Annotated in this window: 50 protein-coding genes and 1 tRNA gene (2 of these 51 only partly in view); 28 read left to right on the forward strand and 23 right to left on the reverse strand. The window is 65.7% G+C overall.

Features of this window, described 5'->3' with window-relative positions:
* The 5 genes in view from thrB to argS are tightly spaced (at most 12 nt apart) and all read right to left on the reverse strand, a layout consistent with a single transcriptional unit that may run on beyond the window.
* Positions 1-939, reverse strand: the 5' portion of a protein-coding gene (thrB, locus tag AC4D2Q_RS00530; protein WP_490944166.1) for a homoserine kinase. The gene continues 69 nt to the left of window position 1, outside the view; 939 of the gene's 1,008 nt are visible here — the first part of the coding sequence; it begins with the start codon at positions 937-939; its stop codon lies beyond the left edge, outside the window.
* A gap of 12 nt (positions 940-951) precedes the next feature.
* On the reverse strand, positions 952-2,067 hold the full coding sequence (gene thrC / locus AC4D2Q_RS00535; protein WP_490926706.1) for a threonine synthase: 1,116 nt from the start codon (positions 2,065-2,067) through the stop codon (positions 952-954).
* A gap of 4 nt (positions 2,068-2,071) precedes the next feature.
* Positions 2,072-3,370, reverse strand: coding sequence for a homoserine dehydrogenase (locus AC4D2Q_RS00540; RefSeq protein WP_490944168.1), 1,299 nt, complete (start codon positions 3,368-3,370; stop codon positions 2,072-2,074).
* Positions 3,371-3,379: 9 nt separating this feature from the next.
* Positions 3,380-4,840 carry a diaminopimelate decarboxylase gene (gene lysA, locus AC4D2Q_RS00545; RefSeq protein ID WP_490944170.1) on the reverse strand — a complete coding sequence of 487 codons (1,461 nt, stop codon included), beginning with the start codon at positions 4,838-4,840 and terminating at the stop codon, positions 3,380-3,382.
* Between the two features lie 3 nt (positions 4,841-4,843).
* Positions 4,844-6,493, reverse strand: coding sequence for an arginine--tRNA ligase (argS, locus tag AC4D2Q_RS00550; RefSeq protein ID WP_490944172.1), 1,650 nt, complete (start codon positions 6,491-6,493; stop codon positions 4,844-4,846).
* 169 nt (positions 6,494-6,662) lie between these two features.
* On the opposite strand from argS, the gene AC4D2Q_RS00555 reads away from it, so the two are divergent.
* From AC4D2Q_RS00555 to AC4D2Q_RS00570, 4 genes are all read left to right on the forward strand, one after another.
* Positions 6,663-7,124, forward strand: a complete 462-nt coding sequence (locus tag AC4D2Q_RS00555) for a hypothetical protein (RefSeq protein WP_490944174.1) — start codon at positions 6,663-6,665, stop codon at positions 7,122-7,124.
* Positions 7,125-7,135: 11 nt separating this feature from the next.
* Positions 7,136-8,002, forward strand: coding sequence for an FAD:protein FMN transferase (locus AC4D2Q_RS00560; RefSeq protein WP_490944180.1), 867 nt, complete (start codon positions 7,136-7,138; stop codon positions 8,000-8,002).
* Positions 7,999-9,555 (forward strand): FAD-dependent oxidoreductase, encoded by a 1,557-nt coding sequence (locus tag AC4D2Q_RS00565; protein WP_490944182.1) that lies wholly within the window; start codon positions 7,999-8,001, stop codon positions 9,553-9,555. Before AC4D2Q_RS00560 ends, AC4D2Q_RS00565 begins: the two co-directional genes overlap by 4 nt.
* 82 nt (positions 9,556-9,637) lie before the next feature.
* Positions 9,638-9,710 (forward strand) — tRNA-Arg (locus AC4D2Q_RS00570).
* Between the two features lie 78 nt (positions 9,711-9,788).
* Here AC4D2Q_RS00570 and AC4D2Q_RS00575 read toward each other — a convergent pair.
* The 4 genes from AC4D2Q_RS00575 to AC4D2Q_RS00590 all read right to left on the reverse strand — a co-directional run bounded on the left by AC4D2Q_RS00575 (position 9,789) and on the right by AC4D2Q_RS00590 (position 13,660).
* Entirely contained in the window at positions 9,789-10,484 is a 696-nt protein-coding gene (locus AC4D2Q_RS00575; protein ID WP_490944184.1) for a M23 family metallopeptidase, read from the reverse strand.
* 64 nt (positions 10,485-10,548) lie between these two features.
* Complete coding sequence (locus AC4D2Q_RS00580; RefSeq protein WP_490944186.1) at positions 10,549-11,742, reverse strand: ABC transporter permease; 1,194 nt, start codon at positions 11,740-11,742, stop codon at positions 10,549-10,551.
* Positions 11,739-12,494 carry an ABC transporter ATP-binding protein gene (locus AC4D2Q_RS00585; protein ID WP_490944188.1) on the reverse strand — a complete coding sequence of 252 codons (756 nt, stop codon included), beginning with the start codon at positions 12,492-12,494 and terminating at the stop codon, positions 11,739-11,741. The genes AC4D2Q_RS00580 and AC4D2Q_RS00585 overlap by 4 nt, the downstream gene beginning before the upstream one ends.
* Positions 12,491-13,660, reverse strand: a complete 1,170-nt coding sequence (locus AC4D2Q_RS00590) for an efflux RND transporter periplasmic adaptor subunit (RefSeq protein WP_490944190.1) — start codon at positions 13,658-13,660, stop codon at positions 12,491-12,493. Before AC4D2Q_RS00590 ends, AC4D2Q_RS00585 begins: the two co-directional genes overlap by 4 nt.
* 283 nt (positions 13,661-13,943) lie before the next feature.
* Here AC4D2Q_RS00590 and AC4D2Q_RS00595 point away from each other — a divergent pair, with 283 nt between their 5' ends.
* Genes AC4D2Q_RS00595 through AC4D2Q_RS00625 form a run of 7 tightly spaced genes read left to right on the forward strand, consistent with a single transcriptional unit; the run spans position 13,944 to position 20,439 of the window.
* The gene (locus tag AC4D2Q_RS00595) at positions 13,944-14,543 is read left to right on the forward strand and encodes a TetR/AcrR family transcriptional regulator (protein WP_490944192.1); all 600 of its coding nucleotides are present in this window, start codon (positions 13,944-13,946) and stop codon (positions 14,541-14,543) included.
* On the forward strand, positions 14,540-15,514 hold the full coding sequence (locus AC4D2Q_RS00600) for an NADPH:quinone oxidoreductase family protein (protein ID WP_490944194.1): 975 nt from the start codon (positions 14,540-14,542) through the stop codon (positions 15,512-15,514). The genes AC4D2Q_RS00595 and AC4D2Q_RS00600 overlap by 4 nt, the downstream gene beginning before the upstream one ends.
* Positions 15,515-15,572: 58 nt before the next feature.
* The gene (locus tag AC4D2Q_RS00605; RefSeq protein WP_490944196.1) at positions 15,573-16,367 is read left to right on the forward strand and encodes an ABC transporter ATP-binding protein; all 795 of its coding nucleotides are present in this window, start codon (positions 15,573-15,575) and stop codon (positions 16,365-16,367) included.
* Positions 16,364-17,086 (forward strand): ABC transporter ATP-binding protein, encoded by a 723-nt coding sequence (locus AC4D2Q_RS00610; protein ID WP_490944197.1) that lies wholly within the window; start codon positions 16,364-16,366, stop codon positions 17,084-17,086. The genes AC4D2Q_RS00605 and AC4D2Q_RS00610 overlap by 4 nt, the downstream gene beginning before the upstream one ends.
* 1 nt (position 17,087) lies before the next feature.
* Positions 17,088-17,966: a branched-chain amino acid ABC transporter permease gene (locus AC4D2Q_RS00615; RefSeq protein ID WP_490944199.1), complete on the forward strand. Its 879-nt coding sequence runs from the start codon at positions 17,088-17,090 to the stop codon at positions 17,964-17,966.
* Positions 17,963-19,105 carry a branched-chain amino acid ABC transporter permease gene (locus AC4D2Q_RS00620; protein WP_490944201.1) on the forward strand — a complete coding sequence of 381 codons (1,143 nt, stop codon included), beginning with the start codon at positions 17,963-17,965 and terminating at the stop codon, positions 19,103-19,105. The genes AC4D2Q_RS00615 and AC4D2Q_RS00620 overlap by 4 nt, the downstream gene beginning before the upstream one ends.
* On the forward strand, positions 19,102-20,439 hold the full coding sequence (locus AC4D2Q_RS00625) for an ABC transporter substrate-binding protein (RefSeq protein WP_490944203.1): 1,338 nt from the start codon (positions 19,102-19,104) through the stop codon (positions 20,437-20,439). The genes AC4D2Q_RS00620 and AC4D2Q_RS00625 overlap by 4 nt, the downstream gene beginning before the upstream one ends.
* 100 nt (positions 20,440-20,539) lie before the next feature.
* Here the strand turns inward: AC4D2Q_RS00625 and AC4D2Q_RS00630 are convergent, their stop codons facing one another.
* The 3 genes from AC4D2Q_RS00630 to AC4D2Q_RS00640 all read right to left on the reverse strand — a co-directional run bounded on the left by AC4D2Q_RS00630 (position 20,540) and on the right by AC4D2Q_RS00640 (position 22,500).
* On the reverse strand, positions 20,540-20,992 hold the full coding sequence (locus AC4D2Q_RS00630) for a MaoC family dehydratase (RefSeq protein ID WP_490944206.1): 453 nt from the start codon (positions 20,990-20,992) through the stop codon (positions 20,540-20,542).
* 2 nt (positions 20,993-20,994) lie between these two features.
* Complete coding sequence (gene fabG, locus AC4D2Q_RS00635; RefSeq protein WP_490944208.1) at positions 20,995-21,768, reverse strand: 3-oxoacyl-ACP reductase FabG; 774 nt, start codon at positions 21,766-21,768, stop codon at positions 20,995-20,997.
* A 129-nt stretch (positions 21,769-21,897) separates the two neighbouring features.
* The gene (locus tag AC4D2Q_RS00640; RefSeq protein WP_490944209.1) at positions 21,898-22,500 is read right to left on the reverse strand and encodes a DinB family protein; all 603 of its coding nucleotides are present in this window, start codon (positions 22,498-22,500) and stop codon (positions 21,898-21,900) included.
* Positions 22,501-22,608: 108 nt separating this feature from the next.
* Here AC4D2Q_RS00640 and AC4D2Q_RS00645 point away from each other — a divergent pair, with 108 nt between their 5' ends.
* The 3 genes from AC4D2Q_RS00645 to AC4D2Q_RS00655 all read left to right on the forward strand — a co-directional run bounded on the left by AC4D2Q_RS00645 (position 22,609) and on the right by AC4D2Q_RS00655 (position 28,671).
* Positions 22,609-23,604, forward strand: coding sequence for a helix-turn-helix transcriptional regulator (locus AC4D2Q_RS00645; RefSeq protein ID WP_490944211.1), 996 nt, complete (start codon positions 22,609-22,611; stop codon positions 23,602-23,604).
* Between the two features lie 13 nt (positions 23,605-23,617).
* On the forward strand, positions 23,618-27,553 hold the full coding sequence (gene hrpA, locus AC4D2Q_RS00650) for an ATP-dependent RNA helicase HrpA (protein ID WP_490944213.1): 3,936 nt from the start codon (positions 23,618-23,620) through the stop codon (positions 27,551-27,553).
* A 110-nt stretch (positions 27,554-27,663) separates the two neighbouring features.
* Positions 27,664-28,671, forward strand: a complete 1,008-nt coding sequence (locus AC4D2Q_RS00655) for a phosphotransferase family protein (RefSeq protein WP_490944215.1) — start codon at positions 27,664-27,666, stop codon at positions 28,669-28,671.
* A gap of 24 nt (positions 28,672-28,695) precedes the next feature.
* Here AC4D2Q_RS00655 and AC4D2Q_RS00660 read toward each other — a convergent pair whose 3' ends face one another.
* From AC4D2Q_RS00660 to AC4D2Q_RS00670, 3 genes are all read right to left on the reverse strand, one after another.
* A complete protein-coding gene (locus tag AC4D2Q_RS00660; protein WP_490945685.1) occupies positions 28,696-29,124 on the reverse strand; it encodes an HIT family protein in 429 nt (142 codons plus the stop codon).
* A gap of 132 nt (positions 29,125-29,256) precedes the next feature.
* Positions 29,257-30,129 carry a sulfurtransferase gene (locus AC4D2Q_RS00665; protein WP_490944217.1) on the reverse strand — a complete coding sequence of 291 codons (873 nt, stop codon included), beginning with the start codon at positions 30,127-30,129 and terminating at the stop codon, positions 29,257-29,259.
* Positions 30,126-30,785, reverse strand: a complete 660-nt coding sequence (locus AC4D2Q_RS00670; RefSeq protein WP_490944219.1) for an MBL fold metallo-hydrolase — start codon at positions 30,783-30,785, stop codon at positions 30,126-30,128. The genes AC4D2Q_RS00665 and AC4D2Q_RS00670 overlap by 4 nt, the downstream gene beginning before the upstream one ends.
* Before the next feature lie 196 nt (positions 30,786-30,981).
* On the opposite strand from AC4D2Q_RS00670, the gene AC4D2Q_RS00675 reads away from it, so the two are divergent.
* Positions 30,982-31,404 (forward strand): Fur family transcriptional regulator, encoded by a 423-nt coding sequence (locus AC4D2Q_RS00675; RefSeq protein ID WP_490944222.1) that lies wholly within the window; start codon positions 30,982-30,984, stop codon positions 31,402-31,404.
* A 21-nt stretch (positions 31,405-31,425) separates the two neighbouring features.
* On the opposite strand, the gene AC4D2Q_RS00680 is transcribed toward AC4D2Q_RS00675, so the two are convergent.
* From AC4D2Q_RS00680 to AC4D2Q_RS00700, 5 genes are all read right to left on the reverse strand, one after another.
* A complete protein-coding gene (locus tag AC4D2Q_RS00680; RefSeq protein ID WP_490926685.1) occupies positions 31,426-32,298 on the reverse strand; it encodes a metal ABC transporter permease in 873 nt (290 codons plus the stop codon).
* Positions 32,285-33,100, reverse strand: coding sequence for a metal ABC transporter ATP-binding protein (locus tag AC4D2Q_RS00685; RefSeq protein ID WP_490926684.1), 816 nt, complete (start codon positions 33,098-33,100; stop codon positions 32,285-32,287). The genes AC4D2Q_RS00680 and AC4D2Q_RS00685 overlap by 14 nt, the downstream gene beginning before the upstream one ends.
* A complete protein-coding gene (locus tag AC4D2Q_RS00690; protein ID WP_490944224.1) occupies positions 33,097-34,089 on the reverse strand; it encodes a metal ABC transporter solute-binding protein, Zn/Mn family in 993 nt (330 codons plus the stop codon). The genes AC4D2Q_RS00685 and AC4D2Q_RS00690 overlap by 4 nt, the downstream gene beginning before the upstream one ends.
* A gap of 130 nt (positions 34,090-34,219) precedes the next feature.
* Complete coding sequence (locus tag AC4D2Q_RS00695; protein ID WP_490926682.1) at positions 34,220-35,290, reverse strand: hemolysin family protein; 1,071 nt, start codon at positions 35,288-35,290, stop codon at positions 34,220-34,222.
* Positions 35,287-36,732 carry a hemolysin family protein gene (locus AC4D2Q_RS00700; RefSeq protein WP_490944227.1) on the reverse strand — a complete coding sequence of 482 codons (1,446 nt, stop codon included), beginning with the start codon at positions 36,730-36,732 and terminating at the stop codon, positions 35,287-35,289. Before AC4D2Q_RS00700 ends, AC4D2Q_RS00695 begins: the two co-directional genes overlap by 4 nt.
* 489 nt (positions 36,733-37,221) lie before the next feature.
* Between AC4D2Q_RS00700 and AC4D2Q_RS00705 the strand changes: the two genes are divergently transcribed.
* The 7 genes from AC4D2Q_RS00705 (at position 37,222) to AC4D2Q_RS00735 (ending at position 48,458) form a co-directional block, all read left to right on the forward strand.
* Positions 37,222-41,055: a multifunctional oxoglutarate decarboxylase/oxoglutarate dehydrogenase thiamine pyrophosphate-binding subunit/dihydrolipoyllysine-residue succinyltransferase subunit gene (locus AC4D2Q_RS00705; RefSeq protein ID WP_490944229.1), complete on the forward strand. Its 3,834-nt coding sequence runs from the start codon at positions 37,222-37,224 to the stop codon at positions 41,053-41,055.
* 64 nt (positions 41,056-41,119) lie between these two features.
* Complete coding sequence (locus AC4D2Q_RS00710; RefSeq protein ID WP_400931631.1) at positions 41,120-41,719, forward strand: GDSL-type esterase/lipase family protein; 600 nt, start codon at positions 41,120-41,122, stop codon at positions 41,717-41,719.
* 325 nt (positions 41,720-42,044) lie between these two features.
* Positions 42,045-43,799, forward strand: a complete 1,755-nt coding sequence (locus AC4D2Q_RS00715) for an ABC transporter family substrate-binding protein (protein ID WP_490944232.1) — start codon at positions 42,045-42,047, stop codon at positions 43,797-43,799.
* A gap of 115 nt (positions 43,800-43,914) precedes the next feature.
* Positions 43,915-45,447, forward strand: coding sequence for an ABC transporter permease (locus AC4D2Q_RS00720; RefSeq protein WP_490944234.1), 1,533 nt, complete (start codon positions 43,915-43,917; stop codon positions 45,445-45,447).
* A gap of 12 nt (positions 45,448-45,459) precedes the next feature.
* Positions 45,460-46,494, forward strand: coding sequence for an ABC transporter permease (locus AC4D2Q_RS00725; RefSeq protein ID WP_490944236.1), 1,035 nt, complete (start codon positions 45,460-45,462; stop codon positions 46,492-46,494).
* Positions 46,494-48,272, forward strand: a complete 1,779-nt coding sequence (locus AC4D2Q_RS00730) for a dipeptide ABC transporter ATP-binding protein (RefSeq protein ID WP_490944238.1) — start codon at positions 46,494-46,496, stop codon at positions 48,270-48,272. Before AC4D2Q_RS00725 ends, AC4D2Q_RS00730 begins: the two co-directional genes overlap by 1 nt.
* Positions 48,273-48,383: 111 nt before the next feature.
* Positions 48,384-48,458 (forward strand): 50S ribosomal protein bL37, encoded by a 75-nt coding sequence (locus tag AC4D2Q_RS00735; RefSeq protein WP_369299106.1) that lies wholly within the window; start codon positions 48,384-48,386, stop codon positions 48,456-48,458.
* Between the two features lie 87 nt (positions 48,459-48,545).
* Here the strand turns inward: AC4D2Q_RS00735 and rsrA are convergent, their stop codons facing one another.
* The gene (gene rsrA / locus AC4D2Q_RS00740) at positions 48,546-48,806 is read right to left on the reverse strand and encodes a mycothiol system anti-sigma-R factor (protein ID WP_490926675.1); all 261 of its coding nucleotides are present in this window, start codon (positions 48,804-48,806) and stop codon (positions 48,546-48,548) included.
* A complete protein-coding gene (locus tag AC4D2Q_RS00745) occupies positions 48,803-49,576 on the reverse strand; it encodes a sigma-70 family RNA polymerase sigma factor (RefSeq protein WP_490944240.1) in 774 nt (257 codons plus the stop codon). Before AC4D2Q_RS00745 ends, rsrA begins: the two co-directional genes overlap by 4 nt.
* 314 nt (positions 49,577-49,890) lie before the next feature.
* Here AC4D2Q_RS00745 and AC4D2Q_RS00750 point away from each other — a divergent pair, with 314 nt between their 5' ends.
* The 6 genes from AC4D2Q_RS00750 (at position 49,891) to AC4D2Q_RS00775 (ending at position 55,866) form a co-directional block, all read left to right on the forward strand.
* The gene (locus AC4D2Q_RS00750; protein WP_490926673.1) at positions 49,891-50,472 is read left to right on the forward strand and encodes a DoxX family protein; all 582 of its coding nucleotides are present in this window, start codon (positions 49,891-49,893) and stop codon (positions 50,470-50,472) included.
* A 4-nt stretch (positions 50,473-50,476) separates the two neighbouring features.
* Positions 50,477-51,829, forward strand: coding sequence for a 3-phosphoshikimate 1-carboxyvinyltransferase (gene aroA, locus AC4D2Q_RS00755; protein WP_490944242.1), 1,353 nt, complete (start codon positions 50,477-50,479; stop codon positions 51,827-51,829).
* Positions 51,829-52,944 (forward strand): ribosome small subunit-dependent GTPase A, encoded by a 1,116-nt coding sequence (rsgA, locus tag AC4D2Q_RS00760; RefSeq protein WP_490944244.1) that lies wholly within the window; start codon positions 51,829-51,831, stop codon positions 52,942-52,944. Before aroA ends, rsgA begins: the two co-directional genes overlap by 1 nt.
* Before the next feature lie 112 nt (positions 52,945-53,056).
* Positions 53,057-53,866, forward strand: coding sequence for a histidinol-phosphatase (gene hisN, locus AC4D2Q_RS00765; RefSeq protein WP_490926670.1), 810 nt, complete (start codon positions 53,057-53,059; stop codon positions 53,864-53,866).
* A 2-nt stretch (positions 53,867-53,868) separates the two neighbouring features.
* Entirely contained in the window at positions 53,869-54,681 is an 813-nt protein-coding gene (locus AC4D2Q_RS00770; RefSeq protein WP_490944246.1) for a class I SAM-dependent methyltransferase, read from the forward strand.
* Between the two features lie 30 nt (positions 54,682-54,711).
* Positions 54,712-55,866 (forward strand): carboxylate-amine ligase, encoded by a 1,155-nt coding sequence (locus AC4D2Q_RS00775; RefSeq protein ID WP_490944248.1) that lies wholly within the window; start codon positions 54,712-54,714, stop codon positions 55,864-55,866.
* Positions 55,867-55,877: 11 nt separating this feature from the next.
* On the opposite strand, the gene AC4D2Q_RS00780 is transcribed toward AC4D2Q_RS00775, so the two are convergent.
* On the reverse strand, positions 55,878-56,135 hold the end of the coding sequence (locus tag AC4D2Q_RS00780) for a glycoside hydrolase family 13 protein (RefSeq protein WP_490944250.1). Its footprint extends 1,452 nt past the window's final position; only the last 258 of its 1,710 coding nucleotides appear in the window; its start codon lies off the right edge, out of view; it ends in the stop codon at positions 55,878-55,880.

Consider the following 56,135-nt stretch of genomic DNA (forward strand, 5'->3'; position numbering starts at 1 on the left):
TTCGCCGCTTTCAGCGGCCTTCAGATGCTCGGCAATCAGTGTCTCGGCCCGCTGCGCAGAGGCGGCCCCGTGGGCCAGTGCCATGACGGTGGGCCCGGCGCCCGAGATGACAGCAGCAATCCCGTTGGCGCGCAGGTGCCTCATCAGTGCAGCACTGGGTGCCATGGCCGCTGCGCGGTAATCCTGATGCAGGAAATCCACGGTTCCCGCCGGCAAGAGCGCGGGCTCCGAGGACAGGGCATGGATGAGCAGGGCAGCCCGCCCTGAGTTCGCTGCAGCGTCCGGATGCGGAACCTGCGCAGGAAGCAGGCCGCGGGCGCTCTCCGTGGACAGTTCAGTGGCCGGCACTGCCGCCACCGGGATGATGTCCGCGTGAACGGGCGCAGTGACGGACCGGAATTTGCCCTCTTCTTCCCAGGAGATCGCCAGCCCGCCGGCCAGTGCCGGTGCCACGTTGTCCGGGTGGCCTTCCAGCCGGGAGCACACGTCCAGCAGGGCTTCGGCATTCAGCCGGTGTCCGGCCGGCAGCAGTGCGTTGCCCGCCAGCACTCCGGACACGATGGCAGAGGCCGAAGAGCCCAGGCCGCGGCCGTGCGGAATGACGTTTTCGGCGTTCAGTTGCACGCCCGGCAGGCAGAACCCTGCGGACTCCACGGTTTCCCGGATGGTCTTCACCACCAGGTGGGTGTCATCGGTGGGCAGTGTGGCCGCACCTTCCCCGCTGATGCTCACCAGGGTGCCCGGCTCCGCCGAGGTCCGGACCCGCACGGTGTCATACAGGCCCACCGCCAGGCCCAGGCTGTCAAAGCCCGGGCCCAGATTGGCGCTGGTGGCCGGCACCCGGACCGTTATGTCCTGGCCGGCGGCCACTGCGGGGGCTGCGCCGGCTCGGGACGCTGTCCCGGCCTCAGCGCGCGGAAGTGCTGCGGAATCGCTCACGTGCATGTCCGCTTAACCCGCGGCCTGGGCTTCCAGTCCCAGCGCAGCCGCAACGGAAACGACGTCGAACTCCACCTTGGTGGGTTCAACGTCGGAGCCGTCGGCGGTGCGCAGGGCCCACTGCGGATCCTTGAGCCCGTGTCCCGTGACGGTGATGACGATCTTCTTGCCCGCGGGTGCTTCCCCGGCGGCGTGCTTCTTGAGCAGCCCGGCCACCCCTGCAGCGGAAGCCGGCTCCACGAAAACGCCCTCACGGGAAGAGAGCCAGCGGTGCGCCTCGAGAATTTCAGTGTCCGTGACGGCTTCGATCAGTCCGCCGGACTCATCGCGGGCAGCAATAGCCTGCTCCCAGGACGCCGGGTTGCCGATGCGGATGGCGGTGGCAATGGTGTCCGGATCCGTGACCGGATGGCCCTTGACCAGCGGCGAAGCGCCTTCGGCCTGGAAGCCCCACATCACGGGAGTCTTGGTAGCCACGGGAGCCAGTTCGTCTCCGGCAAGGTTCGTGTAGGGGGCGGCGTACTCGGTGTAGCCCTTCCAGTACGCGGTGATGTTTCCGGCGTTGCCCACGGGCAGCAGGTGGAAGTCCGGAGCGTCGCCCAGGGCGTCCACCACCTCGAAGGCGGCGGTCTTCTGGCCCTCGATGCGGGCCGGGTTCACGGAGTTCACCAGGAACACCGGGTAGGCCTCGGCCAGTTTGCGGGCCACATCCAGGCAGTTGTCAAAGTTGCCGTTGACCTGGAGCAGTTCAGCCCCGTGGGCGATGGCCTGGCTGAGCTTGCCCATGGAGATCTTGCCGTCCGGAACCAGCACGGCGCAGGTGATGCCGGCCTGCGTGGCATAGGCGGCAGCCGAGGCGGAGGTGTTGCCGGTGGAAGCGCACACCACGGCCTTGGCGCCGGATTCGACGGCGGCCGTCATGGCCATCGTCATGCCGCGGTCCTTGAAGGACCCGGTGGGGTTCATGCCTTCGACCTTGAGGTAGACCTCGTTGCCGGTCAGCTCGGAAAGCGCCTTGGCCTTCACGAGCGGAGTGCCGCCCTCGCCGAGGGTGATGATCTCGGTGCTCTCGGTTACGGGAAGACGATCGGCGTATTCGCGGATGACGCCGCGCCATTGATGAGCCACGGTATTAGACCCCTTCTACCCGCAGGACGGATGTGACTGAATTGATGATGTCCAGGCCCTTAATGGCCTCGACGGTGGCTGCCAGCGCAGCCTCGGATGCCCGGTGCGTGACGAAACGCAGCTCGGCGGATGATGCAGTGCCGTCGGCATGGATGCTCTGGCGCATGGTTTCGATGGAGACACCGTGTTCGGCGAAGACCTGGGCCACTGCGGCCAGGACACCCGGCTGGTCGGTGACCTGCAGGCCGATGCTGTAGCTGGTGGTGACCTTGCTGAACGGCAGGGCCGGTACGGAGCCGGTGGGCGTCTCCGCACCCAGCGGCCCGCCCAGGACCAGCCGGCGGGCGGTGGACACGACGTCGCCCATCACGGCCGACGCGGTGGGGGCGCCGCCGGCGCCCTGGCCGTAGAACATCAGCTCACCGGCATTTTCGGCTTCCACGAACACGGCGTTGAAGGCGCCTCGCACCGCGGCCAGCGCGTGGGTGCGCGGCAGCAGCGTGGGGTGCACGCGCACGCTGACGCCGGGGTCGCCGTCGTTGTCCAGCTTTTCGGCGATGGCCAGCAGCTTGATGACGAACCCGGCATCCTTCGCCGCGGCAATGTCATCAGCCGTGACGGAGGAGATGCCCTCGCAGGACACATTGGCCAGGTCAAAGTTGGTGTGGAAGGCCAGCGAAGCGAGGATGGCACCCTTTGACGCAGCGTCATGGCCTTCGACGTCGGCGGTGGGATCGGCTTCGGCGTACCCGAGGCGCTGGGCTTCAGCGAGGGCGTCGGCGAACTGGGCGCCGGTGCTGTCCATGGCGTCCAGAATGTAGTTGGTGGTGCCGTTGACGATGCCCATGACCTTGGTGATCCGGTCACCGGCAAGGCTGTCCCGGATGGGGCGCAGGATGGGAATGGCGCCGGCGACGGCCGCTTCATAGGCCAGCCGCACGCCCGCGGCGTCGGCCTTCTCGAAAAGCGCGGCGCCGTCGGCGGCGAGCAGGGCCTTGTTGCCGGTGACCACGGAGGCGCCGTGGCCGATGGCGTGCAGCATCAGCGTGCGGGCCGGCTCCATGCCGCCCATCAGCTCAATGACGATGTCGGCGTCCTCCACCAGCTTCTCGGCGTCAGTGGTGAAAAGATTCCGCGGCAGGTCCGCGTCCCGCGGTGCGTCCGGATTGCGGACGGCGATGCCGGTCAGTTCCAGCTTGGCGCCGGTGCGCGAAGCCAGGTCTTCGGCGTCGTCAATGAGGATCCGGGCAACCTGGGAGCCAACGTTTCCGCAGCCCAGCAGGGCAACTTTGAGGGTCTTCATAGTGCGTGCCTACTCCTTCAGCAATTCGGGCGAACGTGCGCCGGCGGCGTCAACGTCCCGGGCCAAGAGGTCATCTTCAGTCTCTCCGCGGATGATCAGCCGCGCAGTGCCGTCCAGCACGGCAACTACGGGCGGACGGGCGATGTAGTTGTAGTTGCTGGACAGGGCCCAGCAGTACGCACCCGTTCCCGGAACCGCCAACAGGTCACCGTCGCCGGTGTCGGCCGGAAGATAGACGTCCCGGACCACTATGTCCCCGCTCTCGCAGTGTTTGCCAACCACGCGTGACATAACGGCGTCATCTTCGGAGGTCCGCGAGGCGAGCACAGCCGAGTAATCGGCGTCGTAGAGCACGGGACGGGCGTTGTCGCTCATCCCGCCGTCCACTGAGACGTAGCGGCGTTCGGCGGTGCCGCCGTCGGCCGTGTCAACGCGGACCGTCTTGACGGTGCCGGCGCGGTACAGCGTAAAGGTGGTGGGGCCAACAATGGCGCGGCCGGGCTCAATCGAGATCCGCGGCACGGCCAGTCCCAGTTCCTCGCAGGTGGAGCCGACGACGGCGGCCATCGCCTGCGCGATCTCCGCCGGGGGGCGCGGGGTGTCCGCTTCGGTGTAGGCGATGCCGTAGCCGCCGCCAAGGTCCAGCTCCGGCAGTTCCACGCCGTGGGCCGCCTTGATGTCGGCCAGGAAGCCGAGGAGGCGCTTGGCGGCCAGTTCGAAGCCTTCGGGTTCAAAGATCTGCGAGCCGATGTGGCAGTGCAGGCCCAGCAGGCGGATGCCCTTGGCTTCCAGCGCGGCTGCCACGGCGGCGGCTGCGGGCGACTCCCCGCCCGCGGCCGGATCCGGTGCCATGGAGAGGCCGAACTTCTGGTCCTCGTGCGCGGTGGCAATGAAGTCGTGCGTGTGTGCATGCACTCCGGGGGTCAGGCGCAGCATGACGGGAGCCTGCTCTCCGCGGGAGGCCGCAAGGGCATCCAGGCGGTGCAGTTCTGCCATGGAATCCACGACGATCCGGCCCAGGCCCATGTCCAGGGCCCGGATCAGTTCGGCGTCGGACTTGTTGTTTCCGTGCAGGCCCAATTCGCTGCCCGGAATCCCGGCGCGGCGGGCCACCGCCAGCTCGCCGCCGGAGCAGGTGTCCAGGCGCAGACCCTCCTCACGCACCCAGCGGGCCACCGCGGTGCAGAGGAAGGCCTTGCCTGCGTAATAGACGTCCACGCCCCCGCACAGATCAGCGAAGGCGGCATCGAAGGAGTCTTTGAAGTCCCGGGCGCGGGCGCGGAAGTCCGCTTCAGACATCACGAACAACGGGGTGCCGAACTCGCGTGCCAGCGCTGATGCCGATACACCGGCCACTTCGAGTTCGCCGTTGCTGTTCCGGGCAACGTCGCGGGCCCACATCTGCGGGCGCAGCGCATCGGCGTCCGCCGGGTGGCTGAGCCACTCGGGGGCGAGCGGGGAAACAGTCATGGATTACATCCGTTCCGGAGCGGAGACTCCCAGCAGGCCCAGGCCGTTGGCCAGGACCTGGCGGGCGGCAAGGTTCAGCCACAGGCGGGTGCGGTTCACGTCGGTGACCTCCTCATCGCCCTGCGGAGCAATGCGGCACGCGTCGTACCAGCGGTGGTACGTGCCGGCGATGACCTCCAGGTGGCGGGCCACGCGGTGCGGTTCGCGGAAGGCGCTGGCCTGCGCGACGACGCCGGGATACTGTCCCAGCGCGGCCAGCAGTTCACCTTCGGTGGGGTGGGTCAGCAGGGAGGCGTCGAACGCTGAATCGTCCACGCCGGCGGCCTCGGCGTTGCGGGCCAGGGCATAGGTGCGGGCGTGGGCGTACTGGACGTAGAACACCGGATTCTCGTTGCTGCGCTTGGTCAGCAGGTCCAGGTCAATGTCAATGTTGGAGTCGGCGGAGAAGCGGGCCAGCGTGTAGCGGGCGGCGTCCACGCCCACGGCTTCCACCAGGTCCTCCAGGGTGACCACGGTGCCGTTGCGCTTGGACATGCGCACGGGCTTGCCGCCCTTGACCAGGTTCACCATCTGGCCGATCAGCACCTCAACGCACTCCGGGTCGTGTCCCAGGGCGGCGGCGGCGGCCTTGAGCCGGGCCACGTAGCCGTGGTGGTCGGCGCCGAGCATGTAGAAGTTCAGGTCGAAGCCGCGGTCGCGCTTGTTCTGGATGTAGGCGATGTCCCCGGCAATGTAGGCGGCGTTGCCGTCGGACTTGATGACCACGCGGTCCTTGTCGTCACCGAACTCACTGGAGTTCAGCCACCAGGCGCCGTCCTTCTCATACAGGTTGCCGGAGCCCTTGAGCTGCTCCAGGAGCTTGTCCACCTGGCCGTTCTCGTGGAGCGAGTCTTCGTGGAAGAAAACGTCAAAGTCCACGCCGAAGTTATGCAGGGATTCCTTGATGTCACCGAACATCAGGTCCACGCCGACGGCGCGGAAACGTTCCTGGGCCTCGTCGTCGGGCAGGTCGGTGATATTCGGCTCGGCGGCCAGCACGCGGTTGGCAATGTCCTCGATGTAGGCTCCGGCGTAGCCGTCCTCGGGAGCGGGTTCGCCCTTGGCCGAGGCGAGCAGGGACCGGGCGAAGCGGTCAATCTGCGCTCCGTGGTCGTTGAAGTAGTACTCGCGGGTGACTTCTGCACCCTGCGACTGGAAGACCCGGGCCAGGGCGTCGCCGACGGCGGCCCAGCGGGTTCCGCCGAGGTGGATCGGTCCGGTGGGGTTGGCGGAGACGAACTCGAGGTTGATCCGGGTGCCCTTGAGGATTTCGGACGTGCCGTACGCAGGACCGGCGTCAACGATGGTCTTGACCAGCTCACCGGCGGCACCGGCGTCGAGCGTGATGTTCAGGAACCCGGGGCCGGCGATGTCGACCTTGGAGACGCCGTCGATCTTTTCCAGGCGGCCCTTGAGGATCTCCGCGAACTGGCGCGGGTTCATGCCGGCCTGCTTGGAGAGCTGCAGTGCAATGTTGGTGGCCCAGTCGCCGTGGTCGCGGTTCTTCGGCCGCTCCACGCGCACCTCCCGGGGCACGTCGATGCTGAAGTCACCAGCATCGATGGCGTCTTGGAGGCAGGCAGTTACGGCGGAGGAAAGTTCTTCAGGAGTCACCGGTTAAGCATAGCGTCCGGGCAGGCGGCGTTCCGCGAACTGTGACGCCGCCCGCGGACCCCCTCGCGCTGCCCCTCGGACCGCCGGGTGGGCAAGTCAACACCGCGTGCACAGGCGAAGCGCAACCGGATACGTTGTAATGGATAGGGATCCCCACCCCAGGAGAGATATGACCCCCTCACGCAAAGCCCTGCTGTTCACCGCCGCTTCCCTCACCCTGGCCTCCACCGCCTGCGCCGGAACGGCCGACGACGGCGCCTCCGCCGCCGCGGAGTCCACCGCTCCCGCCCCGACCGGTCCCGCAACTGCTGCCGCAGCCGCCCCGGCCGGCAGCTACGCCGACGGAGAGTACTCCGCGCAGGGCAGCTACATTCCCCCGTCCAACCAGACGGAGGAAGTCGATGTGACCCTGAGCCTGAAAGACGGCGTCGTCACGGACCTTTCGGTCACCACCTCCGGCAACAACCCCACTTCCAAGCAGTACCAGCGCGAATTCACCTCCGGCATCCAGGAGCAGGTAGTGGGCAAGCCCCTGAATGAGCTGGACGTCCACAAGGTTGCCGGTTCCTCCCTGACCAGCTCCTGCTTCAACAAGGCTCTTGACTCCATCCGGACCGAAGCCGCGAGCTGACCGGCCCCGCCATGCCGGATTTCACGTTCGACGCCATCGGCACGGCCTGGACCGTCAGCACTGCTGAGCCGCTGACGGGTCCGCAGCGGACAGCCGTACTGGAACTGGTGGCTTCCTATGACGGCATCTACTCGCGTTTCCGGCAGGACTCGGTCATTTCCGCACTGGCGGCGGCGCCCGGCACCGTGGACCTGCCCCGCTCCGCCGCGCCGCTGCTCAGCCTCTTTGACACGCTCCACCGGCTCAGCGGCGGAGCCGTTAATCCTCTGGTGGGCCACTCGCTGGAGCAGCTCGGCTACGACGCGGCGTACTCGTTTTCCTCCGCGGGACCCTCCCCCGCACCGGACTGGCCGGCTGCAGCATCATGGCAGGCGCTCGGGGACCGGACCGTGCTGAGCACCACGGTGCCGGTGACCCTTGATATAGGTGCAGCGGGCAAGGGGCAGCTGGTTGACCTGGTCTTTGCGCTGCTGCGCGGGGCCGGGCACCGGGAGCTGACCGTGGATGCGGGCTCTGACCTGCGCCATGCCGGATCCGATCCCCTGCGGATAGCGCTGGAGCATCCGTATGACCCGGCCCGCGCCATCGGCGTCGTTCCCCTGCAGGGCCGGGCCCTGTGTGCCTCCGCCGCAAACCGCCGGCAGTGGGGTGACGGGCTGCACCACATTGTGAACGCGCTGACCGGCCGCTCCGTGAATTCGGTGGCGGCCACCTGGGTGCTGGCCGATGACGCGATGACCGCCGACGGCCTGGCCACCGCCCTGTTTTTCACCGACCCCGGCACCCTCGCCGAAGACTTCGCCTTTGACTATGTGCGGATGTTCTCGGACGGGCGGGCCACCTTCTCACCTTTCATGGCTGGAGTCCTGTTTTCATGAGCGTTTCCCTGTCCGCCTCAACCCGCCGGCTGGACGCCCTGACCGGACGCTGGACCATGTACCGGATCACCGTTTTCCTGCTGCTGGCCCTGACCGCGTGGTCCTTTGTGCTGTCCGCCGCCGGACTGCTGTTCTACACCCCGGCAGAGCTCGCTGCCACGGCCGCCACCGCCGTCGTCGCCTCGCTGGTGGCCAGCCGCGTCATGGGACTGCTGTTCCGCACCCGCCCGCAAACGGATTCCTCGCTGATCACCGGGCTGCTCCTGTTCTTCCTGTTCTGGCCCACCACCGAAGGCTCCCAGCTGCTGACCGTGGCGCTCGCCGCCGGGGCTGCGACGGCGTCAAAGTACCTGCTGGTCTGGCGCGGACGGCACATCTTCAATCCCGCCGCCTTCGGTGCCGCGCTGCTGGCCGTCACCGGCCTGAACAGCGCCGTCTGGTGGGTGGCGGCACCGCTGATGCTGGTGGTCGTCCTGCCCGCCGCCGCCCTGATCCTGTACCGCAACCGCCTGCTGCCCATGGCCGGAGTGTTCCTGCTGGCCTCGGGGGCCATCATCATTGCGCGGTTCCTGTCCGGCGGGGAGCCGCTGACAACGGCGCTGGCCACCCTGTTTGCCTCCTATCCGGTGCTGTTCTTCGCCGGCTTCATGTTGTCCGAGCCGCTGACCCTGCCGCCGCGGCGCTGGCAGCGGCTGCTCGAGGCCGCCGTCGTCGGCGTCCTGTTCGCCGTCCCGCTGAACCTGGGCCCGGTCTATATGTCCCCGGAACTGGCCCTGCTTCTCGGGAACCTGCTGGCCTTTGCCCTGGCACCGCGTGCAGGTATCCGGCTGCGGCTGCGGGAAAACCGGGCCCTGACGCCCACGGCGCGGGAACTGGTGTTTGAACCGCAGCGTCCGCTGAAGTTCCGGCCCGGACAATATGTGGAGCTGAGCCTGCCCCACGCCACCCCCGACGGGCGCGGCACCCGCAGGATTTTCAGCCTCACCACAGCGCCGGAGCAGCTGGAAACCGTGGCCGTGGGACTGCGGGTGTCCGATCCGTCCAGCTCGTTCAAAACCGCCCTGCTCAAGCTGAAGCCCGGAGCCGTGATCACCGGAACCTCGGTGGCCGGAGATTTCCTGCTTCCCCGGAACCCCGGGGTCCCGCTGCTGTTCATCGCCTCCGGGGTGGGTGTTACTCCGTTCATGAGCCAGCTGCGGTCCCTGGCCGCCGGAAGTCCGGGCGGTTCCGGCGGTACTGCGGACGGACTGCCGGGACGGGATGTGGTGCTGGTTTATGCGGCCTCTTCCGTGGATGAGCTGGCCTATGCTGCCGAACTGCACCGGAGGGGCGTCCGTGTCCTGGTCTGCACTCCGGCGGACCCGCAGATCACCGGATGGACCTGGCTGGGACCGGGGCTGCCGGATACGCAGGTGCTGGCCCGGGCGGTTCCGGATATTGCGCAGCGCGCTGCCTACGTCTCCGGATCTCCGTCTGCCGTTGCCGCAGCGTGCGCCGCGGTTCGCGGAGCCGGCGGCCGAACCGTTAAGACGGATGCCTTTCTGGGATATTGATTTTGGCCACGTTTTCACACCGCGCGCCGGACCTGCTAAGCTTCTTGAGTCCCACAGGACCTGCCGGTTTACCGGCGTCCTTGCCCTCGTAGCTCAGGGGATAGAGCGGTTGCCTCCGGAGCAACAGGCCGTAGGTTCGAATCCTATCGAGGGCACTTTGGAACACAGAAGAACCCCGCACTGGCTGCGGGGTTCTTCTGCGTTCGGGGTCAGGCTCCGGTCAAACGCCGGGATCAGGTGCCGGCTCGAAGGGCGGCCACGGTTGCGCCCTCATCCGGTACGGTGTTTTCCCGCAGCACAAAGCTGTTCCCCCGCGCAGGTTTCTCCAGGAAGCGGCGGAAACTCAGCGGCAGGCCCCGTGCGGTCCAGGGATCAGTTCCGTCCATGGCCTGCACATGCACGTGCGGCTGCGTGGAGTTTCCCGAATTGCCGCAGGATCCAATCCGCTCACCCTGCACAACGCCCTGGCCGACAGCAACGGTAATGGAGCCGGCCTGCAGGTGCATGACTCCCACCACCGGCGTCCCGCCCGGCGCAGCCAACAGGACATAGTTTCCCGCGACGGCACCGATCCCGCTGCGAAGCCTGCCCGCCTGCCCCAGCATGTAGGGCACCAGGGCAATCTGGGACCGGCGCGCTTCGTGGTCGGTTTCGCCTTCATGGACCGCCACCACCTGACCGCTGACGGGAGCCAGGACAGGACGGCCGTACGCAAAGAAAAGCTCGGGCGGCTCGGTGGCAAGGAGGGTCCGCCAGCTGACCCCGGGAGCGCAGGCGCCGCCGTCGTCCACCCCCACAAAATCTATGGCGTAAGTAGTCGCCAGCAGGTGGGTTCCGTGGCTGGGGACACGGCGGCGCGGGCTGTTCTCCACCCTCCACGTTCCGGTAAACGGAAGCGAGATTTCCACGGGTTGAGGGTCCGGGTTCATGGTTCGCCCCTTGGGATTGATTCTTCCCATTATGGGTTGACGGGCCAGCACCCGGACCCTGGTTTTAGTACCGGATGGCGTCGATGACTTTCACCCGCACCGCCACCAGTGCAGGTATCAGTCCGGCCAGCGCGCCCACCGCTGTGGCCGCGCCGAGGCCGATCAGTGCAGCTTCCAGCGGAAACGGCGGCAGCTCCGTCAGCCCGGAGGCAACCGTGCGCTGGACGATCGGCAGCTTGACCACGGCCACCGCGGCCATGACGCCCAGCACGCCGGCAACAAACGTGGCCACCACCGACTCCAGCATGACGCCAAAGAAGATCCGCCCCGACGTCGCCCCGAAGCTGCGCCGGATGCCGATTTCCCGCACCCGGTACTTCACCGTCACCATGGAGATGTTCAGCAGCCCCACTGCGCCCAGCAGCATGACCAGCCCGGCGATTCCGGCCACCGCCCACTGCAGCCCGCCAAAGGGATCTCCCCAAGCGGCGTAGTCGCTCCGGTTCGCGTCAACCTGCATGCCGGGAAACTGCGCCGTCAGGTCCGCGGAGATCGACGCCGCCAGGGATTCGCTCAGTTCCTCGGGCACCCAGAGTTCCAGGCTCGGATTTGCGGCTTCCAGTCCGAGCCGGTCATAGGCTTCGGAGAGCATGATCGCCTGGGGGTATTCCCCCTCGTAGCGGTCCCGGTTGACGCCAACCACCACCGCGGTGGTTTCCCCGCCCCGGGAGATCGGGAGCACGGGGTGGGAACCCAGGTCCGGGCTCCCCAGGCTGGCATAGAACGCTTCATTGATGACGACGGCGGGTGCCAGCCGCTGGGCGTCAGCGGGGGTAAACCATGATCCCTCGGCCATGGGCACCCGGCGCATCACGTCGTAATCGGAGTCCACCACCATCGTCTGGGTCTGGGTAACTCCGCCGGGCAGCTGAAACGGCACCATTGTCGAATAGATCAGGGAGGAATACTCCACGGCGTAGCGTTCAGGCAGCTCCCGGTAGGCCGCCGTGACCAGCTCGGGATCCGGGTTGGATCCATCGGCCGAGAACATCATTACAGACAGCGTTGCAGGCCGGCCGGACTGGGCTTCGCTGCCCTGGGCGATCGATTCGCGGACCATGTTTCCCAGCCCCACCACCGTGGTGAGGGCAGCGACGGACAGGGCGACGCCGATCAGCGCCAGCAGGATCCGCGTCTTGTGGATCCTCAGTTCCGCCCAGGCCTCGACCAGCGTGCCCACTATCCCCGAAAGGCTCATGCTGCCACCTGCAATCCCGGTTCCAGCTGCCCGTCCTGCAGCAGAAAGTGTCGGTGGGCCAGGGCCGCGACGTTGGGATCATGGGTGATGGTGACCAGGGCGGCACCGGATTCGGCGGCCACCTCGGCGAGCAGGTCCATGACGTATTGGCCGGTGGCGATGTCCAGCGCCCCTGTGGGCTCATCGGCCAGGATGAGCTGCGGCGAGCGCACCAGGGCCCGCGCAATGGCAACCCGCTGCTGCTCCCCGCCGGACAGCTTGGACGGCCGGTCCTGCGTCCGGTCCCCCAGCCCTACCCGGTCCAGCATTGCCGCCGCAAGCCGCTCCCGCTGCCAAAACTGCCGGCCGCGGGCATAGAGCAGCGGAGTCATGACATTTTCCAGCGCCGTGCGTTCGGCCAGCAGATTGAACTGCTGGAAGATGAATCCCACTGCGGCTCCCCGCGCCTGCGCCCGGCGTTTTTCACTCATCTGGTCCACCGGCTCCCCCGCGAAGGTCATTGATCCGGAGGTGGGGACGTCCAGCAGCCCCAGAATATTCAGGAGCGTTGATTTTCCCGACCCCGAACGGCCCACAATCGACAGATGCTCCCCCGGATAAACGGCGAGGTCCACACCGGTCAGGATCTGCAGGGTGCCGTGGTCCGGCAGCGACACTGAACGGGTGACCTGCGACAGCGCTGCCAGGGGTTCCGGCTGCCCGTCAAAATCAGCTTCGGCAACAGCTGCTCCGGTGAGCTCACTGAAGGTCATCCGCCCACCATTCCGGGCATGCCGTACATCTGTCCTTCGTCTGTGGGAGCAGGAGCACCGGGAACAAACTGAAGCACCATTTCCCCCTCGGCCAGGCCGGACGTGATTTCCACCGTTTGACCGTCGTTCAGGCCCAGGGCCACTTCCCGTTCCACTGCACCCGCGGCCGACTGCAGTTCCCCGGCGGAGGCAGCTTCCGGTCCTGCGGCCGGGTCAACGTCGGCCGCCCCGTCGGCACCGCTTGCGCCGTCGGGCATTACCCAGACGACGCCGGTCTGGACCGATCCCTGGACCGCCGTCGTCGGAACCGTAATCACGTTTTCGGCCTGGCCTGCGGAAATGTCGATGGTGGCGCCCAGCCCGGCAAAGACGGCTGTTTCCTTTGGTACGGCGCAGCTCACGCTGCCGGCCGCCGTGGCGTCCGCAGCCGGGGGTCCTGCCGGTCCCATGGCCTGGGCGGAAATTCCGGTCTGGGCAGCGGGTGTCTTGCCCATGGTGACGTTGCTGCAGGGGAAGGGTGCAGGTCCGCCGTTGACCGTCACCATGGCAGTGTTCGCCCGGGAAAAGATGCGGAACTGCTGATCCGAGGTGAGTGTTCCGGAGACCGAGAAGGTGCCGGGATCAATCGAAGCAACCTCGGTGCCCACTGACAGCTGCTGTTTTACAAGCACCGACAGCTCGGCGACCGTGCCGTTCGAGGTCGCGACCACATCGGTGTAGGTGTAGGCCGGGGGTGCGGCGGCGGGAGGTTCTGCCGGTTCGTCGTCTTCGGCGCGGTCATCCGAAGGAACGACGACGGCGGTTTCCGGCTCCGGCTCCGCCAGTGTCTTGACCTGGAAGAGCGGCGTCCCCTTGGCGACGGTCTCCCCTGCATCCACGTAAATGAAGTCCACGGTCCCGTCAGTCGTGCTCTTGACCGTGACGGCGGGGTCGCTCACCACCGAACCCGGAACAGAGACAAGGTTGGTGACGGTTCCCACGGCCGCTGGGACCAGCGGCGTACTGATCCGGGCGCTCGGCTGCTCAGAGCCGGCTGCGGCGTCGGCCTGCATCCCGTCCAGGAAGGCAAGCTTGAAAAGAGCCGCAGCCATCACGGCAAAAATCACCAGCCACAGCGTTGGAAAGACATAGCGGCGCACAATCATCGGTTCCCCCGTCGAAGTCATCACCCGGGGCAGTGTTCAGCACCGATTGAAACGGGACGCTACCAGCGCACAGCGGATCTGCAGGGCAGGACACGACCGGCGAAATACTCGAAGGCACCGAAACGCCATTCGGGCAGACCCTCCCGGATACTGCTGTTTGCGGTTTTCCGCCGAACCTCTTGCGCGGAGCGGGCCGGTCAGCGGTATGGTGAGCCGCATACCAACCGGTCGGTTCCTCTCCGGAGCCTTCCGGACGGGTACCTCCGAAGACTCCGACACTATGAGAAACACGGAACACCGACGCATGAAAACCATGAACATCAAAGAGGAACTGGCCCGCGTTTCCGTGGACCTCTTTGCCGCCCAAGGCTATGCCAACACCAGCGTGCAGCAGATTGTCGACGCCGCGGGGGTCACCAAGGGTGCGCTCTACCATTACTTCAATTCGAAGGATGATCTCCTCTTCGATATTTATGACCGCCTCCTCACCCTGCAGCAGCGCAACCTCGAAGAGATCGCCGGCCGGGACCTTCCGCTGGAAGAGACCGTCCGGACAGTCTGCGAGGACGTCATCATCACTTCCATCGAGTGGATCCGTGAAGGTGCCGTTTTCTTCCGGTCCCAGCACATGCTCAGCCCCGACCGGATGGAAGAGGTGAAGGCCCGCCGCCGCCGGTACAACGAGGTGTTTGCAGCACTGATCACCCGCGGCCGGGCCGAGGGCATTTTCCGCAGCGACATCCCCACCGCCGTCCTCGTAGCCAACTTCTTCGCCAACCCGCACTACCTCTCGTACTGGTACCAGCCGCACGGAGCCCTGACCAAACAGCAGGTCGCCAAACATTTAACCGACCTCTACCTCGCCGGACTGCGGCCCGCAGCACCTGAAGGAGCAGCACAATGAAAGCCTGGAACGTCGTCACCCTTGCCGAGCCGCGGGAAGCGCTGCAGCTCACCGAGCAGCCCTCCCCCGTGCCCGTGCCCGGCTCCCTGGTACTGAAGACCCGCGCCGTGGCCCTGAACTTCCCCGATGTGCTGCTGTGCCGCGGGGAATACCAGGAGAAGCCGGAGCTGCCCTTCGTTCCCGGCATTGAACTGTGCGGCACCGTCACGGGAATCGGTGACGGCGTCACGGGCTTCCGCATCGGGGATCGCGTCAGTGCCACCCATCTGGGCGTCATGGCCGAAGAGGTGGTGGTTCCCGCCGCTTCAGCTTTTCCGGCCCCGGAGCCGCTGTCCGACGCCGAGGCCGCCGCGCTGTGCATCGGGTACCAGACCGGATACTTCGGGCTGCACCGGCGGGCACGGATCGCCCCCGGTGAAACGCTGCTGGTCCACGCGGCAGCAGGTGGTGTGGGCACGGCTGCCGTGCAGCTGGGTAAGGCCGCCGGAGCCACCGTGATCGGAGTGGTGGGCAATGAAGCCAAACGCCAGGTCGCAGAGAAGGCCGGAGCGGACATCGTGGTCAACCGGACCACCGAAGACTTCGTCGAGGTGGTCAAGGAAGCCACCGGCGGACGCGGCGCCGACGTCGTCTACGACCCGGTGGGCGGTGAAACCTTTGAACGCTCCACCCGCTGCATCGCCTTTGAGGGGCGGATTGTCGTCGTCGGGTTTGCCGGCGGCACCCTGCAGACCGCCCGCATGAACCACGCCCTGGTCAAGAATTATTCGCTCCTCGGACTGCACTGGGCGCTCTACACCAAGAAGGCTCCGGAGCTGGTTGCCGAAGTCCATGAACAGCTCACCCTCCTGGCCGGCAAGGGGCTGATCCGCCCGGTGGTCACCGAAACCGTCCCGTTCAGCGACGCACCTGACGCTATCCAGCGCCTGGGCGACGGCCGGACCGCAGGGCGGGTGGTGCTGACCCTCTAACTCCCCGCGTTACCGCCTCCCCGCACGCAGCAACCTTCACCGAGACAACGGAGTACTCATGGAAGTTTTACATACCGACCAGTCGGTTTTGATGCCTCGCCTGCGCTTCAGCGACGTGAGCGTGCGGTTCGGCGGACTCACGGCCCTGGACTCGGTGTCCTTCACCGTTCCGCCAGGAGCCGTCGTCGGCATTATCGGACCCAACGGTGCCGGCAAAACCACGTTGTTCAATGTGATCTGCGGTTTTACCACTCCGGCGTCCGGGTCCCTGGAGCTCGACGGCGAGCCGTTCCGGCCGCGGCGTCACCGGCTCACGCGCCGGGGCGTAGCCCGGACCCTGCAGGGACTGGGCCTGTTTCCCGGCCTGACTGTGCTGGAAAATGTGATGCTCGGACTGGAGAGCTTAGCCCGGCACAACCCGCTGGAGGACGCCCTGGCTCTCCCACGCTCCCTGCGCGGTGAGGCCAAGCTGCGCGAGCGCGGGCTCCAGTCGCTGGATGACCTCGGCATCGTTTCCTTCGCCGCCGCGCTGCCGGACACCCTTCCGTACGGGATCCGAAAAAAGGTGGCTCTGGCCCGTGCCCTCGCCGGCTCTCCCCGGCTCCTGCTGCTGGATGAACCCGCCGGCGGGCTCGCCCATGAGGACATCGACGAGCTGGCGGGGATCATCCGTTCCGTTCCGTCGACCGGGTGCTCCGTGGTCCTGGTGGAACACCATGTTGACCTGGTCATGAACGTCTGCGAGCGCATCGCGGTCCTGGACTTCGGCAAGCTGATCGCCGAGGGCAGCCCGGCGGAGATCGGCGCGAATCAAGCCGTCACCGACGCCTATCTGGGAGTTGAGCCGGCATGAGCGGGCTGCTGGTCCTGGAATCGGTCAGCGCCGGCTACGGCCCGGTCCCGGTCCCGGTCCTGCACAGCGTCAGCCTTACTGTGGCAGCCGGCAGCATCACCGCCGTCGTCGGCGCCAACGGGGCAGGCAAGACCACTCTGCTCCGCACCGTCATCGGCCAGCTGAAGCCGGCCGCCGGCAGCATCCGCTTCGACGGCATCGATTTGGCGGCCACCAAAGTGGAGGACATGGTGCGGCGCGGCATCGCCCTGGTGCCGGAGGGGCGCGGAGTCATCACCGACCTGACAGTGGAGGAGAACCTGCGTCTGGGCGGTTTGTGGCGCCGCGACCGCGCCTCCGCCGCAGCCCTGCTGGCACGCATGTATGAATTGTTTGAACCGCTGGACCGGCGCCGCAAAGCCCCGGGACACCAGCTCTCCGGCGGCGAACGCCAGATGCTCGCCCTGGGGCGCGCCCTGATGGCCGAACCGCGGCTGCTGCTGCTCGATGAACCGTCCCTGGGACTGGCCCCCCGCATCACCGCCCAGATCCTGGGCCTGCTGCGCAGCCTCTGCGACGACACCGGCCTCACCGTCCTGCTGATCGAGCAGAACGTCCGCAGCGCCCTTTCCGTGGCGGACGACGGCGTGGTCCTTAATCTGGGCGCCGTCGTCGCCGCCCGTCCCGCCGCCGACCTGGCCGCGGACACCGATCTGCGCCACACCTACCTGGGGTTCTGACATGGACAGATTTCTCTTCCTCACCGTCGACGGACTGGCCCGCGGCGCCGTACTCGCCGCCTTCGCCCTCTCGCTCGTCATCATTTGGCGTGCCGCGCGCATCGTCAATTTTGCGCAGGGCGCGATGGCCGTGGCCACCACCTACATCGCCTTCACCGTCACCAGCGCCACCGGAAGCTACTGGCTGGGACTGGCATCCGCCGTCGTCGCCGGCCTGGTGCTCGGTGCCCTGGTGGAACGGACCGTGATGCGCTTCGTGGGAAACACCAGCCCGCTGAACTCCGTCATTGCGGGGCTGGGACTGCTGCTGGTTATCCAGGCCGTCCTGGGCATGGTTTTCGGCAACGGATATCAGGCCATGGACACGCCGTTCAGCACCACCCCGATTTCCATCGGCGGCGTCAGCGCCATCTCCCCCTACGACCTGTTCATCTTTGCCTGTGTCGGACTGATCGTGATTGGACTGGCCCTGCTCTTCACCAGGACATCCCTGGGGCTGAGGCTGCGGGCCTCAGCCTTCGCGCCGGACCTGGCCCGCCTGCTGGGTGTGAGGTCCTCCCGCATGCTGACGCTTGGCTGGGCACTGTCCTCCGCCGTCGGCGCCCTGGCAGCGCTGCTGATCATTCCCACCGAGCTGGGCCTGAACCCGCACGCCGTGGACACCGTCTTTGTCTACGCGTTCACCGTTGCCGTGGTGGGCGGACTGGACTCCGCCGGCGGAGCCGTTGCCGGCGGGTTGGCGGTGGGCGTGGTGCTCAGCTGGGTCAGCGGATATCTGGGCGCCACCCTGGCTCCCATCGCGGTATTGGTCCTCCTGCTGGCGGTGCTGCTGCTCCGCCCGGCGGGACTGTTCTCCATGACGAAGGAGCGCACGGCATGAAACCGATGAAACCCCTGGTTTCCCTCCTGCTCGCTGCTGCCGCGGCAGCGGCACTGATCGGACTGACCTTCGCCGTGGAACCCTTCACCTCCTATCAGCTGGCCACGGCCTGCGCCTACCTGTGCGCCGTCGTCGGTCTGACCCTGCTCACCGGCGCCGGCGGACAGCTCTCCCTCGGGCAGGCCGCACTCATGGCCGCCGGCGCCTACAGCTATGCACTCAGCGCCAACGCCCTGGCCGAAGCCTCAGTGGAAGGCCCGCTCCTGCTGCTGGCGCCGCTCGTGGCGGCAGTCCTGGGAGCAGGCGTCCTCGGAGTCATCATCGGTTGCGCCGCCGGGCGCCTGCACGGACCCTATCTCGCCGGCTTCACGCTCGCCCTGGTGGTGGCCATCCCGGCCGTGACCAGCACCTTCTCGAACGTCCTGGGCGGAGACCAGGGCCTGTGGATCACCGTGGAGAAGCGTCCCGCCGCGCTGCGCGGCGTGGTGAGCAACGAGCAGTGGCAGGCGTGGCTGGCCATCATCTGCGCAGTCGCCGTCATGGCGGTGCTGAACAACCTGCTGCGCGGACGGTTCGGACGCCAGCTGCGGGCCGTGCGTGACAACGACGCCGCAGCCTCGCTTTCCGGAGTCAATGCGGCTCGGACGAAAATTGTCTCCTTCACCGTCAGTGCAGCCGCCGCAGGCTTGGGCGGCGGCCTGCTCGCCTACGTCACCCAAAGCGCCAGCCCGGGTGCCTACTCGCTGGTCCTGTCCCTCTATCTGCTGATGGCAGCGGTCATCGGCGGTATTGGATCGCTCACCGGCGCCGTCTGGGGAGCCCTGATCATGGTGTTCCTGCCCTACACGGTCAATTCATTCACCGCCGATCTGCCGGTGTCCCCCGACGTCGCTTCCCGGTTGGACGGCAACCTCGCCATAGCGGTGTTCGGGACCATCCTGGTGCTCGTCATCCTGCTCGCCCCGCGCGGGATCCAGGGACTGCTCTCGACAGCAGGCCGCAGGATCCAGAGCCGGTTCTCCCCCACCATCCCTTCCGAAACCTCATCCGACGCTGCCGGCAGCACACTTCAGGCTGCCCGCACGTCAGCAAAGACTCCACCATCAGAAACACTGTCCACCACGAAAGGTCAACGATGATTATTTCCCAGCACCCCGGCCCTGTCCGCAGCACCCGTGCTTCCGGGCGCACCGCCTCTGGCCGATCCAAGCGCAACGCCCTCGCAGCGGCAGTAACGGCGGCAGCCCTCACCCTCACAGCGTGCGGATCCTCCGGAGAGGGCACCCCGGCCGCAGCTGAAGACGTTCCCGGCATCACCGACAGCACCGTCAAGGTGGGCACCCACCAACCGCTAACCGGCCCTGCCGCGGCCGGATATGCCTCCATTTCCCCGGCGACCAAGGCCTACTTCGACCATGTCAACGCGAACGGCGGCGTCCACGGCCGCACCATTGAGTACACGGTCGAGGACGATGGCTACAACCCCGCGAACACCCAGAGCGTGGTGCGTGAGCTGGTGCTCCAAGACGAAGTGTTCGCCATTCTCGGCGGTCTCGGCACACCGCCGCACAGCTCCGTGCTGGACTTCCTGAACGACAACGAGGTTCCGGACCTCTTTGTTGCCTCCGGCAGCCCCACCTGGAACCAGCCCGAGGAGTATCCCTACACGTACGGTTTCATGCAGGACTACGACACCGAGGCTAAAGTCCTTGCCACGTATGTGCAGGAGGAGTTCCCGGACGGGACCTACTGCCTGTTCGGCCAGGACGACGACTTCGGCGCAGATTTCAAGACCGGGCTCGAGTCGGCGCTGGACAGCGGAGGGCTGGCCAGCGCGCAGGTCTATTCCACCGCGAACACGGATGTTGCCGCACAGATCAGCGCCCTGCAGGCGGCCGGCTGCGACGTGAACTTCCTGGCCTCGATCAACGGTTTCAGCGCCCAGGCAATCGGAACCGCAGCGAAGCTGGGTTACTTCCCGAAGTGGGCGGCGTCCTCCGCCGGCGGGGACTACAACACTTTGGCCAGCTACCTCGGCGAGAACACCGACAAGCTGCTGGAAGGCTTCATCAGCGCCAATTACCTTCCGTCCTACTCCGACGACGATGACGAGTGGACGGCGAAATTTAAGGAGATCAATGAGGAATACAACCCGGGTGCTGACTTCGACGGAAACACCATTTTCGGCATGTCCCTTGGCTATCTCTTCGTCGAGGCGCTGAAAGAGGCCGGAGAGGACCCCACGCGAGAGTCGCTGCTGGAGGCTCTCGAGTCAGGCAACGTAAAGGGAAACGGCCATGTGCCGCTGGGCTTCAGCGACGGCAGCCATGCCGGCTACACCGGAGGCATGATCACCCTGATCTCCGGCGGGGTGCAGTCCTACACCGGGACACCGTATGCCGTTGACGGAGACTCGGTCAGCGCCTACACCGAAGAGCGTCCCGCGATGCCGGAAAACGGCATCCCCCAGTAGGAGAGGCAGCCCCTCCCGGCAGGACGCTGCAGAAACAGCGGCCGCAGAAACAAGTGAAGGGCCCGCCGGCGGCGGGCCCTTCACTTTGGCCTATGTGCTGCTAGGCCAGCACGTACAGGGTGATCCAGTCGGCAACCACGGCAGGCTTTTGGGCCCCTTCCAGTTCGATCGTGACGCCGGTGACCACGCGGATGCCCTGGGCCGTGGTTTCGACCTTGGCCAGCTCGGAGACCAGCCGGACCCGGCTGTTCACGGGCACCGGATGGGGAAACCGCACGCGGTCCAGTCCGTAGTTGATGCCCATGACGGTTCCGTCCAGACTTACCCGGTCCGAGGCCAGCGCCGGCAGCAGCGAGAGCACCAGGAAACCGTGCGCAATGGGAGCGCCGAACGGCCCTGCAGCGGCCCGTTCGGGATCAGTGTGGATCCACTGCTGGTCATCGGTGGCATCGGCAAACCGGCGAATCCGGTCCTGGTCGATCGTGATCCATCCGCTGGTTTCCCGCTGGCCCACGGCTGCTTCCAGCTCCTGCACCGAAGTAAAGTGCGCCATGGCTAGGCCCTCGGTCCGCCGGCTACGTACAACACCTGTCCGGAAATAAAAGAGGCTTCCTCCCTGATGAAGAAGGACGCCGCCGCGGCGATGTCCGCCGGCTTTCCGGCCCGGCCCACCGGGATTTCCGCCACGGCGTGCTGAACAAAGTCCTCGAACGGCACTCCGACCCGTTCCGCCGTTGCCCGGGTCATGTCGGTTTCGATAAAGCCCGGCGCAATGGCGTTGACGGTCACGTTGTACCGGCCCAGCTCGATGGCAAGGGTCTTGGTGAAGCCCTGCAGCCCGGCTTTGGCCGCGGCGTAGTTGGCCTGGCCGCGGTTGCCCAGCGCCGACGTGCTGGAGAGGTTCACGATGCGCCCCCATTTCTGACGCACCTGGTGCGCCTGGACTGCCCGGCTCATCAGGAAGGCTCCGCGCAGGTGGACACCCATGACGGCGTCCCAGTCGGTATCCGTCATCTTGAACAGCAGGTTGTCGCGCAGAATGCCCGCGTTGTTGACCAGGATGGTGGGCGCGCCGAGTTCGTCCGCGATCCGGGACACTGCTGATTCCACGGCGCCGGCATCCGACACATCCGCGCCCACGCCCACGGCCTTGCCGCCGGAGTTATTGATGGCGTCCACCGTGGCCGCTGTATCCTCTTCCCGCAGGTCGATGACTCCAACGCGGTGGCCGTCGGCGGCGAGCCGCGCGGCAATGGCCGCACCGATGCCGCGTCCGGCACCGGTGACGACGGCGGTGCGCTGTTCAGCAGGCGCCTGGGACTCTGTCATGTTTCTCCCTCGGAAAGTGTGCTGCGTCATATGGTGAGCTGAGCGTACCGACCGGGCGGTACGGACGCAACGCATTCACTTCTTCTCCACCCTGCTCCAAGCCTCGTGCCGCGGCGCCTTCAGTAACGGCTAGGCCGGCCCGCGGTGCGCATGGAGATCCCGCAGCAGCGCCACCTCGGCAAGGTGGTGGATCATCTCGCGGTGGATGTGCAGAACCAGTTCCGCCATCGGCGCCTGCGCCCGGGCTCCCTCCGCTTCGCCCGCCGGAGCGGCGAGCGCAGCTTCATCCAGCGTTGAAACCGATCCGATCCAGGTCGCGTAATACTCATCCAGCAGATCCAGGGCTTTGGCCGCCGTACCGGGATAGTCAAAGCTCTCATAGCTGACCGGCGGCCCGCCGAAATGAGAGGCGTTGCGGGTACCCAGCACACCCACCAGGATGTGCCCGATCCGCCAGGCAATGGTGGTCACCGGTGCCGGCACCGGCTCCGGATACTCAAAGTCGATGGTGAAATTCCCGCTCCCGCCCTGCATCCCGGCGGTTCCTGTTCCCCGCGGCCGCACGTTCCAGGCCTCCGGCACGGGTTCCCAGAAGTATTCGTCATCGGTCAGTCCCTGCAGCCGCGGCCGGGCCTGGTTTTCCCAGTGCCACTGCATCTGATCCGTCAGCAGCCGCGGAATGTCCAGCGGCCCCGCCCCGACTCCAGTGGATTTGTCCTGCTCGCGTTCCATGAATTCCGCCGTCCTTGGTTGTTGTGGGCCTTTCGGACCTTTATCCGCTTCTCACCCTAAAAACTGTTGCGGACAGCTTGTGTCCGCATACGGGAGTACTTTGGGATCATGTTGGAAACGTCCGCGAGACTGCTGCACCTGCTGTCGCTGCTGCAGATGAGACGCGAATGGACCGGAGCTGCGCTGGCGGACCGCATGACCGTCACCGAACGCACGGTGCGGCGCGACATCAGCAAGCTGCGCAGCCTGGGCTATCCCATCTCGGCGTCCCCGGGCATCGCCGGGGGTTATCAGCTGGGATCCGGCGCCCAGCTTCCGCCCCTGCTGCTGGACGACGACGAAGCGCTCGCCGTCGCGCTCGGGCTGACCGCCGTCGCCACCGGACCGGTGTCCGGAATCGGCGAGGCATCGGTTCGTGCCCTGGCCAAACTCGAGCAGGTGCTGCCGGGGCGCCTGCGTCCCAAGTTTTCCGCCCTGCGCCAGTCCGTCAGCGTTCTGGGCGGCAGTGCCACTGTGGATCCGCAGACCCTGACCGCGCTGTCCGGCGCCATTGCCGAGAAGCGGGTGGTCGCATTCCGGTACACCGCGGCGGGAGCAGCACAGGGACGGCGCCTGGTGGAGCCGTATAAGCTCGTCAGCACCGGCCGGCGCTGGTACCTCGCGGCCTGGGACCTGGAGCGCCAGGACTGGCGGACCTTTCGGATGGACCGCTGCCAGAGCATCCCCTCCATCCGTGAGCGCTTCTTCCCCCGCCCCCTGCCCGCCAAGGACATGGCTGCCTACGTCCAGGACTCCATTACGCGCTTTCCCTACCGGTACGACGTCGTCCTGCGGCTGGCCGCTCCCCTGGCTGAGCTGCGGGACCGGATACCGCCGGAGGCAGCCGCCCTGGAAGCCGACGGCCCGGAGCACACCATCCTGCGCGGGGGCTGGGATTCCCTGGATCTGCCGCTGATGCGCCTGGCCGGCCTGAACATTGAATTCGAGATCCTGGCCCCTGCAGAAATGCGGGACCGGGCGAGGGCCGCGGCAGCTCTGCTCCAGCGGGCCGCCGAGGCCCGGCCCTCGGCGGAATACGGAAAAGCCGAAGAATCCAGCCATTAGACTGGAAGCAATCATGGCACTGACTATTTCGTACCCCGCCCAGCTGCCCGTTTCGGAGCGCCGCGAAGACATCATGGCGGCAATTGCCGCCAACCAGGTGACGATCATCGCTGGCGAAACCGGTTCCGGCAAGACCACCCAGATCCCCAAGATGTGCCTGGAACTCGGGCTGGCGGAGAAAGGTCTGATCGGACACACCCAGCCGCGGCGGCTGGCCGCACGCACGGTGGCCGAGCGCATCGCGGAGGAGCTCGACGTCGAGCTCGGCGCAGAGGTGGGCTACCAGGTGCGTTTCACCGGCGAGACCAGCCGGCAGACCAAGGTCAAGCTGATGACCGACGGCATCCTGCTGGCCGAAATCCAGCACGACCGCAAGCTGAAGAAATACAGCACCATCATCATTGATGAAGCCCATGAGCGCAGCCTGAACATCGACTTCATCCTGGGCTACCTGCGCAGGCTGCTGCCGGAACGGCCGGACCTGAAGGTCATCATCACCTCGGCCACGATTGATCCGGAACGCTTCGCCAAGCATTTCGCCGCCGGCGGCAAGCCGGCACCCATCATCGAAGTTTCCGGGCGGACGTTCCCGGTGGAAATCCGCTACCGTCCGCTGAACCAGCCTGCCGACGGCGGATCGGACGACGAAGAGATTGACGATGAGCTGGAAGAAGACCGCGACCCGGTGGACGCAGTCTGCGACGCCGTCGAGGAACTCTCCCGCGAAGCTCCCGGAGACATCCTGATCTTCTTCTCCGGCGAGCGCGAAATCCGCGACGCCGCCGACGCCCTGCGCTCCTCCGTGCAGCGCGTGCCCCGCCTGGCCAACACGGAGATCCTGCCGCTGTACGCCCGGCTCTCCCTGGCGGACCAGCACAAGGTCTTCCACCCCGGCAAGCACCGGCGGATTATCCTGGCCACCAACGTTGCCGAGACCTCGCTGACCGTGCCGGGCATCAAATACGTCATCGACACCGGCACCGCGCGCATCTCCCGGTACTCGCACCGCACCAAAGTCCAGCGCCTGCCCATCGAGCGCATCTCCCAGGCCTCCGCCAACCAGCGCTCGGGCCGCTGCGGCCGTGTCTCGGACGGCATCGCCATCCGCCTGTACTCGCAGGAGGACTTTGAGGCCCGTCCTGAGTTCACGGACCCCGAGATCCTGCGCACCAATCTTGCCGCCGTCATCCTGCAGATGTCCGCCATGGGTGTGGCCAAGGGACCCAAGGACGTGGCGGACTTCCCGTTTGTCCAGCCCCCGGATTCCAAGGCCATCAACGACGGCGCCACCCTGCTGAAGGAACTTGGCGCCCTGCAGCCAGCCGGCGGCATCACCCCCGTGGGCCGCAAGCTTTCCCAGCTGCCGGTTGACCCCCGGCTGGGCCGGATGATCGTGGAAGCCGGAGCCCGGGGCTGCGCCAAGGAAGTCATGGTGCTCACCGCAGCGCTGACCATCCAGGATCCGCGTGAACGCCCCTCGAAGGACGACGCCGCACGCGCCCAGAAGGCAGCCGAACTGCACAAGCGATTCGTGGATGAGAACTCGGACTTCACCGGGTATCTGAATCTGTGGCGCTACCTGCAGGACAAGCAGAAGGAACTCTCGTCGTCGGCCTTCCGCCGCCTGTGCAAGAACGAGTTCCTGAACTATCTGCGCATCCGGGAGTGGCAGGACCTGTTTGCGCAGCTTCGCCAGATCGCCAAGCCGCTGGGCATTACGCTCTCCCCCGGTCCCGTGGACCCGGTGGCCCACGACAAAGAGATCCATATGAGCCTGCTCGCGGGCCTGCTCAGCCATATTGGCCTCTATGACCAGCGCAAGCGGGAGTATTCGGGCGCCCGCGGCACCCGCTTTGCGGTCTTCCCCGGCTCCGCCCTGTTCAAGAAGTCACCGGACTGGGTGATGGCCGCGGAGCTGGTGGAAACGTCCCGGCTGTGGGCCCGGGTGGCCGCCAAGTTCGATCCGCTGTGGGTCGAGGAAGTGGCCCCGCACCTGATCAAGCGTTCCTACAGCGAACCGCACTGGTCCAAGAGCCGCGGCTCGGTGATGGCGTATGAGAAGGTCACCCTCTACGGCGTCCCGGTCATCCCGCAGCGCAGCATCAACTACGGCCGGGTTGATCCCGAGCTCTCCCGGGAAATGTTCATCCGCCACGCCCTGGTGGAAGGTGACTGGCGCACGCACCACAAGTTCTTCCACCGCAACCAGGCGCTGCTCGCCGAGGTGGAGGAGCTGGAAAACCGGGTCCGGCGCCGCGGCCTGCGCGTGGATGACGAGACACTGTTCGAGTTCTATGACGAGCGAGTGGGCAAGGATGTGGTCTCCGAACGGCACTTCGACAAGTGGTGGAAGAGTGCCCGGCATGAGAATCCGGCCCTGCTGGACTTTGATCCCGATGCGCTGCGCACCGACGACGCCGCCGGCCTGGATGAGAATGATTTCCCGAAGAGCTTCCGCTACGGCGACTTTGACCTGCCCCTGTCCTATGAGTTCTCCCCGGGCATTGCCGGAGCCGGCGACGGCGTCAGCGTGGAGGTCCCGGTCCTGTTCCTCAACCAGCTGGATCCCGAACCGTTCAAGTGGCAGATTCCGGGGCTGCGCGCCGAGCTCATCACGGCGCTGATCAAGTCCCTGCCCAAGGCCGTCCGGAAGAACTTCATTCCGGCGCCGGACGTGGCACGGGCGGCCGCGGCTGCCCTGGCCGCTGACTTCGATCCAGCCTCGGACGCCTTGGAACCCTCCCTGGAACTGGCCCTGCGCCGGCTCAAGGGCCACATCATTCCGCCCGGCTCCTGGAACTGGGAGGCTGTTCCCGAACACCTTCGCATGAGCTTCTGCGTGGTGGACGGCTCCGGCAAGGTCCTGGACGAGGGCAAGGACCTGGCCGCGCTGCAGGAATCCCTGGCCCCTGCCACCCGGCGCGCCATTGCCGAATCCCTCGGCGCCACACCCAAAACCGTGACGCCCAAGATTGCCGGCAAGCGCGGAGGCAAGTCCTCCAACCCGGGCACAAACGCCGGTCCGGGGCAGCGCTCCGGTGCGGCGTCGTCGGACGCGGTTTCCTCCGGGCCCTCGATGGCCGAACAGTCCGGGCTGACCGAGTGGAGCGTGGGTACCATCGAGAAGCAGGTGCAGCGGCTCGTGGCCGGACACACGGTCACCGGGTACCCGGCCCTCGTGGACGAAGGCAAAACCGCCGGCCTGAGGATGTTCCAGAGCGCCGGGGACCAGGCAGTCGCCATGCGCGGCGGCGTTATCCGGCTGCTGGTGCTGCGTGTTCCGAGCCCGGCCAAGTACGTGCTGGAGCACCTGAGCAATACCGAAAAGCTGACCTTCAGCCAGAATCCGCACGGTTCGGTGGCCGCCCTGATCGAGGACTGCACCCTGGCCGCTGTGGACAAGCTGACGCCTGAGGCACTGCCCTGGACCCGGGCAGAGTTCGATGAGCTCTACGAAAAGGTCCGGGCCGAGCTGATTGACACCGTCTTCACGGTGACCGCCACGGTGGAGAAAATCCTGTCCAGCACGCGGCGGATCACCAAGGCGCTCAAGGGGACCCAGTCGCTGGCCCTGATCAGCGCCCTGAACGACATCCGCGCCCAGCTGGATTCCCTGGTCTACCCCGGGTTCGTGGCCCGCACCGGGTACGCGCAGCTCACCCACCTGCCGCGTTATCTGGCGGGTATTGAGCGCCGGCTTGAGAAACTGCCCACCAATGTGCAGCGCGATGCCCAGCAGATGGCCGTGATCCAGGCTCTGGAGGACGACTACGACGACGCCGTTGCCGCCCTGCTCCCCGGCGCCGGAACCCCGCCGGCACTGACGGAGGTCCGCTGGATGATCGAGGAACTGCGGATCAGCTTCTTCGCGCAGGAACTGGGCACGGTGCGCTCTGTCTCGGAAAAGCGGATCCGTACGGCCTTGAACGCAGCCCTGGCTCCGTCTTAGGCCCCGAATCCCTCCGGTTTGGGAAATCCCTGCGCCGGCAAACCGGAGGGATTTCCCAAACCGGAGCAGAATTCCCGGGCGACGGCGGATCGCTCAACTAGGCTGATCCGATGCCGCACCCAACGCAGAACCGCGTCCCCGTCCCGGATTACCGCCGGACCGCAAACCGCCGCACCTTTTCCGAGCTGCCCGACGTCCTGCGGGAGCGGTTGTCCGCCCACGCCGGCGGACGCATCGTCTCGGTCCGCAGCGCGGGCGGCGGGTTCACTAACGGCTTCGCTGCCGTACTGGGCAGCGACACGGGCGTACAGATTTTCGCCAAGGCGGCACCGGCGTCGGATTCGATCATTTACCCGGCCTATGAGCGCGAGTCCCGGGTTGTCCCCCTCCTGCCCGAGGGAATGCCCGTACCCCGCCTGCACCTCGCGGAGCACCATGTGGTGGACGGCGTGGACTGGCAGCTGCTGGTCTATGCGGCGGTGGAGGGCCGGATGCCGGGACAGCCGTGGAACGAAGCCGACCTGGCCGCAGTGGAGAGCGCCTGCGTTAGAGCTGCTGAGCGCCTTTCAGGCTTCCCTGCGGCGCTGGCCGGGGACCCGCTGGCCGAGGATATGGCGCAGGTTCCCTCCCAGTTTGCGCCGATCATCGACGGCGGCCCCAACCCCTGGTTCCTGCCGGAGCTGGATGCCGGTCAGGCACGCCTGTTCCAGGCCTCACTGGACTTGTGCCCGGAGGCCCTGGCCGGCGACGCCGTCCTGCACGGAGATCTGCGGCCGGACAACATCCTGATCAGCTCCGGCAGGGCGCTCATTTGCGACTGGAACTTCCTGGGCACCGGTGCAGCGTGGACGGACTGGGTGGGGGTGCTGCCCTATGCCCGCGGCGGCGGGCTCGACGCCGATGCCTGGCTGCGGCGCTCGGTGCTCACCCGGGACGTGCCGGCGGAATACATCGACGCCTGGCTGGCAGCACTGCTGAACTACATGATCAACTCGGGCACCTCACCGGAGGTCCCGGCAAGCCCGCATCTGCGCAGCCATGGCCGCTACACCGCTGAGCTCATTTGGGACTGGGCAATCAGCCGGCAGGCCGGCAGGGACGGGTTGCCCCGCCCCTGACCGGCACGCAGCGGAACGCAGCAGCTAAGCCTCCGGCACAAACTCCCCGTGTCCGGCATCGCGCAGCGCCTGGCGCAGCTTTTCCGCGTTGGCGTCCATGCGCTCGGGATCCGGGTTGGAATCGGCCCGGCTGAAGTCGAAGTCCTGCAGCGAATTGGTTGGCCACACGTGCAGGTGCAGATGATCGATTTCAAACCCGGCAATGCTCAGCCCGGCACGCTCGGAACCGAACGCGGCAATCTGCGCGGAACCGATGGCCTGCGCAACGGCGGTCAGCTTCTGCAGCAGATCAGCGGGGGCGTCAGTCCATTTGTCGACCTCCAGGCGGGGCACCACCAGGGTGTGGCCGTCGCTCAGCGGGCCGATGCTCAGGAACGCCGCCACGTCGTCGTCCTTCCAGACAAAGCGTCCGGGGATTTCGCCGTTGATGATCTTGGTGAACAAAGTGGGCATGGAAGCTCCTTGGACGGGGGAAGTGGACTCAGGCGCGGAGCCGGCGGCTGCGCCTGAGGGAACCTGCGCATCGGCAGGCACCCGCAGGTTCAGCGGCGGGGGTACGGGACGGCCGGTAATCATCCTTAGACGCTATCTCTTTTTCCCTGTGCCGGGCCATTCCCCGGGCTGCGGGCCAACGGCCACCGGTGAGCCTTTGGTGGATGACCACTGCGACCAGGATCCCGGATAAAGCGCCGCCTTGTAGCCGGCAACTTCCAGCGCCACCACGTCATGGGCAGCGCTGACGCCGGATCCGCAGTACACCGCCACCGGCGCACCTCCGTGCACTCCCAGGGCTTCATAGGCCGCCCGCAGCTCCTCGGGGGAACGGAAGGTTCCCTCCTCCGTCAGGTTGTCGGCGGCGGGAGCGTTGAAGGCTCCGGGAATGTGTCCGGCCTGCGGATCAACCGGTTCGCGGTCGCCGCGGTAGCGTTCCTTGGCCCGTGCATCCAGCAGCCTTCCGGCTGCCACAACGCCGGGAACATCCCACATTTCCAGGACCGGCATCCGGCCCCAGGCCAGCTCAATGCTGCCTTCGGCAGGCACCACGTCCCCGCCTTCCAGAGCCAGGCCCGCCCGGTGCCAGGCGACGACGCCGCCGTCGAGCACGTAGACAGCGTCCACTCCCGCGTGGCGCAGCAGCCACCAGGCGCGGGCGGCCGAGGTTCCGCCCACGGCGTCATAGGCCACTACGGTGTCCCCGGGGTTGATGCCCCAGCGGCAAGCCGTGCGCTGGAAATCCTCCCGGTCCGGCAAGGGGTGGCGTCCTGCGGAGCCGGTCCCGGACGGCGCTGCCAGGTCCTTTTCCAGATCCACGAACACGGCCCCGGGAATGTGCCCGCGCTGGTACTGCTTGTGCCCGTCGGTATGACCCAGGGCCCACCGCACGTCCAGCAGGACCACCGATTCATCCGAGGCCAGCAGCTCCTGCAGCCCCGGGACATCGATCACCGGGCCGGTCATACCTGCACCGATTCTCCGCTGTCCAGGTGGCGGAACTGCGTGCCGTACAGCGTACTGAAGCGGCCCACGTGCCCTTCGACCATCGTGCGTCCGGTGTCGTTAAGCAGGGCATCGTGGATGGGGTAGGCATGCTCGGCTCCCGTCGCGATGACGAAGTCGATCACTTCGCTCATTTTTGACCAGGGTGCGTGCAGCGGCACCAGGACCGTCCGGGCCCGCAGCCCGTGCGGAACCACGAAGGAATCACCGGGGTGGTAGACCCGGCCTTCGATCAGGTAACCGATGTTGGCCACCATCGGAATCAGCGGATGAATCAGGGCATGCTGGCCGCCGAAGGAGGACACCTCGAAACCGGCCACAGTAAAGGTGCTGTCCGGTTCCGCGTCGTGGATCCGGGCAGCAGCATCGCCCTCCGCCTCGCTGCGCAGGGAGGCCGCCAGCGCCGCCGGGGCATGGAGCTCAAGACCGGTATTCTGCTGCATCTGCGCCAGCACGCGCGTCCGGTCCAGGTGATCGACATGCTCGTGGGTCACCAGGACGGCGGATGCTCCGTCCAGGGCCTCTTCAACTTCGGAGAATGAGCCGGGATCCAGTACCAGGACGTTGCCGTCCCGCTCCAGGCGCACGCATGAATGGGTGTACTTGGTCAGTTTCATAGGGGTCACAGTACCCCGCACACCCGGGTTCGTGCCCGTACCGGCAGTGCCGCGGCAGGGGCGTTGCGTCCCCGGTGCGATAATCTGGAAACTGCACCGGCGGCGCCGGACCGGCTGCACAGATTCAGTTGCTGCAAGCCGGGTCCGGGAACAACACTGCCAACCGGCTCCGGCATTACCGTTCCAAGGAGTGAGCATGTCATCCGAGACGTCCCGGCCAGCCAAGCGGGCCCCGGAACAGCGGGTCACACGCCAGCGCCTTGCAGTTGGCAGAACACTGGATGAGCTGGACGATTTTGTCAGCACGCAGGAGCTCTACCGCCTGCTGCATGACCGCGGCGACAGCGTCTCGCTGGCCACCACCTACCGCATCCTGCAGTCCATGGCTGAGGAAAACCAGGTGGATGTACTGCGCAACAGCGACGGCGAGGCGCTGTACCGCCGCTGCGCAGTGGAGCACCACCACCATCATCTGGTGTGCCGCCGCTGCGGCAAGGCCGTGGAGGTGGAGGCACCGGCCGTTGAGGCCTGGGCCGCCGGGCTCGGTGCGCAGTACGGGTTCACCGATGTTGCCCATACCGTGGAGATTTTCGGGCTTTGCCCCGAATGCAGCGCCTGAGCGTTCAGCGCCGCTGATCGGTTAGGCGGCGACGGCCGCAGCCCTAGCCCGCCCCTTGGTCCGCAGCCGCTTGATCAGCCGGCAGATGAGGTAAATCAGGAACGAGATGGTGGTGATGTACGGGCTGATCGAGATTCGCCCGCCCAGCGCCAGCAGGATTCCGCCCACCGCCGAGGTCACGGCAAACAGCACGCTGAGCAGCACCACCAACCGCGGCGAGGACGTCACCAGCAAGGCGGCGGCAGACGGCGTGATCAGCAGCGACAGCACCAGCAGGGCTCCCACCACCTGGATGGACAGCGCCACGGAGAGTCCCAGCAGAATCATGAAGACAATGGACAGCACGCGCACCGGAACGCCGCGTGCTTCCGCCAGCTCGGGGTCGGTGCTGGCGAAGGTCAGCGGGCGCCAGATCAGCACCAGCCCGGCCATGACGACGACGGCGGTGCCCGCCAGCAGGTTCAGCTGCACGGTGTCGACGGCGACGATCTGCCCGGTCAGCAGGCCGAATTTGTTGGCCGACCTGCCCTCGTAAAGCCCCAGGAACAGGATGCCCAGACCAAGTCCGAACGGCATGATCACGCCCGTCACGGAGTTGCGGTCCCGGGCCTTGAGCCCCATGACGGCCAGCAGCAGCGCCGCAATGACCGAGCCCGCCAGGGAACCGATCACCACGTTGGCGCCGATCAGCAGGGCGAAGGCAGCGCCGGCAAAGGACAGTTCAGCGATGCCGTGCACAGCGAAGGCCAGGTCCCGCATCAGGACAAAAGTTCCGATCAGACCGCCCACCAGGCCGAGGATGGCTGCCGCCCAGATGGAATTGCTGACCAGCGGGAGAAGCTGCCCGTAGTCGCTGAAGTCAAAGACTGCGGAAAACAAATCACTCAAGTCCATGGTCATCCTCGCTCTCGCCGTGGGCATGGGTGGTCGCGTCGGGAATCCCGAGGACCACAATGCGTCCGTGGCTGCGCAGTACTTCCACGCGGCTTCCGTACATTTCCGACAACACGTCCGACCGCAGCACTTCCGACGGCGTTCCGGTGCGGAAGGTTCCCCCGGCCAGATACAGCACGCGGTCCACGTAATCGATGACCGGGTTGATCTCATGGGTGACAAAAACAACGGCCGAGTCCTGCTCATGGCAGCGCCGGTCAATCAGTGAGCTGATGGCCTGCTGGTGGTGCAGGTCCAGGGACAGCAGGGGTTCGTCGCACAGGAGGAGATCGGGATCGGTGGCCAGGGCCTGTGCGGCACGCAGCCGCTGGAGTTCGCCGCCGGAGAGCAGGCCCACCGGTTCATTGGCGTACCGGGTGGCACCCACCTGTTCCAGAAGCTCATCCACCCGTTTCCGCACGGGTGCCCGGTGCAGCCGCAGGCCCCACTTGTTGCCGTCGACGCCCAGGCCCACGAGGTCACGTGCGCGGAGCGGGGTTCCGGGACCGAACGCCTTCTGCTGCGGGATGTAGCCGATGTCGCGGCTCCCCCGCCGGGCAGGCACGCCGTTGATCTCCACGGTGCCCTGAGTGAGCTGCTGCAGGCCGAGCAGCACTTTCAGGAAGCTGGTCTTCCCGGAGCCGTTGGGTCCCAGCACAGCCAGGAACTCCCCCGCGTTGATATCCAGGTTCAGTCCGTCCCACAGGGTACGGGACCCGAAGGACAGGCCTGCGTCCCGGATCCGGACCACCGGACCGGTCATCGCAGCACGTCATCAATGGCGGCCACGTTTGCGCCCATCCAGCTCAGGTAGTCCTTCCCGTCGGGAAGGGTCTCGGAGAAGTCCAGCACGGGAACCCCGGCATCCTCGGCGGTCTCGCGGACCGCTTCGGTCTGCGAGGTTGAGGTTTGGGTGTTGTAGGCAAGGAAGGCAATGTCTCCGGACCTCAGCAGATCCTGCATTTCCTTGAGCACCGCGGGAGGAACGTCGGCGCCTTCCTCCACGGCGGAGGTGAAATCCGCAGGAGTCACGTTATGCAGTCCGGCAGCCTCGAACAGGTATTCCGGAACGGGTTCGGTGACAGCCACCTCGCGGTTGCCGGCCACTGCTTTGTCTGCGTCCAGCTCGGCCAGGAGGTCTTCGACACCGCTGTTGAAGGTGGCGGCGTTGTCCCGGTAGCCCTCTGCGCTGTCCGGATCCAGAGTGGACAGACGTTCGGCTGCGGCTTCGGCCAGCAGTCCCATCGCCGCCGGGCTGTACCAAACGTGCTCGTTGAAGGAACCGTGCGAGTGGCCGCCGTGGTCGTGGTCTTCCTCGTGACCGGCGTCGGCGTCGCCGTCGTCGTGTCCCGCGGCCTCGTCGTTGTGCTCTTCCAGCCCGGAAATCTCCACCGCATTCAGGACATCGGCACTGTCGATTCCCGAATCGGCAACCAGCTGCTCCATGAACGTGTCATAGCCGCCGCCGTTGAGGACCACAAGATCGGCCTCGGAGACGGCAAGCTTGTCCCGCGCCGTCGCTTCATAGGAATGCGGGTCCTGGCTGGGCCTGTTGATGACGGCGGTGACGCTGACGTTGTCTCCGCCCACCGTCTCCAGGATGTTTCCGTACACATTGGTGGAAGCAACAACGTCCAGCTTCCCTTCCCCGCCTCCGCCGGCGGGGGAATCGGAGTTTCCGGTGCAACCGGTCAGGGCGAGGGCGCCGGCGGCCAGGAGTATGCCGGGCAGGCGAACGGACGGTCGTCGCATAAGTGGTGATATCCCTGTCGCGCGAGGAGGGTTAAAAGAAGGAGGGGAGCTCCGCGAACGGAACTCCCCTCAGCATAACCTAAACGCGAATCATTCGCATCTAAGCTGCAGCCTAAGACTCGCGCGACTCCTATTCGGAGTAGCTTTCCCCCGAACGGCGGAAGCCCTGCGCCTGGGTGGCGTCGCGGATTTCACCGACGAGCTGCTCAATGACGTCCTCCAGGAAGAGTACGCCCCGGGTCTGGTTGTCCGGGCCAAGTACGCGGGCCAGATGGGAACCCGTGCGCTGCATCGTTGCCAATGCATCTTCAATGCCGTCATCCAGCCGCAGGTTGGCCAGGGTGCGGACCTTATTCTCAGTCAGCGGGCGGTCATAGGCGTCAGCGGGAATGGCCATGATGTCCTTCAGATGCATGTAGCCCGTCAGGTTCCCGTGCTCATCCATCAGCACAAAGCGCGAGAATCCGGTCCGGCCCACGGCCTTTTCGAACTCCGCCGGCGTGGTGTCGGTGCGCAGGGTGACAAGCTCATCCAGCGGAACCATCACGGTTCCGGCGGACTGGCCGGAGAATTCCAGCGCTCCGGAAATAACGCCGGAGTCATCGGCCACAAGCCCGTGCTTGGTGGATTCCTCCACGATCGACTGCATCTCCTCCAGTGTGAAGGCGGAGGCAACCTCGTCCTTGGGAGTAATCCCCATGGCGCGCAGCGCGTGGTTGGCCAGCCAGTTCAGGCTGAAGATGACCGGCCGGACCACCCGGGAAATGAAGACCAGGGGCGGCGCCAGGAGCAGCACGGCCCGGTCGGCAACGGAAACCGAAATATTCTTCGGGACCATCTCGCCAAAGGTCACGTGCAGGAAGGTGACAATCAGCAGTGCCACAAGGAACCCTGCTCCGTCGGCAAACTCCACCGGCAATCCCACGGCCTCCAGCGGTGCGGCCAGGAGGTGGTGGATGGCGGGTTCTGCCACGGAGAGGATCAACAGGGAACAGACCGTGATGCCCAGCTGAGCGCAGGCAAGCATCAGGGACACGTGTTCCATCGCCCAGAGGGTGGTTTTGGCGCGTTTGGAGCCGGCATCAGCCAGCGGCTCTATCTGGCTCCGGCGTGCGGACATGACGGCAAACTCGCCGCCCACAAAGAAGGCGTTGCCGATCAACAGCAGGACCAGCCAGAAAATGCCCATAACATCGGTCATCGCTGGGTCCCCCTGCCGACGGTGTCCTTCAGGGCGGAGTTGTTCACTGCCGCATCCTTTGATGCGGCATCCCCGGCAGCGCCCCCGGCGGCATCGGATGTCCGCCCCTTCGGCGCGCTTTCATCGGCAGCCGCCGGATCGTCGTCGTTCTCCTGAGGAATGAAACTGACGCGGTCAATCCGCCGTCCGTCCATGCGCTCGACCTCCAGCAGCCCGCCGTCCGTTTCCACGCGGTCGCCCGTTTGGGCAATGCGTCCCAGCTCGGCCATGATGTACCCGCCTACGGTTTCGTAGCCGGATTCATCGGGGATGTGCAGCAGGGGCACCAGACGGGAGACTTCATCGGGACGCATGATGCCCGGGAAGTACCAGGCGCCGGCGGCACTTTGCAGCACGCCGGGCTTGATCTTGTCATGTTCATCCGAGACTTCGCCGACGATTTCCTCCACCAGGTCCTCAAGGGTGGCAACACCGGCGGTTCCGCCCCACTCGTCCAGGACGACTGCGAGCTGCAGGTTTGCGTTCCGCAGTTCCGACAGCAGGCTGTCCAGGTGCACCGTCTCGGGAACCCGCAGGACCTCGCTCATAATGGCTCCTGCCGGCAGGTCTGCCCGGCGGCTGCGCGGCACGGCCACGGCCTTCTTGACGTGGACAACGCCCCTGATGTCATCCGGGGAATCACCCAGCACGGGGAAGCGCGAATAGCCGGTGCGCCGGGCTGCCTCTATAACATCGGCAACGGACTGTTCGGAATCGATGGTTTCGAGCCGGATGCGCGGGGTCATGACATCCGCCGCAGTCCGTTCCGCGAAGGAGAACGTGCGGGAAAGGAAGTTCGCCGTCCCCTGATCCAGGGTTCCCATCTCGGCTGAACGCCGCACCATGGAGGAAAGCTCCGCGGGGGTGCGGGCTCCGGAGACCTCCTCCTTGGCTTCGAGGCCAAAGAGGTGGAGGACCTTGTTGGAGAAACCGTTCAGAACCACGATGGCCGGCTTGAACAGCACGGTGAAGGCCAGCTGCGGACGGGCCAGGGCACGCCCCATCCGGAAGGGCAGCGAGATGGACATGTTCTTGGGGATCAGTTCACCCAGAAGCATGGACAAGAATGTTGCGAGGACCATCGCCGCAACCACGGACACGGAATCCACTGCGACCGGGGGAAGCCCGAGACCTGCCAGCGGTGTTTGCAGCAGCCTGCCCACCGACGGCTCCATGACAAAGCCGGTCAGCAGGGTGGTGACGGTGATGCCCAGCTGGCAGCTGGACAGCTGGGTGGAAAGTGAGGTGAGGCAGCGCAGCAGGGGCTCGGCCCCTTTGTCGCCGTTCTCCACGGCACGGCGGACCGTGGGTTGGTCAAGGGCGACCAGCGAGAATTCCACGGCTACGAAGAAACCGGTGCCAAGGATCAGCACCAGGCCGAAGACGAGGTAAAGCCATTCCATCAGGGCCTTCCCCCCAAAGTCCGGGGGTCGCCGGCGTCAATGCGCCTGGCAGGCGGAGGGTGATCAGCAGAGGCCGGACTGGAAGGCTCCGATGCGGCGGCGGGAGTGCTGTGGGTCTGGGTTCGGGCGTGGCCGGCTCTGTGCGTGCGGTCCGCAGCAAGTGCGGACGGGGACGCAGGCCGGCGCCTAGAGAAACTGTCCATGAGATTTTCAGTTTACAGGTTCGGCAATTGCGCGCCACCGTTACCCCTGCAGCTAAACCGGGCGCCGCGCAACGTGCGCGCGTGCTGCGGGTGCGCGGATGCGATAGCTCCCGGTGCACCCCGGATGTCAAACGAATTGGCCAGTTGTCCCGCAATGTCACTAGACTGGCATGAAGTCTCGGTCACAGCGCACCGGCCGGGCCGCACCAGTGAGCTTTGCGGCGCAAGCCCTCAGACATGGTGCCAAACAGGGCAAAAGGCAACTCATGGAAGAGGCGTATCAACAGTGCCAGACCAATCCAACCACCGGCTGCCGGAAGAATTCGGCGGCAACGAGTGGCTTGTCGATGAACTCTACGAGCAGTACCTCAAGGACAAGAACTCTGTTGACAAGAAGTGGTGGAGCATCTTCGATTCCTTCAAGGACGAGGAAGCACAGGCTTCCGGCGCAGCAGCGTCCAACGGAAACGGATCTGCGGCCGCAGGCCAAGCCGGAGCGAACCCCGCGACCCGCCAGCTTCCGGTAGTGCAGGCCGAGTCCGCCAAGCCGAAGGCTTCCGGGGAGTCCCCCGCATCCACGCAGCAGTCCGGCAAGCCGCCGGTCGCCAAGGAAGCTGCAGCGTCCAACTCTGCAGCCAAGGATGCCAAGCCTGCCCAGGCCAAGAGCGAACCCGCGGAGAGCAAGACCCCGCCGATTCCCGCGCAGCTGCCCAAGACCCAGCCCAGCAGTGTTCCCACCGAGGAAGACAAGGTCAACGTCCTGCGCGGCCCGGCCAAGGCCATTGCCACCAACATGGACCTCAGCCTGAGCGTTCCCACGGCAACCACCGTCCGCGCCGTTCCAGCCAAGCTGCTGATCGACAACCGCATTGTCATCAACAGCCACCTCAAGCGCGCCCGCGGCGGGAAGATCTCCTTCACGCACCTGCTCGGCTACGCCATCATCCGCGCCGCCGCACAGTTCCCGTCCCAGAACGTGTACTACGACGTCGTGGACGGCAAGCCCGTTGCCGTCCAGCCGGCGCACGTCAATTTCGGTCTGGCCATCGACATGCCCAAGCCGGACGGCACCCGCCTCCTCGTGGTGCCGAACATCAAGAAGGCCGAGACGCTGAACTTCTCGGAGTTCTGGCATGCGTATGAAGACCTCGTCAAGAAGGCCCGCGACGGCAAGCTCACCGCCGACGATTACAAGGGCACCACCATCTCGCTGACCAACCCGGGCGGAATCGGAACGGTCCATTCCGTTCCCCGCCTCTCCAAGGGCCAGGCGTGCATCATCGGTGCCGGCGCCCTCGACTACCCGGCGGAGTTCCAGGGTTCCAACGAGAAGATCCTGGCCCAGAACGCGATCTCCAAGATCATCACGCTGACCTCCACCTATGACCACCGCGTCATCCAGGGTGCAGGCAGCGGCGAGTTCCTGCGCATCATCCACCAGCTGCTCCTCGGCGAGCAGGGCTTCTACGACGAGATCTTCGAATCCCTGCGGATCCCGTACGAGCCGGTGCGCTGGAGCCCGGACATTCAGGTCAACCCTGAAGAGCAGATCAACAAGGTTGCACGCATCCAGCAGCTGATCCACTCGTACCGTGTCCGCGGACACCTCATGGCGGACACCAACCCGCTGGAATACGTCCAGCGCCGCCATGCGGACCTGGACATCCTGAACCACGGCCTGACGCTCTGGGACCTGGACCGCGAATGGCCCACCGGCGGTTTCGGCGGCAAGCCGATGCTCAAGCTGCGCCACATCCTCGGCGTGCTCCGCGATGCATACTGCCGTACGGCGGGCATCGAGTACATGCACATCCAGGATCCGGTTGAGCGCGAGTGGTTCCAGGAGCGCCTGGAAACCAAGTACAGCAAGCCGACAAACGAGGAGCAGCTGCGCATCCTCAGCAAGCTCAACGCCGCTGAGGCTTTTGAGACCTTCCTGCAGACGAAGTTCGTTGGCCAGAAGCGCTTCTCCCTTGAAGGCGGCGAATCACTGATTCCGCTGCTGGACACCGTCATTTCCGGTGCGGCCGACGACGGCATGGCCGAAGTCGGCATCGGCATGGCCCACCGCGGCCGCCTGAACGTGCTGACCAACATCGCGGGCAAGACCTACGCCCAGGTCTTCCGTGAATTTGAAGGAACCCAGGATCCGCGCAGCGTCCAGGGCTCCGGCGACGTCAAGTACCACCTTGGCACCGAAGGAACCTTCACCTCGGACAACGGCAACCAGACCAAGGTGTACCTGGCAGCCAACCCGTCCCACCTTGAGGCCGGGGACTCCGTCCTTGAAGGCATCGTGCGGGCCAAGCAGGACCGCCTTGACCAGGGCGACGACTTCCCGGTCCTGCCGATCCTCATCCACGGTGACGCAGCCTTTGCGGGCCAGGGCGTGGTCGCGGAAACGCTGAACCTGTCCCAGCTGCGCGGCTACCGCACCGGCGGAACCATCCACGTAGTGGTCAACAACCAGGTCGGCTTCACTACCTCGCCCACATCATCGCGCTCCTCGGTGTACTCCACCGATGTGGCCAAGATGGTCCAGGCTCCCATCTTCCATGTGAACGGCGACGATCCGGAGCAGGTGGTGCGCATTGCGCAGCTGGCCTACGACTACCGTCAGCGCTTCCACAAGGACGTTGTCATCGACATGGTCTGCTACCGCCGGCGCGGCCACAACGAGGGTGACGATCCCTCGATGACGCAGCCGATGATGTACAGCCTGATTGAGGCCAAGCGCTCCGTGCGCAAGCTGTACACCGAGTCCCTGATCGGACGCGGCGACATCAGCCAGGAAGAAGCAGAGCAGGCACTGCGCGACTACCAGGGCCGTCTGGAGCGGGTCTTCGCGGAAACGCACGCCGCGCAGACCTCTCCCCTGCCGGTCATCACCAAGGACACCGAAGCCGTCTCCGATCTGGAACGCCCGTCGTCCCAGCAGGAAGGCAGCACCATCGTGTCCCCGGCGTCCACGGCCATCTCCGCGGAGGTCCTGGCACACATCGGCAAGGCGCACGTAGCCGTTCCCGAAGGCTTCACGGTGCACCCCAAGCTCAAGGCCCTGCTGGAAAAGCGGGAGCAGATGTCCCGTGAAGGCGGCATTGACTGGGGCTTCGCCGAAATCGCAGCCTTTGGTTCGCTCGTCATGGAAGGCGTACCCGTTCGCCTGGCCGGCCAGGACTCCCGCCGCGGCACCTTCACCCAGCGCCACGCCGTCTTCCACGACCGCGCCACCGGCGAAGAGTGGATGCCGCTGGCTGAACTGGATCCCAACCAGGCAAAGCTGTGGATCTACGATTCCCTGCTGTCCGAATTCGCCGCCATGGGCTTCGAATACGGCTACTCTGTGGAACGCCCGGATGCACTCGTGCTCTGGGAAGCCCAGTTCGGCGACTTCGTCAACGGCGCCCAGACCATCATTGATGAGTTCATCTCTTCGGCCGAGCAGAAGTGGGGCCAGCGTTCCTCGCTGGTGCTGATGCTTCCGCACGGTTACGAGGGGCAGGGCCCGGACCACTCGTCCGCACGGATCGAGCGTTTCCTGCAGATGTGCGCCGAAGACAACATGATTGTTGCCAACCCTTCCACGGGTGCTTCGCACTTCCATCTGCTGCGCCGCCAGGCTTACAGCCGTCCGCGGAAGCCGCTGATCGTCTTCACCCCGAAGCAGCTGCTGCGCCTGAAGGCCGCTGCCACCTCGGTGGAAGACTTCACCTCGGGTTCGTTCCAGCCGGTCATCCCGGAGCACGCGGACCTGGACGCCAACGCCGTCGACCGCGTACTGCTGGTCTCCGGCCGCCTGTACTACGATCTGCTGGCCAACCGGCAGAAAACCGGCGACCAGAAGACCGCGATTGTCCGCGTGGAGCAGCTCTACCCGATGCCCGCCGCGGAAATCCAGGCTGCCGTTTCCAAGTACCCGAACGCCGAAGTTGTCTGGGCGCAGGACGAGCCCGCCAACCAAGGTCCGTGGCCGTTCATCGGCCTGAACCTTCCGGCCGAACTGGATCGGCCGCTGCGCCTGGTGTCACGGCCGGCGTCTGCTTCCACCGCAACCGGCTCCGCCAAGCGGCACGCGGTAGAACAGGACATCCTCGTCAAGAAGGCCTTCGAACGCCAGTAGGCTAAGTTGGGGTGGGGCGCTGCTGGCGCCCCACCCCGTTTTTTGTGACCGGAAAAGGTGACTAGTGGAACAACGCAAAATCAGGCTTGCAGCCGTCGGTGACGAGCTGCTGGCCGGGCACGGCGACCCTCGCGCCCTTGGCTGGCTGGGCCGGGTCCTGGCCCGTACCACCCCCGAGAACGTGAATGTCCAGGCCTATACGCTGGCGGCACCCCAGGAGGGAACCGAGGCTCTGGCAAACCGCTGGCTGCAGGAAGCCGGCCGCCGCTTCGACGACCGCTGCGAGAACCGTCTGGTCATCGGCCTTTCCGACCGTGACCTTGACCTCGACCTGTCGACGGCGCGAAGCCGGCTCAACCTGGCCAACATTCTGGACGGTGCAGCCCAGATGAGCATCAAGGTCTTTGTCGTGGGACCCCCTCCGGGGTTGAATGCGGAACGGAACCGGCGCCTCTCGGATCTCTCAGCCGCCTTCGGCGACGTGACCACCCGGCGGAAGCACGTCTACGTGGACACCCTCACTCCCCTGCTGAACCATGAGCAGTGGCGCACGGATCTGGCATCCAACGGAGGCACCCCCGGCCAGGCCGGCTACGGCCTGATGGCCTGGCTGGTGCTGCACCGCGGCTGGTACCGCTGGCTTGACCTGCCGGACATGAACTAAATAAAAAACCGCATCACGAAGGCCTCCGGCGACACGCCGGGGGCCTTCGGCACTTTAAGACGTATTCCTTCACGAACCTCTTCGCACCCGGGTAGACGCCAGGCCCACAATTCCTTGCAAAGTCAAGGGTCTGCCCGCGAAACCGCCCTCTCAGCAACTGCCTTGATATCTGTGCGGCAGGTAACAATCAGTTAACGTCCGCTCACAGTTAGCACAGTGGAAACATTTAGTGGCTAGTCTTTCGGAACATGTGGCGGTCATCACGACCGCTTGGGGGAGCCGCCTGTGGTGGTTCCTGACGACTCATCACCAGTTAGGACTACGAATGCGTACGAAGCGCACGGCAACTCTTGCCGCACTTTCCGTGGGGGCCCTCTTCCTGGGCGCCTGCGGCTCAGCCGGAGGCGGCGAAACCACCGACGCCGAAACCACCGAAGACGCCAACCTCGCGTCGTCCATTTCGGTAGCCATCAGCCAGGCGCCGGACTTCTACAACGGCAGCACCTCCAAGTCCAACAGTGTGTACAACACCTACGTTGACAACCTGGTGCACAGCAACTTCTCCGAGTACAGCCCCGAGGGTGTTATTCGGAACGAGGAGTTCGGTACCTTCGAAAAGGTCAGTGACGACCCCCTGACCGTCAAGTACACGATCAACGAGGACGCACAGTGGTCGGACGGAACTCCGATCGACTTTGACGACATCCTGCTGAACTGGGCCGCTCTCTCCGGCAAGGTCCTTGAGGGCGAAGCCGAAATCTTTGAGCCCTCTTCCAACAACGGCTTCGAGTACCTGCCCATGCCGGAAGGCGAAGCAGGCGCCAAGGAGTTCACGTACGTCTACGAACAGCCTTATGCCGACTGGGAAAACCTCATGATCGGTTCGCTCATGCCGGCACACGTTGCGGCCGAGCAGGGCGGCCTGAGCGCGGACAACGACGGCGAGGCGCTGATCTCCGCCATCCAGGACACCAACCTGGCCGCTTTGAAGCCGGTCGCGGAGTTCTGGAACACCGGCTGGGGCTACGCCGAAGGCCTCCCCTCGCTCCCGGACGCAGCCCTCATCCCCTCCTCCGGCCCGTACAAGCTGGACAACGCAGCCGGCGGAAACCTGACGCTGACCAAGAACGAGAACTACTGGGGCGAAGAGCGCCAGGGCGCGACAGAGAGCATTATCTTCAAGACCATTGACGACACCGAAGCCGTGCAGGCCCTGCAGAACGGCGATGTGGACGTCATTGAGCCGTCCGGTCCCACGGGCGACACCAAGGACCAGATCGAAGCCATCGGTGACTCCGTGACCATGGTGTCCGACACCGGCATGACGTTCTCGCACATTGACCTGGACCAGTCCGAAAACGGTGTGTTCAAGGACCTCAAGGTCCGCCAGGCCTTCTCCAAGTGCGTACCGCGCCAGGACATCGTCGACAAGTTCGTCAAGCCCGTTGCTCCTGATGCGACCGTGCTCAACCTGCGCGAATACCAGCAGTCACAGCCGGAATACGACGAGATCCTCGAGGGTGCACCCTCCGCCAGCGAGTATGACGAGGTGGACATCGAGGGCGCCAAGTCCCTCATGGCAGAAGCAGGGAAGACGGAGCCCGTTGACGTACGCGTGCTCTTCTCCTCCGCCAGCCAGGTCCGCGCTGATATGACTGCCCTGATCAAGGATTCCTGTGACAAGGCCGGATTCAACATCATTGCCACTCCGGACAAGGACTGGACCAAGAAGCTCGATGAGCTCGGCTCTTGGGACGCCGCACTGTTCGGTTGGGCCGGTTCCGGCCTCGTTGCCAGCGGCCAGTCGATCTACGACTCCGAGGGCGTGCAGAACTACGGCAAGTTCAAGAGCGAAAAGGTTGACGAGCTGTGGGACCAGATTGCAGCCACCACTGACCCCGAAAAGGTTGACGGACTGAAGACTCAGCTCGAAGAGGAACTGGCCAAGGACGTCTACAACGTAGTCCTCTTTGCCAATGCCGACATCGTGGCGCACAACTCCACCATGGAGGAAGTTGTCTACAACCCCACCCAGAGCGGCGTGACGTGGAACGCCTACAAGTGGACCAAGCAGGCCTAACCAAGGCATCACGCCACAACGGTTAGAAAGCGGGATGGGCAGACCACAGTGTCTGCCCATCCCAAACTTTTGCCCGCTAATGGCTTTACGTACCACCCCCCAATAGGAGCCTTCGGTGTTCTACTTCATCCTCAAAAGAGCGGTGACCTCGTTCTTTATCCTTCTCGCCGCCACGGTGCTGATGTTCGTCCTGGCCGTCAACTCGGGCGATCCCCTCGCTGACCTCATCGAACTGCAGAGCGCCGAACGCGAGTCCCGCATCGCCCAGCGAACGGCCGCACTGCACCTCGACCAGCCCGTTGCCGCGCGTTATCTGCTCTGGCTGCAGGAAGTGGGCCGCTGCATCATTCCCGGCGGATCCGAGTGCACGCTCGGGCTTAACCGTGCCGGCAGCCCGGTGCTCGAGCAGCTGCAGACTGCCATGGGGTCCACTTTCCGCCTCGTCGTCGTTGCTACCCTGATCGCCCTCGTCCTCGGTGTCGCCGTCGGTCTGGTCACGGCCCTTCGCCAGTACAGTGTTTTTGACTACTCCATTACCTTTGTCGCCTTCCTGCTCTTCTCCATGCCGCTGTTCTGGCTCTCCACGCTGCTCAAGCAGTACATGGCGATTGATCTGAACACCTGGCTGGCCGATCCACAAATGTCCTATCTGGGCATAGCCGCTGTGGGCCTCGTAGCCGGCGTCGTCGCGGCCGTGGCTCTCGGCGGCGACAGAAAACGACATCTGCGTGTCTTCGCCATCGTTGCCGTTGCCACCTCGGTCCTGTTCTACCTGCTGCTGGTCTTCAACTGGTTCAAAACTCCAGGTCTGGGACCCATCGGCCTCCTGATCACAGCTTTCGGCCTGGCACTCGGCATCACCGCCATGCTGGCCGGCTTCCGCCGCCGCCGGATCGTCTACGCAGCCCTCGCCACAGCGGCGGTTGGCTACGTCGGTTATCTGGTGACCCAACCGCTCATGCAGGATCCCAACTGGGGCATTATTGCGGGCCTCACCGCGCTGACCCTCGTCGTTTCGCTGGCCATCGGTCACTTTGTGGGCGGGCCCTATGCCAAGCAGACCCGCAACCTGACCGCAGTCATCGGGTTGGCTATCGGGTTCTTTGTGTTCATCGATGCACTGCTGGGTGCCTACCCGTCGCTCGCCCGCAAAAACGGCGGCCGGCCCATTCCCACCACGGGATCCTCGACACCGAACCTGAAGGGCACTTTCTGGGAGATCAACCTGGACTACGCCCTGTACCTGATCCTGCCCACCATCGCGATCATGCTGATTTCCTTTGCCACCTACACCCGCTACACCCGGGCCAGCATGCTCGAGGTGATGAACCAGGACTATGTCCGCACGGCGCGGGCCAAGGGCTTGAGCGAGCGGACGGTGGTCGTCAAGCACGCATTCCGCAACGCGATGATCCCCATCACCACCCTGATGGCGTTCGACTTCGCCGGAGTGTTGGGCGGAGCCGTTATTACCGAGGCTGTCTTCGGCTGGAGCGGAATGGGACGCCTGTTCACGGAGGGCCTGCATGACGTGGACCCCAACGTGATCATGGCCTTCTTCCTCGTGACCGGCGTGGCCGCGGTGACCTTCAACATGCTGGCCGACATCGCGTACGCGTTCCTCGACCCGCGCATTAGCCTGAACTGATCGGCGGAAGACATGACTGAAAAAATACCGTCCGGAACCCCGGGCAGCAGCCCGGAACTGACGAGCATGACTCTGGAGAGCCAGAGGACGGACATCGCTGATGCGCCCGCAACCCAAGCCGTAATTGCCGATCCGCAGATCACCGCCGCGAAGAGCCAGGGCCAACTGGTCCGGGAACGGTTCTTCCGCCATAAAGGCGCCCTCGGCGGCCTGACCGGACTGGTCTTCATCCTGCTTCTCTCCTTCACCTCCATCGGGATTTCCGTAGGCCCGCTGCACATCCCCGGCTGGTGGCCGCACACCTTCTCCTCCGTCATGGAGCTGGAAGACGGCGGTTCACCCACCATCTCCTGGACCGGGTTGGGCAACCATCCCTTCGGCCAGGACACTTTGGGCCGCGACTACTTTGCCATGACCATGCGCGGTGCCCAGATCTCCCTGATCATCGCTTTCGTCGTGGGAATCGTGGGAACAGTCGTGGGAACCGTCATTGGCGCACTCGCCGGGTACTTCCGGGGAATCACCGAGGCCATCCTGATGCGTCTGACCGACGTCATCATCACCATCCCCCTGCTGGTGGTAGCCGCCGTGCTGGCCAGCATCGTGTCCGACTTCGGCATCATTGTCTTTGCCGTCTTCCTGGGCCTGCTGACCTGGACGAACCTGGCACGCATCGTCCGCGGCGAATTCCTCTCCCTTCGGGAAAAGGAATTTGTCGAGGCGGCCAAATCCGTGGGCGCCAGCTCCCGCCGAATCATTTTCAAGCACATCCTGCCCAACACCGTTGGGGTCATCATCGTGTCCGCAACCCTGGCAATCTCGAGTGCGATCCTGCTGGAAACCGCACTGAGCTTCCTGGGTCTCGGAGTGCAGCCGCCGGACACCTCCCTGGGCAAGCTCATCAATGAGAACCGGGCCGCCATGACCACCCGTCCGTGGCTCTTCTTCTGGCCCGGCATCTTTATCGTGGCCATCGCCCTTACCGTCAACTTCATCGGTGACGGCCTCCGGGATGCGTTTGATCCCCGACAGACAAGGAAAAAGTAATGAGTTCGGCACCCCTGTACAGCGACGTCACTTCACCGGCGGGTACCGCTCCGATTCTTGAAGTATCGGGCCTGGGCGTCGACTTCAACGTGGACAACAAATGGGTGATGGCGGCCGAGGACGTGTCCTTCACCGTCAGCCCGGGCGAGATTTTGGCCATCGTGGGCGAATCCGGTTCCGGAAAAAGCATGTCGTCCATGGCCCTGCTGGGGCTCCTGCCCGGAAACGGGCGCTCCAAGGGCAGCGCAAAACTGCAGGGCAAGGAGCTCATCGGAGCTCCGCAGTCGGCACTGCGGAAAATCCGCGGCAATGACATTGCCATGATTTTCCAGGAACCCATGACTGCCCTGAATCCGGTGCTCACCGTAGGCGAGCAAATCAAGGAGATCATCGAACAGCACACGGATGCGTCTCCGGCCCAGGCGAAGGAACGGGCCATCGAACTGCTGCGGATGGTGGAAATCCCCGAGCCGGATAAGCGCTACGGCTCGTACCCCCACCAGTTCTCCGGCGGCCAGCGCCAGCGGGCCATGATTGCCATCGCGATTGCCAACGACCCCATCCTGCTGGTGGCGGACGAACCCACGACGGCCCTGGATGTGACTGTTCAGGCTGAAGTCCTGGAGTTGCTCCGGAACCTCAACAAGCGCCTGAACAGTGCGGTCATGCTGATTACCCATGACATGGGCGTCGTGGCCGACCTCGCTGACAAAGTGGTGGTCATGGAGAAGGGCCGCATTGTCGAAGCCGCCCCCGTGGCGGAACTCTTCAGCAATCCGCGGGAAGAATACACCCGCCAGCTGCTGGCCGCCGTGCCGCACCTGGGGTCCGTCGTCGGCGGAGTCCTGTCCGCCGTCGAGGTGGAGGATGACGGTTCACTGCAGATAAGCGAGGCTCCCCGTGCCGTCATGCGTGAGTCCGTGGACCTTACGACTCCGGACACAGGCGTTGTCCCGGCCCTGCAGCTGTCGGGCGTTTCCATCGAGTATCCCGGCCGTTTCCGGCAGCCGGCCTTCAAAGCGGTCTCCGACGTTTCCTTTGTGATCAATCCGGGCGAAGTCATGGGTCTGGTGGGTGAATCGGGCTCGGGCAAGTCAACCATTGCCCGGGCTGTGACCGGGCTCCTGCCGGTCAGCGCCGGCAGCGTGGACATCAACGGCACCAACATTGCCGGGCTTTCTCCCAAGAAAATGCTGCCGCTGCGCCGGAAGTTCGCCATTGTCTTCCAGGACCCGGCGGCTTCCCTGAACCCGCGCATGTCCATCGGTGAATCCATCGGCGAGCCCCTGTTCCTGCATGAAAAGCTCTCGCAGAAGGATCTGGACCACCGGGTGGAGGGCCTGCTGGATGATGTCCAGCTGCCCACCAGTTTCCGTAACCGGTACCCGCATGAGCTCTCCGGCGGGCAGCGGCAGCGCGTGGGCATTGCCCGCGCGCTCTCGCTGCGCCCGTCGCTGCTCGTAGCCGATGAGCCCACCTCCGCACTGGACGTCTCGGTCCAGGCCCGGGTTCTGGCACTGCTGCAGGATCTGCAGCAGCAGTACGGCTTTGCCTGCCTGTTCGTCAGCCACGACCTTGCCGTGGTGGAGATTCTGGCCAGCCACATTGCCGTGCTGAACAAGGGCGTCATGGTGGAGCAGGGATCCACGGAACAGGTGCTGCGGTATCCGCAGGACCCGTACACGCGCCGCCTGCTGGCGGCGGCGCCCGTGCCGGACCCGGCGGAGCAGGCCCTGCGCCGCGAACAGCGCAACGCCCTCATGGCCGCGGGCAGCTGAGTCCGGCAGAAAACCCCGAGCCGCGGTCCGCCAGGGCCGCGGTTTAGGTTGTCGGGCTCACCCTGTGGGACACTGGAGGGCAGAACTTTCAGCAAATCGAAGGAGGCAGCTATGAGCAAGCGTGCACGCAAGCGTCGTGACCGTAAGCGCGGCGGCGCCAATCACGGTAAGCGTCCCAACACTTAAGTCTTGGACTAACCGTGTGGCCCATCGCCACTAAAGGAAGAACCCCCGGAGCCTTACGGCCGCCGGGGGTTCTTTTTTGCTGTCCTGTTAGTGGTCAGCGGTTTGGATCTGGCTGATCCTGGCCAAGATGCTGGCCTTCAGCGTTTCCGGAGCAGCTTCAGTGCAGGAGCGCTTAACAACCGACCGGATGACGCATTCAAGATCGTGTTCCTCGGCGCATTCGGGACACCCGTCGAGGTGCTCTTTGATTTCCACGATGTCCTCGTGGGACAAGGCACCGTCCAGATACTCATAGAGCCGTTCGATGCGGGCGTCCTCGCAATCACCCAGGCTTTGGCAATCGCTCATTGTGTGTTCCCCTGTTTCTTGTTTTGGCCGGCTCCGGCGGCGGCAGGTGCTGCCTTGCCGCGGATGCCGCGTTCATGTGCATATTCGGCCAACAGCTCACGGAGCATTTTGCGGCCCCGGTGCAGGCGTGACATTACGGTCCCAATGGGAGTGTTCATGATTTCGGAGATTTCCTTGTACGCAAATCCCTCCACATCGGAGAAATAAACGGCCAAACGGAATTCTTCCGGAATGGACTGCAGGGCATTCTTCACATCTGAATCCGGGAGATGGTCCAGGGCCACTGCTTCGGCGGAGCGAAGCCCGGAAGAGCTGTGCTCAGCGGCGCGCGCCAGCTGCCAGTCCTCAACGCCGTCGGAGTTGGCCTGCAGCGGTTCGCGCTGGCGCTTCCGGTACAGGTTGATATAAGTGTTCGTCAGGATCCGGTACAGCCACGCCTTCAGGTTTGTGCCCGGACGGTACTGGTGGAACGCGGAGAAAGCCTTGGTGTAGGCCTCCTGGACCAGGTCCTCGGCGTCCGAGGGATTGCGGGCCATTCGCATGGCAGCCGAGTAGAGCTGATCCACATACTGCATGGCATCGCGCTCAAAGCGTATTTTGCGGGCCTCTTCCGATTCGGAAGCGACATCCAGTTCGGAGTCTTCCACTTGGGGGCTGCCTTCCGGCGCATCAGTTCTCATCACCTCCAAGTCTACGGTGCGAGGGGCTGGTGATACCCGCAGCTGAACGGAAGACGCCGCAGCCTCCGGCTGCGCGTCTGCCAAGACCATGGCACCTGGCACGTTTACTCCTTACTGCTCCGCGGGTCCCGTTGCCGGGACTGCGCTGTCAACACGCTCTCCACAGTCTTCGCGGTTCCATCGAACGCAGCATCCGCCCGATCCAGCGGCGGACAACATCCGGTATTCCCTTACGTTCCGAAGAATGCCTTACACTCCCCCCAACGCCGTAACAGGGGAGCTTATTCCACGCGCTTCCTTTGGGACGTCCGCTTCTGCGTAAGGTGTGCACTCTGCGTAAAAGTGCCAGACTAGGAGTATTCTGCCCGGCTATTCCGAGACCGGGCAGCAAACAGGAGGCCAATATGTCGATTGTCCGTTTACTCGCCCGCCCGCTGCTTGCCACCGGTTTCATTGCCGCTGGCGTTGACCGCCTGCGCGATTCCGACCAGACTGCAGAACAGCTCCGCCCCGTACTGAAGCGCGCCGGCTCCATGGTCCCCTCCGCTGCCGCCGTAACCGATAACCCCCAGCTTGTTGCCAAGGCACTGGGCGCCACCCAGGTGGGCGCCGGCGCCCTTCTGGCCCTGGGCAAGCTCCCCCGCCTCTCCGGCCTGCTGCTGGCCGGCACCGCCGTGCTGAACGCGGTGGTCGAATACAAGAACGCGGAAACCGACACGAACGACGAGCGCAAGGCCCGCCGCGCGGCTCTTCTGAAGAACCTCTCGCTGATCGGCGCTGTCCTGCTGGTAGCCGTGGACACCAACGGCCGCCCCGGCCTTGCCTGGCGTGCCGGCCACCTTGCCGATGACACCCGCCGCAGCGTTTCCTCGCTCGGCAAGGACGCCGGCCGCAAGTCACGCTCGGTCAAGAAGGACGCCGCCAAGCAGCTCAAGAAGGCCAACAAGGCCGTCCGCACCACCGCAGCCGGGATCGCGGGCTCCTAGTTCCATGCCCTCCCCCGCCGCACCGCAGACAGTTTCCCCCTGGCCCGCTCCCCGGGTCACCGCCCCGCTGAACGCCGACGTCCGCGTCCCCGGTTCCAAGTCCCTGACCAACAGGTACCTGGTCCTGGCGGCGCTGGCCGACGGCCCCAGCAGGCTCCGGGCGCCTCTCCATTCCCGCGACACCGCCCTGATGGTCCAGTCCCTTCGGACCTTGGGCGCCACGGTCACGGAGGTCGACGGCGACGGCGCCTTCGGGCCGGACCTTGAGGTCCGGCCGATGGAGCAGGGAGGCACCTCCGGGGCCGGGATTGACTGCGGTCTGGCGGGGACGGTCATGCGGTTTGTACCGCCCCTGGCCGCACTGAAGAACGGCAGCACCGATTTCGACGGCGACCCGCACGCGCGGCTGCGCCCCATGTCCGCCATCATCGACGCCCTGCGCGGCCTGGGGGTGGCAGTGCACGACGACGGTGCGGGCGCACTTCCGTTCACCGTGGCCGGAACCGGGGAAGTCGCCGGCGGACGCCTTGAAATCGACGCCGGTGCTTCCTCCCAATTTGTCTCAGCCCTGCTGCTGTCCGGTGCGCGCTTCCGGGACGGCCTGCATCTGGTCCACACCGGATCGTCGGTGCCCAGCCGGGAACACATCGGCATGACGGTGCAGGTCCTGCGCGGCGCGGGCGTGGAGGTGGATGACTCCGTCCCCAATGAATGGCGTGTGGCCCCGGGACCCATCCGCGCGTTCGACGTGGAAATTGAACCCGATCTGTCCAATGCCGGCCCTTTCCTGGCTGCCGCCCTTGTAGCCGGCGGAACCGTGCGCATGGCCGGCTGGCCGGAGCACACCACCCAGGTGGGCGACCGCTGGCGGGACATCCTTCCCCGCCTTGGCGGCACCGTCACCCTGTCCGGGGGCACGCTGACGGTTTCCGGGACCGGACGCATTACCGGAGCCGATCTGGCCGACACCAGCGAACTGGCGCCCACGGTGGCCGCTCTCTGCGCCCTCGCCGACTCCCCCTCAACGCTCACCGGCATTGCCCACCTCCGCGGACACGAGACCGACCGCCTCGCTGCCCTCGCCGCCGAAATCACCCGGCTGGGCGGTGATGCACGGGAGACCGCGGACGGCTTGGCCATCCGGCCCGCCCAGCTGCACGGCGGAACCTTCGCAACCTACGCGGACCACCGGATGGCAACAGCCGGGGCGCTCATCGGCCTGGCAGTCCCGGACGTTTTCGTCCAGGACATCGGCGCCACAGCCAAGACCCTGCCGCAGTTCCCGCAGCTGTGGCGCGAACTCGCCGACTCGTCCGGCCTGCCCTCCGAAGCACACCAGGACGGAGGTGTCCGCTGATGGCCCGCTCCACTGACAGCTGGGATGAATCGGACGTCCGGATCCGGCCCAACAAAAAGGGCTCACGCCCCCGGACCAAGGACCGGCCCGCCTATGACGAGGCAGTCACCGGGCGGATCATTACCGTGGACCGCGGCCGCTACACCGCCGTCGTCGACGAGGACACGCCCACCGAACGCATTGTTACGGCAGCCCGCGCACGCGAACTGCGCCGGAACCCCGTTGTTGCAGGCGACCTGGTGTCGCTGGTCGGAGATGTCTCCGGCGGACCGGACACCCTCGCCCGGCTCGTGCGCATCCAGGACCGCCGCACGCTGCTGCGCCGCAGCGCCGATGACACCGATCCGGTGGAACGCGCCGTGGTGGCCAACGCGGACCAGCTGGTGATCGTGGTGGCCGCCGCCAACCCCGAACCGCGCACCGGGTTCATTGACCGTGCCCTCGTGGCGGCCTACGACGCCGGCATTTCGCCGCTGCTGTGCATCACCAAGGCCGATATCAAGGATCCCGCCGAACTGCTCGCCAACTACGAGCACCTGGATTTGGATGTCATCATCAGCCGCACCGCCGCGGACGACGCCTCCGGCATTGACGCCCGGTCCGACGACGGTTTGTCCGCCCGCCTGCAGGGCGACGCCGTTCAGCAGCTGCATCACCACCTCGAGGGCAAGGTGTCCGTCCTGGTGGGCCACTCCGGCGTCGGCAAGTCCACCCTGGTCAATGCGCTGACCGGCTCGGACCGCGCTACCGGCGGCGTCAACGCGGTAACAGGCCGCGGACGCCACACATCTTCCTCCGCCCTGGCGCTGAAAGTCCTGGATGCCCCGTCCGGCAGCTGGATCATCGACACCCCGGGCATCCGGTCCTTTGGCCTGGCGCACGTGGACCCCGACCGCATCCTGCAGGCCTTCCCGGATCTTGCTCCGGGAACGGACGCCTGCGAACGCGGCTGCCGGCACGATGACCAGGCCAAGAACTGCGGGCTGGATCCGTGGGTTGAGTCCGGCCAGGCGGGAGCGGCTGGTCCGGCGCGTTTGGCCTCCCTGCGCCGGTTGCTGAGCTCCGGTACGCGCACAGAGAACCGGGCGTCCGCCAAGGAGCTCGGCGCCCAGTGAGGTCCGGAAGAACCGTCTCAGGGCCGGGCCGCTCCCCCAAAGCGGCGCCGCAGTGCTTCACCGGCCCGGCAAACGTGGGCAGTGCCCGCCGAATAAGGATAAGTTGAACAGTATGCCGTTCGCTCAGAATTACAACGATGACCTTCGACTCGCCCATGTCATGGCCGACTCCGTGGATGACCAGACAATGTCGCGCTTCAAGGCCCTGGACCTCAAGGTGGAAACCAAGCCGGACCTGACCCCCGTCACCGACGCGGACAAGGCGGCCGAGGATGCCATCCGCGGGCAGCTCTCGCGTGCCCGTCCCCGTGACGCGGTGACCGGCGAAGAGTTCGGCTCCACCGGAAACGGACCGCGCCGCTGGGTCATCGATCCCATCGACGGCACCAAGAACTTCATCCGCGGCGTCCCCGTCTGGGCCACCCTCATCTCACTGGTGGACGACGGCGTTCCCGTCCTCGGCGTGGTCAGCGCACCCGCCCTCGGAAAACGCTGGTGGGCTGCCACGGGAACCGGCGCCTATATGGGCCGCTCCCTCGCATCCGCCACCCGGCTCCGCGTTTCCAACGTCTCCAACCTCGCTGACGCTTCCCTCTCCTACTCCAGCCTCGGCGGCTGGAAGGAACGCGGGAACCTGGACGAGTTCATCGGCCTGACCGAATCGGTATGGCGCACCCGGGCGTACGGAGACTTCTGGTCCTATTGCATGGTTGCCGAAGGCGCCGTGGACATTGCCTGCGAGCCGGAGCTGAACCTGTATGACATGGCTGCCCTGGTGCCGATCATCACCGAGGCCGGCGGCCGCTTCACGTCGCTGGAAGGCGAGGACGGCCCGTTTGGCGGCAACGCCCTGGCCACCAACGGCGCACTCCACAGTGACGTGCTTCGCCACCTGAATCCCGGTCTGGACGACCTGCTCTAGCCGTGGCCCGCTCTGCCTCCGGCCCCCGCCTGGAAACCGTGCGCCGCCGCGAACTTGCGCGCAGCTACGAGGACGGCGGGGAGCATTATGACCGCATCCGGCCCGGGTACCCCGCCGACGCCGTCCGCTGGCTGTTTGCCGGCAGCCGCACCGCCGATCTTCGGCCGGCAGCAGGCAAGCCGCTCCAGGTGGCGGACATTGGCGCCGGAACGGGCAAGTACACGCGTTCCCTGATCGAAGCCGGATACCAGGCCACCGCCGTCGACCCCTCCGCCGATATGCTCCGGCAGCTGCAGCAGATGCTGCCCGGAGTTCCGGTTCGCGTGGGAACTGCAGAGGACACCGGCCTTCCCACCGCCTCGATGGATGCCGCCACTGTGGCCCAGGCATGGCACTGGTGTGATCCCCTCGCGGCCAGCACCGAGCTGGCGCGGGTCCTGCGCCCCGGCGGCATCCTCGGGCTGATCTGGAACCAGCTCGACGTCAGCGTGCCTTGGGTCCACCGCTATTCACGGATCATCCACGCCGGTGACGTCCTGCGCCCGGGGTTCCGCCCCGCCGTCGGGCCCGAGTTCATGCCCGACGATTCTCACGTCACGCGCTGGTCCCAGCAGATGACGCCCGAAGACCTGATGGAGCTGGCCAAATCCCGCTCCTATTACCTGTCGGCAACAGAACCCGTTCGGGACAAGGTCATGGCAAACCTGACCTGGTACCTCTTTGAGCATCTGGGTCACCAGCCCGAAGAGCCCCTGGAACTGCCCTACCTCACGCTTTCCTGGCGGATGGTGCCAACCGGGGCTTCGGACCTGTAACCTGATGCTCCGGCCCCCGAAGGGGCCCGCATGGATCCAGGCACACTCTCTGCTGCGGAACAGGGGCATTACGTGGTCACCTTCGGAATTGAAGAAGAATTCCTGCTCGTCGACCCGGTCACCGCGCTGCCCAGTGCCCGCGCCGAGGAGCTGATCCACACCCTGGCTCCCGGCGACGGCAGCAGCTTTACCAGCTCTGCGGAGCTGCTGGCCTGCCAGGTCGAAAGCTCCACGCCCGTCTGTGCCGAACCGGACGAGGCCCTGGCTTCGCTGCTTGAATTCCGCTCCCGGCTCGCCGGAGCCGCCGCGGCGGCCGGGCTCGCTGTGGCTCCCACCGGGGCGGCCCCGACGGTTGCGGCCAGCCCTGCCGTGGTGAGCGGCACGGAACGCTACCAGCACATGGGTGTCATGACCGGTGCCGTCTCGGATGAGCACTACGTGAACGGCACACACATCCACGTTGAGGTCCCCAGCCGCGACCGGGGCATCCAGGTCCTGAACCGCCTGCGCCCCTGGCTGGCCACCCTGGGCGCCATCAGCACCAATTCCCCATATTGGCTGGGGCGTGACAGCAGGTTTGCGAGCTGGCGGCTCATCCAGTACCGCCGCTGGTCCGTGCAGGGCACTCCGCCCTATTTTTCCGACGCCGCGGATTACGAAGCGCGGCTTGCCCGCCTGATAGCCACCGACGTCGTGCTTGATCAGGGCCATGTCGGATGGATCGCCCGCCTGTCCCACACCTATCCCACCGTCGAGGTCCGGGTGGCGGACACGCAGCTGGAAGCCCGGGACGCCGTGCTGCTGGCCCTGATGACCCGGGGGCTGGTGACAACTGCCCTTGCCGAGGACGATGCAACTGTTCAGGGCAGCCCCGACACGCTCAGCGAACCGGAAATTCTGGACGCCGGGCTCTGGCAGGCGGCCCGCTTTGGCCTGAGCGGGAACCTGCTGGACCACGGTGCCGGCGGCGGCCACGCCGGACGAACTGCGGCGCAGCAGGTGGGCGCCCTGGTGGACTACATCCGCCCCGCGTTGGAGGAATCAGGGGATTATCGGTATGTCCGCGCCGGGGTGGCTCACGTGCTGGATGTGGGCACCGGAGCGCGGCGGCAGCGCGAGGCAGTTCGCTCAGGCGGGTTTGCTGCCCTCAAGCCCCTGTTCGAACGGTCCCTTACGGCCTCCTAGGCGAAGGTCAGCTACCCGTCCTCGAACCGTGAAATATCCATGATCCGTGCTTCCCAGGGCCGCAGCCAATGAGGTTCTCCGGGCTCCTCATAGTTGCCCAGGATGAGGTCTCCGACACCCAGATCGGTCGGGATTTCGAGGTTTCCGCCCGAGACATTGCACTCCACCAGGAACTGCTGGTCTCCGAGGCTCCGGCGGAACGCGTACAGCACCTCATGTTCGGGATGCAGCAGGTGAAAGTCGCCAAGGGCCACCACGGGAGACTGATG

Source organism: Arthrobacter sp. TJ-178 (genome assembly GCF_058269275.1).

What these genes read in the sequence shown, in the direction of transcription:
- AC4D2Q_RS00540 (WP_490944168.1), bottom strand. Translation starts at nt 3,370, where the DNA reads ATGAAGACCCTCAAAGTTGCCCTGCTGGGCTGCGGAAACGTTGGCTCC.
- lysA (WP_490944170.1), bottom strand. Translation starts at nt 4,840, where the DNA reads ATGACTGTTTCCCCGCTCGCCCCCGAGTGGCTCAGCCACCCGGCGGAC.
- AC4D2Q_RS00555 (WP_490944174.1), top strand. Translation starts at nt 6,663, where the DNA reads ATGACCCCCTCACGCAAAGCCCTGCTGTTCACCGCCGCTTCCCTCACC.
- AC4D2Q_RS00560 (WP_490944180.1), top strand. Translation starts at nt 7,136, where the DNA reads ATGCCGGATTTCACGTTCGACGCCATCGGCACGGCCTGGACCGTCAGC.
- AC4D2Q_RS00565 (WP_490944182.1), top strand. Translation starts at nt 7,999, where the DNA reads ATGAGCGTTTCCCTGTCCGCCTCAACCCGCCGGCTGGACGCCCTGACC.
- AC4D2Q_RS00575 (WP_490944184.1), bottom strand. Translation starts at nt 10,484, where the DNA reads ATGAACCCGGACCCTCAACCCGTGGAAATCTCGCTTCCGTTTACCGGA.
- AC4D2Q_RS00580 (WP_490944186.1), bottom strand. Translation starts at nt 11,742, where the DNA reads ATGAGCCTTTCGGGGATAGTGGGCACGCTGGTCGAGGCCTGGGCGGAA.
- AC4D2Q_RS00585 (WP_490944188.1), bottom strand. Translation starts at nt 12,494, where the DNA reads ATGACCTTCAGTGAGCTCACCGGAGCAGCTGTTGCCGAAGCTGATTTT.
- AC4D2Q_RS00590 (WP_490944190.1), bottom strand. Translation starts at nt 13,660, where the DNA reads ATGACTTCGACGGGGGAACCGATGATTGTGCGCCGCTATGTCTTTCCA.
- AC4D2Q_RS00595 (WP_490944192.1), top strand. Translation starts at nt 13,944, where the DNA reads ATGAAAACCATGAACATCAAAGAGGAACTGGCCCGCGTTTCCGTGGAC.
- AC4D2Q_RS00600 (WP_490944194.1), top strand. Translation starts at nt 14,540, where the DNA reads ATGAAAGCCTGGAACGTCGTCACCCTTGCCGAGCCGCGGGAAGCGCTG.
- AC4D2Q_RS00605 (WP_490944196.1), top strand. Translation starts at nt 15,573, where the DNA reads ATGGAAGTTTTACATACCGACCAGTCGGTTTTGATGCCTCGCCTGCGC.
- AC4D2Q_RS00610 (WP_490944197.1), top strand. Translation starts at nt 16,364, where the DNA reads ATGAGCGGGCTGCTGGTCCTGGAATCGGTCAGCGCCGGCTACGGCCCG.
- AC4D2Q_RS00615 (WP_490944199.1), top strand. Translation starts at nt 17,088, where the DNA reads ATGGACAGATTTCTCTTCCTCACCGTCGACGGACTGGCCCGCGGCGCC.
- AC4D2Q_RS00620 (WP_490944201.1), top strand. Translation starts at nt 17,963, where the DNA reads ATGAAACCGATGAAACCCCTGGTTTCCCTCCTGCTCGCTGCTGCCGCG.
- AC4D2Q_RS00625 (WP_490944203.1), top strand. Translation starts at nt 19,102, where the DNA reads ATGATTATTTCCCAGCACCCCGGCCCTGTCCGCAGCACCCGTGCTTCC.
- AC4D2Q_RS00630 (WP_490944206.1), bottom strand. Translation starts at nt 20,992, where the DNA reads ATGGCGCACTTTACTTCGGTGCAGGAGCTGGAAGCAGCCGTGGGCCAG.
- fabG (WP_490944208.1), bottom strand. Translation starts at nt 21,768, where the DNA reads ATGACAGAGTCCCAGGCGCCTGCTGAACAGCGCACCGCCGTCGTCACC.
- AC4D2Q_RS00640 (WP_490944209.1), bottom strand. Translation starts at nt 22,500, where the DNA reads ATGGAACGCGAGCAGGACAAATCCACTGGAGTCGGGGCGGGGCCGCTG.
- AC4D2Q_RS00645 (WP_490944211.1), top strand. Translation starts at nt 22,609, where the DNA reads ATGTTGGAAACGTCCGCGAGACTGCTGCACCTGCTGTCGCTGCTGCAG.
- hrpA (WP_490944213.1), top strand. Translation starts at nt 23,618, where the DNA reads ATGGCACTGACTATTTCGTACCCCGCCCAGCTGCCCGTTTCGGAGCGC.
- AC4D2Q_RS00655 (WP_490944215.1), top strand. Translation starts at nt 27,664, where the DNA reads ATGCCGCACCCAACGCAGAACCGCGTCCCCGTCCCGGATTACCGCCGG.
- AC4D2Q_RS00660 (WP_490945685.1), bottom strand. Translation starts at nt 29,124, where the DNA reads ATGCCCACTTTGTTCACCAAGATCATCAACGGCGAAATCCCCGGACGC.
- AC4D2Q_RS00665 (WP_490944217.1), bottom strand. Translation starts at nt 30,129, where the DNA reads ATGACCGGCCCGGTGATCGATGTCCCGGGGCTGCAGGAGCTGCTGGCC.
- AC4D2Q_RS00670 (WP_490944219.1), bottom strand. Translation starts at nt 30,785, where the DNA reads ATGAAACTGACCAAGTACACCCATTCATGCGTGCGCCTGGAGCGGGAC.
- AC4D2Q_RS00675 (WP_490944222.1), top strand. Translation starts at nt 30,982, where the DNA reads ATGTCATCCGAGACGTCCCGGCCAGCCAAGCGGGCCCCGGAACAGCGG.
- AC4D2Q_RS00680 (WP_490926685.1), bottom strand. Translation starts at nt 32,298, where the DNA reads ATGGACTTGAGTGATTTGTTTTCCGCAGTCTTTGACTTCAGCGACTAC.
- AC4D2Q_RS00685 (WP_490926684.1), bottom strand. Translation starts at nt 33,100, where the DNA reads ATGACCGGTCCGGTGGTCCGGATCCGGGACGCAGGCCTGTCCTTCGGG.
- AC4D2Q_RS00690 (WP_490944224.1), bottom strand. Translation starts at nt 34,089, where the DNA reads ATGCGACGACCGTCCGTTCGCCTGCCCGGCATACTCCTGGCCGCCGGC.
- AC4D2Q_RS00695 (WP_490926682.1), bottom strand. Translation starts at nt 35,290, where the DNA reads ATGACCGATGTTATGGGCATTTTCTGGCTGGTCCTGCTGTTGATCGGC.
- AC4D2Q_RS00700 (WP_490944227.1), bottom strand. Translation starts at nt 36,732, where the DNA reads ATGGAATGGCTTTACCTCGTCTTCGGCCTGGTGCTGATCCTTGGCACC.
- AC4D2Q_RS00715 (WP_490944232.1), top strand. Translation starts at nt 42,045, where the DNA reads ATGCGTACGAAGCGCACGGCAACTCTTGCCGCACTTTCCGTGGGGGCC.
- AC4D2Q_RS00725 (WP_490944236.1), top strand. Translation starts at nt 45,460, where the DNA reads ATGACTGAAAAAATACCGTCCGGAACCCCGGGCAGCAGCCCGGAACTG.
- AC4D2Q_RS00730 (WP_490944238.1), top strand. Translation starts at nt 46,494, where the DNA reads ATGAGTTCGGCACCCCTGTACAGCGACGTCACTTCACCGGCGGGTACC.
- rsrA (WP_490926675.1), bottom strand. Translation starts at nt 48,806, where the DNA reads ATGAGCGATTGCCAAAGCCTGGGTGATTGCGAGGACGCCCGCATCGAA.
- AC4D2Q_RS00745 (WP_490944240.1), bottom strand. Translation starts at nt 49,576, where the DNA reads ATGGTCTTGGCAGACGCGCAGCCGGAGGCTGCGGCGTCTTCCGTTCAG.
- AC4D2Q_RS00750 (WP_490926673.1), top strand. Translation starts at nt 49,891, where the DNA reads ATGTCGATTGTCCGTTTACTCGCCCGCCCGCTGCTTGCCACCGGTTTC.
- aroA (WP_490944242.1), top strand. Translation starts at nt 50,477, where the DNA reads ATGCCCTCCCCCGCCGCACCGCAGACAGTTTCCCCCTGGCCCGCTCCC.
- rsgA (WP_490944244.1), top strand. Translation starts at nt 51,829, where the DNA reads ATGGCCCGCTCCACTGACAGCTGGGATGAATCGGACGTCCGGATCCGG.
- hisN (WP_490926670.1), top strand. Translation starts at nt 53,057, where the DNA reads ATGCCGTTCGCTCAGAATTACAACGATGACCTTCGACTCGCCCATGTC.
- AC4D2Q_RS00775 (WP_490944248.1), top strand. Translation starts at nt 54,712, where the DNA reads ATGGATCCAGGCACACTCTCTGCTGCGGAACAGGGGCATTACGTGGTC.